General features: G+C 63.1%; 56 protein-coding genes. 42 read left to right on the top strand and 14 right to left on the bottom strand.

The window, feature by feature from the left end; genetic code table 11:
* From rpsN to VK804_RS28755, 14 genes are all read left to right on the top strand, one after another.
* Nucleotides 1-299: 30S ribosomal protein S14 (gene rpsN / locus VK804_RS28820; protein ID WP_325376564.1), on the top strand; the 299-nt coding region annotated here is incomplete at its 5' end.
* A gap of 14 nt (nt 300-313) precedes the next feature.
* Nucleotides 314-712 (top strand): 30S ribosomal protein S8, encoded by a 399-nt coding sequence (rpsH, locus tag VK804_RS28815; RefSeq protein ID WP_325376562.1) that lies wholly within the window; start codon nt 314-316, stop codon nt 710-712.
* A gap of 98 nt (nt 713-810) precedes the next feature.
* A complete protein-coding gene (gene rplF / locus VK804_RS28810; protein ID WP_325376559.1) occupies nt 811-1344 on the top strand; it encodes a 50S ribosomal protein L6 in 534 nt (177 codons plus the stop codon).
* An 11-nt stretch (nt 1345-1355) separates the two neighbouring features.
* Nucleotides 1356-1718 (top strand): 50S ribosomal protein L18, encoded by a 363-nt coding sequence (gene rplR / locus VK804_RS28805; protein ID WP_325376557.1) that lies wholly within the window; start codon nt 1356-1358, stop codon nt 1716-1718.
* Nucleotides 1719-1784: 66 nt separating this feature from the next.
* Nucleotides 1785-2357, top strand: coding sequence for a 30S ribosomal protein S5 (gene rpsE / locus VK804_RS28800; protein ID WP_325376554.1), 573 nt, complete (start codon nt 1785-1787; stop codon nt 2355-2357).
* Nucleotides 2358-2396: 39 nt separating this feature from the next.
* A complete protein-coding gene (gene rpmD / locus VK804_RS28795) occupies nt 2397-2591 on the top strand; it encodes a 50S ribosomal protein L30 (protein ID WP_325376552.1) in 195 nt (64 codons plus the stop codon).
* 84 nt (nt 2592-2675) lie between these two features.
* Nucleotides 2676-3164 carry a 50S ribosomal protein L15 gene (gene rplO, locus VK804_RS28790; protein WP_325376550.1) on the top strand — a complete coding sequence of 163 codons (489 nt, stop codon included), beginning with the start codon at nt 2676-2678 and terminating at the stop codon, nt 3162-3164.
* Nucleotides 3165-3311: 147 nt separating this feature from the next.
* Nucleotides 3312-4643: a preprotein translocase subunit SecY gene (gene secY, locus VK804_RS28785; protein ID WP_325376548.1), complete on the top strand. Its 1332-nt coding sequence runs from the start codon at nt 3312-3314 to the stop codon at nt 4641-4643.
* 110 nt (nt 4644-4753) lie between these two features.
* Nucleotides 4754-5593: an adenylate kinase gene (locus tag VK804_RS28780; protein ID WP_325376546.1), complete on the top strand. Its 840-nt coding sequence runs from the start codon at nt 4754-4756 to the stop codon at nt 5591-5593.
* Between the two features lie 177 nt (nt 5594-5770).
* On the top strand, nt 5771-6139 hold the full coding sequence (gene rpsM, locus VK804_RS28775; protein WP_325376544.1) for a 30S ribosomal protein S13: 369 nt from the start codon (nt 5771-5773) through the stop codon (nt 6137-6139).
* Nucleotides 6140-6273: 134 nt separating this feature from the next.
* Entirely contained in the window at nt 6274-6663 is a 390-nt protein-coding gene (gene rpsK, locus VK804_RS28770) for a 30S ribosomal protein S11 (RefSeq protein WP_007603045.1), read from the top strand.
* A 116-nt stretch (nt 6664-6779) separates the two neighbouring features.
* Nucleotides 6780-7811 (top strand): DNA-directed RNA polymerase subunit alpha, encoded by a 1032-nt coding sequence (locus tag VK804_RS28765; protein ID WP_325376541.1) that lies wholly within the window; start codon nt 6780-6782, stop codon nt 7809-7811.
* Between the two features lie 142 nt (nt 7812-7953).
* Nucleotides 7954-8370, top strand: a complete 417-nt coding sequence (rplQ, locus tag VK804_RS28760; RefSeq protein WP_325376539.1) for a 50S ribosomal protein L17 — start codon at nt 7954-7956, stop codon at nt 8368-8370.
* Between the two features lie 137 nt (nt 8371-8507).
* The gene (locus tag VK804_RS28755) at nt 8508-9302 is read left to right on the top strand and encodes an SDR family NAD(P)-dependent oxidoreductase (protein WP_325376537.1); all 795 of its coding nucleotides are present in this window, start codon (nt 8508-8510) and stop codon (nt 9300-9302) included.
* Nucleotides 9303-9316: 14 nt separating this feature from the next.
* On the opposite strand, the gene VK804_RS28750 is transcribed toward VK804_RS28755, so the two are convergent.
* Complete coding sequence (locus tag VK804_RS28750) at nt 9317-10330, bottom strand: zinc-binding alcohol dehydrogenase family protein (RefSeq protein ID WP_325376535.1); 1014 nt, start codon at nt 10328-10330, stop codon at nt 9317-9319.
* Between the two features lie 228 nt (nt 10331-10558).
* Here VK804_RS28750 and VK804_RS28745 point away from each other — a divergent pair, with 228 nt between their 5' ends.
* Nucleotides 10559-10858 (top strand): hypothetical protein, encoded by a 300-nt coding sequence (locus VK804_RS28745; RefSeq protein ID WP_325376533.1) that lies wholly within the window; start codon nt 10559-10561, stop codon nt 10856-10858.
* Nucleotides 10859-10936: 78 nt separating this feature from the next.
* Here VK804_RS28745 and VK804_RS28740 read toward each other — a convergent pair whose 3' ends face one another.
* Nucleotides 10937-11272, bottom strand: a complete 336-nt coding sequence (locus tag VK804_RS28740) for a hypothetical protein (RefSeq protein WP_325376531.1) — start codon at nt 11270-11272, stop codon at nt 10937-10939.
* A gap of 293 nt (nt 11273-11565) precedes the next feature.
* Between VK804_RS28740 and VK804_RS28735 the strand changes: the two genes are divergently transcribed.
* From VK804_RS28735 to VK804_RS28720, 4 genes are all read left to right on the top strand, one after another.
* Nucleotides 11566-12243, top strand: a complete 678-nt coding sequence (locus tag VK804_RS28735) for a response regulator transcription factor (RefSeq protein ID WP_325376529.1) — start codon at nt 11566-11568, stop codon at nt 12241-12243.
* Nucleotides 12240-13628, top strand: a complete 1389-nt coding sequence (locus VK804_RS28730; RefSeq protein WP_325376527.1) for an ATP-binding protein — start codon at nt 12240-12242, stop codon at nt 13626-13628. Before VK804_RS28735 ends, VK804_RS28730 begins: the two co-directional genes overlap by 4 nt.
* 106 nt (nt 13629-13734) lie before the next feature.
* Nucleotides 13735-15126 (top strand): DegQ family serine endoprotease, encoded by a 1392-nt coding sequence (locus VK804_RS28725; RefSeq protein ID WP_325376525.1) that lies wholly within the window; start codon nt 13735-13737, stop codon nt 15124-15126.
* The gene (locus tag VK804_RS28720) at nt 15123-16451 is read left to right on the top strand and encodes a replication-associated recombination protein A (RefSeq protein ID WP_325376524.1); all 1329 of its coding nucleotides are present in this window, start codon (nt 15123-15125) and stop codon (nt 16449-16451) included. Before VK804_RS28725 ends, VK804_RS28720 begins: the two co-directional genes overlap by 4 nt.
* A 121-nt stretch (nt 16452-16572) precedes the next feature.
* Here the strand turns inward: VK804_RS28720 and VK804_RS28715 are convergent, their stop codons facing one another.
* The gene (locus tag VK804_RS28715; protein ID WP_325376522.1) at nt 16573-17511 is read right to left on the bottom strand and encodes an alpha/beta hydrolase; all 939 of its coding nucleotides are present in this window, start codon (nt 17509-17511) and stop codon (nt 16573-16575) included.
* A 133-nt stretch (nt 17512-17644) separates the two neighbouring features.
* On the opposite strand from VK804_RS28715, the gene VK804_RS28710 reads away from it, so the two are divergent.
* The 3 genes from VK804_RS28710 to VK804_RS28700 all read left to right on the top strand — a co-directional run bounded on the left by VK804_RS28710 (nt 17645) and on the right by VK804_RS28700 (nt 22696).
* The gene (locus VK804_RS28710) at nt 17645-18841 is read left to right on the top strand and encodes an RluA family pseudouridine synthase (protein ID WP_325376521.1); all 1197 of its coding nucleotides are present in this window, start codon (nt 17645-17647) and stop codon (nt 18839-18841) included.
* A gap of 41 nt (nt 18842-18882) precedes the next feature.
* Entirely contained in the window at nt 18883-19194 is a 312-nt protein-coding gene (locus VK804_RS28705; RefSeq protein WP_325376520.1) for a hypothetical protein, read from the top strand.
* Nucleotides 19195-19429: 235 nt separating this feature from the next.
* Nucleotides 19430-22696, top strand: coding sequence for an efflux RND transporter permease subunit (locus VK804_RS28700; RefSeq protein ID WP_325376518.1), 3267 nt, complete (start codon nt 19430-19432; stop codon nt 22694-22696).
* Nucleotides 22697-22889: 193 nt separating this feature from the next.
* Here the strand turns inward: VK804_RS28700 and VK804_RS28695 are convergent, their stop codons facing one another.
* The gene (locus VK804_RS28695; RefSeq protein WP_325376517.1) at nt 22890-23525 is read right to left on the bottom strand and encodes a hypothetical protein; all 636 of its coding nucleotides are present in this window, start codon (nt 23523-23525) and stop codon (nt 22890-22892) included.
* A 587-nt stretch (nt 23526-24112) separates the two neighbouring features.
* Entirely contained in the window at nt 24113-26275 is a 2163-nt protein-coding gene (locus tag VK804_RS28690; RefSeq protein ID WP_325376516.1) for a carboxypeptidase regulatory-like domain-containing protein, read from the bottom strand.
* Nucleotides 26276-26669: 394 nt separating this feature from the next.
* Here VK804_RS28690 and VK804_RS28685 point away from each other — a divergent pair, with 394 nt between their 5' ends.
* Nucleotides 26670-27647, top strand: a complete 978-nt coding sequence (locus VK804_RS28685) for a tripartite tricarboxylate transporter substrate binding protein (protein ID WP_325376514.1) — start codon at nt 26670-26672, stop codon at nt 27645-27647.
* 21 nt (nt 27648-27668) lie between these two features.
* Here VK804_RS28685 and VK804_RS28680 read toward each other — a convergent pair whose 3' ends face one another.
* A complete protein-coding gene (locus tag VK804_RS28680; protein ID WP_325376512.1) occupies nt 27669-28118 on the bottom strand; it encodes a hypothetical protein in 450 nt (149 codons plus the stop codon).
* An 81-nt stretch (nt 28119-28199) separates the two neighbouring features.
* Here VK804_RS28680 and VK804_RS28675 point away from each other — a divergent pair, with 81 nt between their 5' ends.
* The 4 genes from VK804_RS28675 (at nt 28200) to blaOXA (ending at nt 32396) form a co-directional block, all read left to right on the top strand.
* The gene (locus VK804_RS28675) at nt 28200-28982 is read left to right on the top strand and encodes an ATP12 family chaperone protein (RefSeq protein WP_325376511.1); all 783 of its coding nucleotides are present in this window, start codon (nt 28200-28202) and stop codon (nt 28980-28982) included.
* 145 nt (nt 28983-29127) lie between these two features.
* Entirely contained in the window at nt 29128-31020 is a 1893-nt protein-coding gene (locus VK804_RS28670) for a flagellar hook-length control protein FliK (protein WP_325376510.1), read from the top strand.
* Nucleotides 31017-31283, top strand: a complete 267-nt coding sequence (locus tag VK804_RS28665) for an EscU/YscU/HrcU family type III secretion system export apparatus switch protein (RefSeq protein ID WP_325376508.1) — start codon at nt 31017-31019, stop codon at nt 31281-31283. The genes VK804_RS28670 and VK804_RS28665 overlap by 4 nt, the downstream gene beginning before the upstream one ends.
* 294 nt (nt 31284-31577) lie before the next feature.
* Complete coding sequence (gene blaOXA / locus VK804_RS28660; RefSeq protein WP_325376507.1) at nt 31578-32396, top strand: class D beta-lactamase; 819 nt, start codon at nt 31578-31580, stop codon at nt 32394-32396.
* Here blaOXA and VK804_RS28655 read toward each other — a convergent pair.
* Nucleotides 32393-32881: a hypothetical protein gene (locus VK804_RS28655; protein WP_325376505.1), complete on the bottom strand. Its 489-nt coding sequence runs from the start codon at nt 32879-32881 to the stop codon at nt 32393-32395. The genes blaOXA and VK804_RS28655 overlap by 4 nt on opposite strands.
* Before the next feature lie 133 nt (nt 32882-33014).
* Here VK804_RS28655 and VK804_RS28650 point away from each other — a divergent pair, with 133 nt between their 5' ends.
* Nucleotides 33015-33593: a carboxymuconolactone decarboxylase family protein gene (locus VK804_RS28650; RefSeq protein WP_325376504.1), complete on the top strand. Its 579-nt coding sequence runs from the start codon at nt 33015-33017 to the stop codon at nt 33591-33593.
* A gap of 94 nt (nt 33594-33687) precedes the next feature.
* Here VK804_RS28650 and VK804_RS28645 read toward each other — a convergent pair whose 3' ends face one another.
* Together VK804_RS28645 and VK804_RS28640 are read right to left on the bottom strand one after the other, a co-directional pair.
* Nucleotides 33688-34689, bottom strand: coding sequence for a dienelactone hydrolase family protein (locus VK804_RS28645; protein ID WP_325376502.1), 1002 nt, complete (start codon nt 34687-34689; stop codon nt 33688-33690).
* 61 nt (nt 34690-34750) lie between these two features.
* Entirely contained in the window at nt 34751-35170 is a 420-nt protein-coding gene (locus VK804_RS28640) for a DUF4260 domain-containing protein (RefSeq protein WP_325376501.1), read from the bottom strand.
* A 139-nt stretch (nt 35171-35309) separates the two neighbouring features.
* Here VK804_RS28640 and VK804_RS28635 point away from each other — a divergent pair, with 139 nt between their 5' ends.
* The 7 genes from VK804_RS28635 to VK804_RS28605 all read left to right on the top strand — a co-directional run bounded on the left by VK804_RS28635 (nt 35310) and on the right by VK804_RS28605 (nt 40123).
* The gene (locus tag VK804_RS28635) at nt 35310-36842 is read left to right on the top strand and encodes an acyl-CoA carboxylase subunit beta (RefSeq protein WP_325376499.1); all 1533 of its coding nucleotides are present in this window, start codon (nt 35310-35312) and stop codon (nt 36840-36842) included.
* 7 nt (nt 36843-36849) lie between these two features.
* Nucleotides 36850-37866 carry a hypothetical protein gene (locus VK804_RS28630; protein ID WP_325376497.1) on the top strand — a complete coding sequence of 339 codons (1017 nt, stop codon included), beginning with the start codon at nt 36850-36852 and terminating at the stop codon, nt 37864-37866.
* 27 nt (nt 37867-37893) lie between these two features.
* Nucleotides 37894-38340, top strand: coding sequence for a DUF2214 family protein (locus VK804_RS28625; RefSeq protein WP_325376496.1), 447 nt, complete (start codon nt 37894-37896; stop codon nt 38338-38340).
* Nucleotides 38341-38470: 130 nt separating this feature from the next.
* Nucleotides 38471-38788, top strand: coding sequence for a hypothetical protein (locus VK804_RS28620; protein WP_325376494.1), 318 nt, complete (start codon nt 38471-38473; stop codon nt 38786-38788).
* A 136-nt stretch (nt 38789-38924) separates the two neighbouring features.
* Nucleotides 38925-39242, top strand: coding sequence for a hypothetical protein (locus tag VK804_RS28615; protein ID WP_325376493.1), 318 nt, complete (start codon nt 38925-38927; stop codon nt 39240-39242).
* A gap of 154 nt (nt 39243-39396) precedes the next feature.
* Complete coding sequence (locus tag VK804_RS28610; RefSeq protein ID WP_325376491.1) at nt 39397-39795, top strand: twin-arginine translocation signal domain-containing protein; 399 nt, start codon at nt 39397-39399, stop codon at nt 39793-39795.
* A gap of 88 nt (nt 39796-39883) precedes the next feature.
* Nucleotides 39884-40123, top strand: a complete 240-nt coding sequence (locus VK804_RS28605) for a GCG_CRPN prefix-to-repeats domain-containing protein (RefSeq protein ID WP_325376490.1) — start codon at nt 39884-39886, stop codon at nt 40121-40123.
* A gap of 103 nt (nt 40124-40226) precedes the next feature.
* Here VK804_RS28605 and VK804_RS28600 read toward each other — a convergent pair whose 3' ends face one another.
* From VK804_RS28600 to VK804_RS28590, 3 genes are all read right to left on the bottom strand, one after another.
* Nucleotides 40227-40454: a GCG_CRPN prefix-to-repeats domain-containing protein gene (locus VK804_RS28600; protein WP_325376488.1), complete on the bottom strand. Its 228-nt coding sequence runs from the start codon at nt 40452-40454 to the stop codon at nt 40227-40229.
* Nucleotides 40455-40598: 144 nt separating this feature from the next.
* On the bottom strand, nt 40599-41609 hold the full coding sequence (locus VK804_RS28595) for an alpha/beta hydrolase (protein WP_325376487.1): 1011 nt from the start codon (nt 41607-41609) through the stop codon (nt 40599-40601).
* A gap of 157 nt (nt 41610-41766) precedes the next feature.
* Entirely contained in the window at nt 41767-42462 is a 696-nt protein-coding gene (locus VK804_RS28590; protein WP_325376485.1) for a metalloregulator ArsR/SmtB family transcription factor, read from the bottom strand.
* Between the two features lie 237 nt (nt 42463-42699).
* Here VK804_RS28590 and VK804_RS28585 point away from each other — a divergent pair, with 237 nt between their 5' ends.
* Entirely contained in the window at nt 42700-43008 is a 309-nt protein-coding gene (locus tag VK804_RS28585; protein ID WP_325376484.1) for an NIPSNAP family protein, read from the top strand.
* A 73-nt stretch (nt 43009-43081) separates the two neighbouring features.
* Nucleotides 43082-43897, top strand: coding sequence for an isocitrate lyase/phosphoenolpyruvate mutase family protein (locus tag VK804_RS28580; protein ID WP_325376482.1), 816 nt, complete (start codon nt 43082-43084; stop codon nt 43895-43897).
* Nucleotides 43898-43975: 78 nt separating this feature from the next.
* Here VK804_RS28580 and VK804_RS28575 read toward each other — a convergent pair whose 3' ends face one another.
* Both VK804_RS28575 and VK804_RS28570 read right to left on the bottom strand, forming a co-directional pair.
* Entirely contained in the window at nt 43976-44428 is a 453-nt protein-coding gene (locus VK804_RS28575; protein WP_325376480.1) for a hypothetical protein, read from the bottom strand.
* Between the two features lie 212 nt (nt 44429-44640).
* Complete coding sequence (locus VK804_RS28570) at nt 44641-45843, bottom strand: cytochrome c (RefSeq protein ID WP_325376478.1); 1203 nt, start codon at nt 45841-45843, stop codon at nt 44641-44643.
* Nucleotides 45844-46164: 321 nt separating this feature from the next.
* Between VK804_RS28570 and VK804_RS28565 the strand changes: the two genes are divergently transcribed.
* From VK804_RS28565 to VK804_RS28545, 5 genes are all read left to right on the top strand, one after another.
* A complete protein-coding gene (locus VK804_RS28565; protein ID WP_325376476.1) occupies nt 46165-49656 on the top strand; it encodes an indolepyruvate ferredoxin oxidoreductase family protein in 3492 nt (1163 codons plus the stop codon).
* Between the two features lie 260 nt (nt 49657-49916).
* Nucleotides 49917-51065, top strand: a complete 1149-nt coding sequence (locus VK804_RS28560) for a thiolase domain-containing protein (protein ID WP_325376474.1) — start codon at nt 49917-49919, stop codon at nt 51063-51065.
* Nucleotides 51065-51454: a Zn-ribbon domain-containing OB-fold protein gene (locus tag VK804_RS28555; protein ID WP_325376471.1), complete on the top strand. Its 390-nt coding sequence runs from the start codon at nt 51065-51067 to the stop codon at nt 51452-51454. Before VK804_RS28560 ends, VK804_RS28555 begins: the two co-directional genes overlap by 1 nt.
* Before the next feature lie 215 nt (nt 51455-51669).
* Nucleotides 51670-52530, top strand: a complete 861-nt coding sequence (locus VK804_RS28550; protein ID WP_325376566.1) for a MaoC/PaaZ C-terminal domain-containing protein — start codon at nt 51670-51672, stop codon at nt 52528-52530.
* A gap of 108 nt (nt 52531-52638) precedes the next feature.
* Nucleotides 52639-53518, top strand: an 880-nt coding sequence (locus VK804_RS28545) for an SDR family oxidoreductase (RefSeq protein WP_325376469.1), incomplete at its 3' end; no start/stop codon positions are given.

The following is a 53518-nucleotide window of genomic DNA, read 5'->3' as shown; positions in this document are numbered from 1 at the left end:
AGAAGAGTTCGATCGAGAAGAACAACCGGCGCAAGCGGATGACCAAGAACGCCGCGCCCAAGCGCGCGAAGCTGAAGGCCATCATCGCCGACAAGAAGAAGCCGATGGAAGAGCGCTTCGCGGCGACGCTGAAGCTTGCCGAGATGCCGCGCAACTCGTCGGCGACCCGGATTCGCAATCGCTGCGAAATGACGGGGCGTCCGCGCTCGGTCTATCGCAAGAACAAGCTCAGCCGCATCGCGCTGCGTGAACTCGGCTCCAAGGGCTTGGTTCCCGGGCTCGTGAAGTCGAGCTGGTAAGGAGGGTCGTCACAATGTCAACGCACGATCCGATCAGCGATCTCATCACCCGTATCCGCAACGCGCAGATGCGTGCCAAGCCGAAGGTTTCGACTCCGGGTTCGAAGATGCGCGCCAACGTGCTCGAGGTGCTGAAGGCGGAAGGCTATATCCGCGGTTACGCCAGCGTCGAGCATGCCTCGGGCCGCAGCGAGCTCGAGATCGAGCTGAAATATTTCGACGGCGAGCCGGTGATTCGCGAGATCGAGCGGGTTTCCAAGCCGGGACGGCGGGTTTACGCCTCGGTGAAGAACCTGCCGCGCGTCAACAACGGGCTCGGCATTTCGGTGTTATCGACGCCGAAGGGAATCATGGCCGACCACGACGCGCGCGACGCGAATGTGGGCGGCGAAATTCTCTTCACGGTGTTCTGATGCGCATTTGGGAATGCGCATCAGGTTTTGGTTTGACGCGTTTTCTACGGCGAACCGGTATCCACTTCGCCGGAAAACGCTAAGGAAGAAGGATAGTCATGTCACGTATCGGCAAGAAGCCTGTGACGGTTCCCTCGGGCGTTACCGCGACCGTCGAGGGACAGACCGTCAAGATGAAGGGTCCAAAGGGCCAGCTTCAGTTCGTCGTCCATGACGACGTCGAGGTGAAGTTCGAAAACGGCGTGGTCAGGGTCGCACCCAGGGTCGAGACCAACCGGGCGCAGGCGCTCTACGGCACCGCGCGCGCGCAGATCGCCAACCTCGTTGCCGGCGTCACCAAGGGTTTCGAGAAGAAGCTCGAGATCACCGGCGTCGGTTATCGAGCCACACTGCAGGGCAAGAACCTGCAGCTCGCGCTCGGCTACAGCCACGACGTGGTGTTTGCGATCCCGGAAGGCATCGCGATCACGGTGCCGAAGCCTACCGAGATCGTCATCGTCGGCAATGACAGCCAGCGCGTCGGCCAGGTCGCCGCCGAAATCCGCAGCTACCGTCCGCCGGAGCCCTACAAGGGCAAGGGCGTGAAATATTCAGATGAATTTATCTTCCGCAAGGAAGGCAAGAAGAAGTAACGGAGCCGGCCATGTCGAGATTGAAGATTACCAATGACCGGCGCAAGCAACGCGTGAGGCTGTCGCTGCGTCGTTCGGCCGGCGGCCGTCCGCGGCTTTCGGTGTTCCGTTCGTCGAAGCACATCTATGCCCAGGTCATCGACGACCTCAAGGGCGAGACGCTGGCGTCCGCCTCTTCGCTGGAGAAGGCGCTGCGCGAGGCCGGCAATACCGGCGCCAATATCGATGCGGCCAAGGCGGTTGGCAAGCTCCTCGCCGAACGCGCGGTGAAGAACGGCGTCACCGAGGTGGTGTTCGATCGCGGCGGCTATCTCTATCACGGCCGCGTCAAGGCGCTCGCGGATGCCGCGCGCGAGAGCGGATTGAGTTTCTAGGCGGGATTGAATGGACACGAGGGCGGCGCCCTCTCGAGGCAAGTCTTTTAAGGATCGGAAAACACCATGGCAGGTGAACGGGAACGCGGCGGCGGCCACAGGGGCGGCCGCGAAGAGCGCGACAGCGAGTTCGTCGACAAGCTCGTCCACATCAATCGTGTGGCGAAGGTCGTCAAGGGCGGCAAGCGCTTCGGCTTTGCGGCGCTGGTTGTGATCGGCGACCAGAAGGGGCGCGTCGGTTTCGGCCACGGCAAGGCGCGCGAAGTGCCCGAGGCGATCCGCAAGGCGACCGAAGCGGCCAAGCGCAACCTGACAAGGGTGGCGCTGCGCGAAGGCCGCACGCTGCATCACGACATCGCGGGACGTCACGGGGCGGGGCGGGTCTACCTGCGCGCGGCGCCGGCGGGTACCGGCATCATCGCCGGCGGCCCGATGCGCGCGGTGTTCGAGACGCTCGGGATCCAGGATGTGGTGGCGAAGTCGATCGGCTCGTCGAATCCCTACAACATGGTTCGCGCCACCTTCGACGCGCTGAAGCATCAGGATTCGCCGCGTTCGGTGGCGGCGCGCCGCAACATCAAGGTGTCGACGCTGCAGGCACGCCGGGTCGGCGGCGACGCCGAAGTGGTTGCCGAATAAACAAACCGCGCATTTTCGCGCGTTACGGAGTTCAAGACGATGGCCAAGGCCGCAAAGACGATCACGGTCGAGCAGACCGGCAGCGCGATCCGCCGCCACCACTCGCAGCGTGCGACGCTGATTGGGCTGAAGCTCAACAAGATCGGCCGCACCACCGAGCTGCAGGATACCCCTGCGATTCGCGGCATGATCGCAAAAGTTCAACATCTCGTCCGCATCGTCGGCGAGAGTTAAGAGAAACAAGGTCGGAGCATGATCCCGAAAAGTGGGAACCGGTTTTCGGTCCAGATCATGCTCCGGAGATAAAGGAAGCGAACGATGAGGCTCAGCGATATCGCCGACAATGCCGGCTCGCGCAAGAAACGCATGCGCGTCGGCCGTGGCATCGGCTCAGGCAAGGGCAAGCAGGCCGGCCGCGGCGGCAAGGGCCAGACCGCGCGCTCCGGCGTGCGCATCAAGGGTTTTGAAGGCGGTCAGATGCCGCTGCACCGGCGGCTGCCGAAGCGCGGTTTCAACAACATCTTCCGGGTCGAGTTCGCCGAGATCAATCTCGACCGCCTGCAGGAGGCGGTCGATGCCAAGCTGCTCGACGCATCAGCCACCATCAACGCCGAATCGCTGGTGAAGGCCCGCGTGGTCCGCCGCGCCAGGGCCGGCGTGCGGCTGCTCGGCCGCGGTGAACTCAAGGCCAAGCTGACGATCGAGGTCCACGGCGCTTCGAAATCCGCCATTGCCGCGGTCGAGAAGGCGGGCGGCACGATCAAGATCCTGGCCCCGGCCGAAAAGGACGAGGGCGAGGCGGCGTAACATCTGCGTCATTGCCCGCCATTGGGCGGGCGCCGGCGCGACGGGACGATGGACTTATGAGAGCCGAGCACCAAATAATGTCCGGCGTCCGCTGAATGTCCCGGGCCCGGGACAGGACAGCGCGAGGGCGGCGGGAGAAAGCCAAACATGGTCTCAGCAGCGGAACAACTGGCGGCAAACCTTAATTTCGGCGCGCTGGCCAAGGCCGATGAACTGAAGAAGCGAATCTGGTTCACGCTGGGTGCGCTGCTGGTCTACCGGCTTGGCACCTACATCCCGCTGCCCGGCATCGACCCCGCCATCTGGGAGCAGGTGTTCAACTCGCAGGCCGGCGGCATTCTCGGCATGTTCAACATGTTCGCCGGCGGCGGCATCCACCGCATGGCGATCTTCGCGCTGAACATCATGCCGTATATCTCGGCCTCGATCATCATCCAGCTCTTGACCACGGTGTCGCCGCAGCTGGAGGCGCTGAAGAAGGAGGGCGAGGCGGGCCGCAAGACGCTGAACCAGTACACCCGCTACCTCACGGTTATCCTGGCCGCGTTCCAGTCCTACGGCATCGCGGTGGGACTGCAGGGCGCCGGCAATGTCGTCAGCGACCCCGGCGTGTTCTTCCTAGTGTCGACCACGGTTACGCTCACCGGCGGCACCATGTTCCTGATGTGGCTCGGCGAGCAGATCACCTCGCGCGGCATCGGCAACGGCATCTCGCTGATCATCCTCTCCGGCATCGTCGCGCAGCTGCCGACCGCGCTCGCCAACATGCTGGAACTCGGACGTCAGGGCGCGATGTCCACCGGCATCATCCTGATGGTGATCGTGATGGCGGTAGCCGTGATCGCCTTCATCGTGTTCATGGAGCGCGCGCAGCGCAGGCTCCTGATCCAGTATCCGAAGCGCCAGGTCGGCAACAAGATGTTCGAGGGCAATTCCTCGCATCTGCCGCTGAAACTCAATACCTCGGGCGTGATCCCGCCGATCTTCGCCTCCTCGCTGTTGTTGCTGCCGACCACGGTCGCGAACTTCAATGCCGGCAAGGGGCCGGAATGGTTCCAGTGGATCACCACCCAGCTCGGCCACGGCCGGCCGCTATTTTTGATCCTCTATCTGGTGCTGATCGTATTCTTCGCCTTCTTCTATACCGCGATCGTGTTCAACCCGACCGAGACCGCCGACAACCTCAAGAAGCACGGCGGCTTCATTCCGGGCATCCGGCCGGGCGAGCGCACCGCCGAATATATCGATTACGTGCTGTCGCGGATCACGGTGCTGGGCGCGGTCTATCTCGCGATCGTCTGCCTGATTCCGGAAATCCTGATTTCCTACGCCTCGGTGCCGTTCTACTTCGGCGGCACCTCGCTCCTGATCGTGGTCAGCGTGACCATGGATACGGTGGCGCAGATCCAGGGTTACCTGCTCGCCCACCAATATGAGGGGCTGATCAGGAAGTCGAAATTGCGGGGAAGGCGTCGATGACGCCGGTCGAGGCGTTTTCGAGCGAGGCGGGGTAGCGACAGGCGCGAAGCCAGCGCATCGAACGGGGATCATGCGCCCTGAATTGATAATCGGGGCCGGGGGAAACACCAATGAGACTGATTCTTCTGGGACCGCCGGGGTCGGGCAAGGGAACCCAGGCCCAGCGGCTGGTGCAGCGCTATGGCATCGTCCAGCTCTCGACCGGCGAGATGCTGCGCGCCGCGGTCGCAGCCCAAACGCCGGTCGGAATCAAGGCCAAGGACATCATGGCCGCAGGCGGGCTGGTGCCCGACGAGATCGTGATCGGGATCATTTCGGACCGAATCGATCAGCCCGATGCGAAGAACGGCTTCATTCTCGACGGTTTTCCGCGCACGGTGCCGCAGGCGCAGGCGCTGGATGAGCTTCTGAAGAAGAAGCACCTGAAGCTGGATGCCGTGGTCGAACTCCGCGTCAACGAAAGCGCGCTGCTGCAGCGGGTCGAGACCCGGGCCGCGGAAACGCGGGCGCGGGGCGAGGAAGTCCGCGTCGACGATACGCCGGAAGTCCTGACCAAGCGGCTGGCGAGCTACCGCTCGCTGACCGAGCCTCTGATTCACTACTATTCAGAGCGGCGCAAGCTGTTGACCGTCGATGGTATGATGACCATCGAACACGTCACCCGCGAGATTAACCGTATCCTGGCCGCGATTGGGGCGGTGGAAGCCCGGGCCGCCGCGAAAGCAGGTGCCGCCAAGGCCGCCAAAAAAGCCGCCAATAAGCCGGTTAAAACTGCCCGTAAGGGTCTCAAGGCCTCCCGAAAGAGCGCCAAGAGCGCCAAGGCGGCCGGGAAGGCCGCAAAGCCGGTTCCTGGGGGCGCCAAGAGGCCGCTCCGCAAGGCGCCGGCGCGCGCCGCCGCGAAGACCGGAAAAGCTGCGAAAAAGGTCACGAAAAAGCGAGCTAAAGCATAGCGACGGTTGACGAAACCGGTTTGAATCCTTTAATAAGGCCCGTATCCAGTTGGGATAGTTTTCAAACGATGCCGGGCCCCGAGAGAAGGGGAAGGGCGTCGTGTTCGCGTTTGCGGACACCTGCCCGAATAGTCAGAACATGGCCGGTCGAACCGATCGGCGACAGGAGAGAAGTCCTTGGCCCGTATCGCCGGCGTGAATATTCCGACCAACAAGCGCGTGCTGATCGCGCTCCAGTACATCCATGGCATCGGCCAGAAGAACGCGGCCGAGATCCTGGACAAGGTCAAGATTCCCGTTGATCGCCGGGTCTCGCAGTTGAGCGATCAGGAAGTGCTGCAGATTCGTGAAGTGATCGACCGCGACTATATGGTCGAGGGCGACCTGCGTCGCGAGGTCGGCATGAACATCAAGCGTCTGATGGATCTCGGCTGCTATCGCGGCCTGCGCCATCGCCGCGGGTTGCCGGTGCGCGGCCAGCGCACCCATACCAACGCGCGCACCCGCAAGGGGCCGGCCAAGTCGATCGCCGGCAAGAAGAAGTAATTGGCGAGTAGGGAATGGCGAATGGCGAGTAGGGATCGATCCTTACTATTCGCTATTCGCCACTCACCATTCGCCCTTTAGGTGTAGCCGCTGGCATTACGGCGGCGTTTGAGATCGTCAGGAAAGGTTTTGGAATGGGCAAGGAAGCCACCCGCGTACGCCGCCGCGAGCGCAAGAATATCGCCTCGGGCGTGGCGCACGTGAATTCGTCGTTCAACAATACCACCATCACCATTACCGATGCACAGGGCAACACCATTGCCTGGTCGTCGGCGGGAACGATGGGTTTCAAGGGCTCGCGCAAATCGACGCCCTATGCGGCACAGGTCGCCGCCGAAGACGTTTCCAAGAAGGCGCAGGAACACGGCATGCGCACGCTGGAAGTCGAAGTCGCCGGTCCGGGATCGGGGCGCGAATCGGCGCTGCGCGCGCTGCAGGCCGCGGGCTTCACCGTCACCTCGATCCGCGACGTGACCACGATCCCGCATAACGGTTGCCGTCCGCGCAAGCGCCGGCGGGTTTGAGGCATTGCCGCAAGCGGCACTTCCGACTTGCGAAAACGCTTTGGGAATTTTGAAAAGCGCGGGCTGATCCGCGATCTCCAACGCCAGTAGTTCAGATTGGCAGAATTGACTGGCCCATGGGTGAAACAGTGACGATCCAGAAAAATTGGCAAGAACTTATTCGACCGAACAAGCTGCAGGTGACCCCCGGCACCGACGCGAACCGTTTCGCGACGCTGGTTGCCGAACCGCTCGAGCGCGGCTTCGGCCAGACGCTCGGCAACGCGCTGCGCCGCATCCTGCTGTCCTCGCTGCAGGGCGCTGCGGTGCAGTCGGTGCATATCGACGGCGTGCTGCATGAATTCTCCTCGATCGCGGGCGTTCGCGAGGACGTCACCGACATCGTGCTGAACATCAAGGATATCTCGATCAAGATGCAGGGCGAGGGCCCCAAGCGCATGGTTGTGAAGAAGCAGGGCCCCGGCGCCGTCACCGCCGGCGACATCCAGACCGTCGGCGATGTCGTGGTGCTCAATCCGGACCTGCAGATCTGCACGCTGGATGAGGGCGCGGAAATCCGCATGGAGTTCACGGTCGCTTCCGGCAAGGGCTACGTCGCTGCCGAGCGCAACCGCCCCGAGGACGCGCCGATCGGCCTGATCCCGGTCGACAGCCTGTTCTCGCCGGTGCGCAAGGTCTCCTACAAGGTCGAGAACACCCGCGAGGGCCAGATCCTCGACTACGACAAGCTGACCATGACGATCGAGACCAATGGTGCAATCTCGCCCGATGACGCGGTGGCATATGCCGCGCGCATCCTGCAGGACCAGCTCAACGTGTTCGTCAACTTCGAAGAGCCGCGCAAGGAAGTCGCGCAGGAGATCATCCCCGATCTCGCCTTCAACCCGGCCTTCCTCAAGAAGGTCGACGAGCTGGAGCTGTCGGTGCGTTCGGCGAACTGCCTGAAGAACGACAACATCGTCTATATCGGCGACCTCGTGCAGAAGTCGGAAGCGGAAATGCTGCGCACCCCGAACTTCGGCCGCAAGTCGCTGAACGAGATCAAGGAAGTGCTGGCGCAGATGGGCCTGCATCTCGGCATGGAAGTGCCGGGCTGGCCGCCGGAGAACATCGACGAGCTCGCCAAGCGTTTCGAAGACCATTATTGAGCGAATAGGGAGTGGCGAATAGCGAATGGAAAGAGAAACTATTCGCCATTCGCTATTCGCCACTCAGGGCGAACGCAGGCGGCCCACCTGAGCAACATGTACGGCGAGCCGTCGCGACAGAACAAGTATTGAGGATGACAACATGCGTCACGGCAAGGTTCACCGGAAACTCAACCGCACCGCCGAGCACAGGCGGGCGATGTTTGCCAACATGTGCGCGGCGCTGATCAAGCACGAGCAGATCGTCACTACGCTGCCGAAGGCCAAGGAACTGCGGCCGATCGTCGAGAAGCTGGTCACGCTCGGCAAGAAGGGCGGGCTTTCCATGCGCCGCCAGGCGATCTCCGAGATGCGCGACCAGGATCAGGTCAGGAAACTGTTCGACGTGATCGCGACCCGCTACAAGGACCGTCAGGGCGGCTATACCCGCATCATCAAGGCCGGCTTCCGCTACGGCGACAACGCACCGATGGCGGTGATCGAATTCGTCGACCGCGACGTCGACGCCAAGGGGCTGGATTCCGGCCCCGAACAGGAAAAGGCCGCGGCAGCGGCGTGACCATCGATCGCGAATTGCCTTTTCAAAGCGGCGCCCGGTGCGCCGCTTTTTTATTAGGCATCACCGGTGGGTGAAGCGTGATTGCGCTCCCCGACGCCGCTCCCGATATCTCCGCGAGCTGACGATGGAGATGTCTGATGAAAATCGATCTTGCGGGCAAGACGGCGCTGGTGACGGGGTCGACCTCCGGCATCGGCCATGCGATCGCCAAAGGATTGGCCGCCGCGGGCGCCGAGGTCACGGTCAATGGTCGCACGCAGGCCAACGTTGACCGGGCGGTCTCGGCAATCAAAAAGGCCGTGCCCGGTGCCAAGGTTCACGGCGTCGCCGCCAGCGTCTCCACCGTGGAAGGCTGCAACACGATCGTGACCGCGCTGCCCGAGGTCGACATCCTCATCAACAATGCCGGCATCTTCGAGCCCAAGGACTTCTTCGAGACCCCCGACGAGGACTGGAGCCGCTTCTTCGAGGTCAATGTGATGTCAGGCGTGCGGCTGTCCCGCGCCTATATGATGGGCATGCTGAAGCGCAACTGGGGCCGGATCGTCTTCATCTCCTCGGAATCCGCGCTCAACGTCCCGAAGGAGATGATCCACTACGGCACGACCAAGACCGCCCAGCTCGCGGTCTCGCGCGGACTTGCCGAGATGACAAAGGGCACCGCGGTGACCGTCAACTCGGTGTTGCCGGGACCGACCATGTCGGAGGGCGTGGAGACTTTCGTGAAGGAACTCGCCCGGCAAAACGGTCAGTCCGTGGAGGAGGCGGCCTCGCAATTCGTCAAGCAGTTCCGCCCGACCTCGCTGCTGCAGCGTTTTGCAACCCCGGAGGAGATCGCCAACATGGTGATCTACGTCGCCTCGAAAGAGGCGTCCGCCACCAACGGTGCGGCGTTGCGTGCCGAGGGCGGCATCGTCAATTCCATCGCGTGATGTGCGGCCTGCCTCTACCACCCTTCCAGCACGATCTTGCCGCGCGATTTCCCGGACTCCAATAGCGCGTGCGCGCGCTTGAGATTGGCGGCGTTGATGCTGCCAAAACTCTGGTCCAGCGTGGTGCGCAGCACGCCGTTGTCGAGGAGGTCGGCGACGTCGTTCAGGAGATGATGCTGCGCGATCATGTCCGTCGTCTGGAACGAGGAGCGGGTGAACATCGATTCCCAGTGCACCGAGACAGCCTTGCCCTTGAAGGCGCTGACATTGAATTCGGCGGGATCGTCGATCAATCCATATTTGCCCTGCGGCGCAATGATTTCTGCCAATGCCTTGTAGTGCTGCTCGGTATTGGTGAGGCTTGCGATGAGGCCAACCGGCGGCAGTTTCAGCGCTTCGATCCGCTCCTTCATCGGCTTTGAGTGATCGATCACCGCGTGCGCGCCGAGATCGAGGCACCATTTTTGCGATTCCGGCCGTGACGCGGTGGCGACCACGGTCAGGCCGGTGAGGCGGCGCGCGAGCTGGATCAGGATCGAGCCGACGCCGCCGGCGCCGCCGATGATCAACAAGGTGCGCGGATCAAGACTTTTGCCGGGCGCCACGGCGAGCCGGTCGAACAGCAATTCCCAGGCGGTGATGGAAGTCAGCGGCAGCGCGGCGGCCTGCGCGAATGACAGCGTCTTTGGCTTGCGGCCGACGATGCGCTCGTCGACCAGATGGAATTCCGAATTGGTGCCGGGCCGCAGAATCGAGCCGGCATAAAACACCTCGTCGCCAGGCTTGAACAGCGTGGCATCGGAGCCGACGGCATCGACGATGCCGGCTGCGTCAAATCCCAGAATCTTGGTGTCTCCGTCGGGCGGCGCGGCGCGCTTGCGGACCTTGTAATCGACCGGATTGACCGAGATCGCCTTCACCGCGACGCGGATGTCGCGGCCCCTGGGTTCCGGCTTTGCCGTCTCGAAATCGATCAGCGCCTCCGCCGCGTCGATGGGAAGCGACTTCTTGTATCCGACGGCCTTCATGGCGGTTCTCCTTGAGCCGGCGGCAGCAAACGCCGGACTTCCAGTTTGACTATGTTCTCTATACGCAGCGGCGGCCTTTATATATGGAAACGCGGTTTTCAATGGGAAGATCGATCCTGGTCGCGAGCTCAGTCTCTTGCAAAGACAACTCGCCGCCATCTTGATTTTGGCCTGCCATCCGAGCAAGCTCGGTCCGCTGGACCGGCACTGTTGTGAATGGAAAACCCCGTGATACGCCCTATCATCGCTGCGGCATTGTTGCTGGGCGCCATTCCTGCGGCACAGGCATCGCCCGGCACCCAGGGGCGGGCCTGCATCGCCAAGGTTATCAAATCCGTCGAACTGCCGTTTGGGCCGCTGGGCAGCTGGAAGGTTCAGGTGACCTTGCAGATAACGCCGCCCGGCGGTCTGACCTACGAAACAACGCTCCAGGACAACATGCCGTGGCAGGGGCCTCCGCCTCGCCGAGGCCAGGTCTTCAGGCTCTGGTGCGATCCGGCCGATCCGACCAACCTGCATCTGATCTAGCGGAGCTGCCCCCGGCTTGCGTCACGGGCCCGTTTGCCGCACGCCGGAGGGCACCGGGCATCGAGTCCAAGAATATCGTTACGGATGGCCTTTTTTCTGGGCGCAAGGCCCGGTCATGCACTTCGCGTTCGAAGCGTTCGAAGGCGCGGCGACGGCGACGGATCCCCCCTTGGGTGCGACCGGGGGCGACGAAACGACGACCGAGTTCCCCTTATTGACGGGCGCGACCCGGGGCGCGGAAACGATGACGGAGCCGCCTTTGTTGACGGGCACAACCGGCGAGGTCTGCTTCACCGCACCCAGCGCATTCGGCTTTTTGGGCCCGCCGACGGCGCTTTGGGCGCAGGCCGGATGACAAAGGCCGCTCATCAGCGCACCAAGCACCATGGCGGTTAACGTTGCTCTGCTGTTCATTGACGCATCCCCTCGTCGGTATCGCCGACCGGAAGTTGAGGGAGTATACATCAATTGCGAATTGCGGGACCAGAGGTCCACCCGCCGGCTGGCGATGCCTGGACGTTTTGCGGGATCGCGGGAGGCATGCTGGCGACGGATGTCTCTGCCGGGCAGGACCGCGGCCAGCATGGACGCTTGGGGTTGAGCCCGTCGATCAGATTTTCGGGAGGTAAAGGCTTGTCACCTTGCGCCGCGGACCAAATCCGGCTTCCGCTAGCTCGCATTGTTCAGCCCGAGGTTTTGGATAGTCCATGCGACTACTGGTCATAGAAGACAACGAGCAATTGGCCGCGCTGCTGGCGAAAGGCCTGCATACTGCCGGATATGATATCGACATCTTTGGGACCGTCGCCGAGGCCCGCAATGCGCTGTTGATGGTGGCCTATGCGGCGATGATCCTCGATCTCGGTCTGCCCGATGGCGACGGATTGGCCGTGCTGCGCGAACTTCGGCACCGCAAGGATCCGATACCGGTGCTCCTGCTCACGGCCCGCGGCGGCCTCGACGACCGCGTCAACGGCCTGCGCAGCGGCGCCGACGACTATCTGGTGAAGCCGTTCGCGTTCGAGGAGCTGTTGGCGCGGCTCGAGGCGCAATTGCGCCGGCCCGGCCAGATCCTCGGCAACTCGCTGCGGGTGGCCAATCTCGAATTCGATGTGCGGAGCCGGCAGGCCACGGTCAATGACGAGCCGCAGGTGCTGTCGGCCCGCGAGACCGCGGTGCTCGAGCTTCTGATGCACAGCAAGGGGCGGGTGGTCTCCAAGAAGCACGTCGAGGACCACATCTTCGGTCTGTCAGGCGATGTCGCCTCCAACGCGGTCGAAGTCTATGTGCATCGGCTGCGCAAGCAGCTTTCGGAGAAGGGCGCAAAAGTCCAGATCCACACCATTCGCGGCGTCGGCTATCTCATCGCGGAGGAAAAGGTTTGATTCGCTTCAAATCGATCATCTCGCGGATCGTCTTCCTGCACGTCATCGCGCTCGTGGTCACCTCGATCGTGATGTCGTTTGCGCTGTCGTGGTTGCTGGGGGTCGCCACCGACAATATCCACGACCAGGCGATGCAGGACCAGGCCGTGTCGGTTGCCCGGCATCTGCACCTGAAAGCCGACGGCAGCGCCGCGCTCGACCTGCCGCCGGAACTGCAGGGCCTCTATTCCCAGCCCTATGGCCGCTATTCCTATGCCGTGCTGGATGAGCGCGGGCACGCGCTGGTTTCCTCGCTCGCCGACGGCTCGGCGATCTTTCCGCTGGATCCGGAATCAAGAGATGTGGAGTATTTGCGGACCCAGCGCGGCCAGGCGGCGATATCGGGGGCGAGCATTCGAAAGACCCTGGGGCAAAAGACGTTCTGGGTGCAGGCCGGAGAGGACCTCGCCAACCGCGACGTGCTGATCGACGACATCGTCGCGGATTTCTTCAAGGATGTCGGCTGGATCACGCTGCCGATCCTGTTCCTCTTGCTCGCGATCGATATCGCGATCTTCGCCCGCGCGCTGCGTCCGCTGCGTGAAGCCTCCGAAATCGCCAGCCACATCAGTCCGATACGGACCGACGTTCGCCTGCCGCTCGATGAAATCCCGAGCGAGGTCCGGCCGCTGGTTGCCGCCGTCAACCAGGCGCTCGACCGGCTCGATGAAGGCTTTCGGGTGCAGCGCGAATTCACCGCCGACGCCGCCCATGAATTGCGCACGCCGCTGAGCATCCTGCGCACCCGCGTCGATACGCTCGACGATCGGGGCATCGCCAATGCGCTGAAGCACGACATCGAATCGATGAGCCGTATTCTCGGACAGCTCTTGGACATCGCCGAACTCGACGCATTCGTCATCGATCCCAACGACAGGGCGGATTTGAGCGAAGTCTGCGGCCATGTGGCGCAATGGATCGCGCCCCTGGCGCTGAAGCAGGACAAGGAGATCGTGCTGTCGGGAGGCCACAAGCCGGTCTGGGTCAGGGGCAATCCGGAGATGCTGAGCCGCGCCATTCGCAATCTGGCGGAGAACGCCATCAAGCATACCCCGCGCGGAACCGTCATCGAATTCGCGGTCGAGGAAAACGGCGTGGTGCGGGTTTCCGACCGCGGACCCGGCATTTCCGAGGAGGAGCGCGAACTGATTTTCCGTCGCTTCTGGCGGCGCGACCGAACCCTGCCGGGAAGCACGGGGCTCGGACTTTCGATCGTGCAGCGGATCGCGGAGCTGCATCAGGCCACCATCAGGGTCGAGAATCTGCCGACGGGAGGCGCCCGATTCTCGCTGTATTTTGTGAGGCTGGAGGCCGGGGTCGATTCGCTGCCGGCAGCGGCCGAATAGATGGCACGAAACCGCGCCAAACCATGATATCGAGGGCCTCGCGTCACTTCTATTCGCGACGCCGGACCGCTATATTTGCCTTCATCAATCCTCCAGGAATCCTTTCATGATCGTTGTTCGCATCTTCACGGCATTGCTGGTCCTGTTGGCGGCATCGCCGGCGATGTCCCAGGACCGGCGCGTGCCGGCTTCGGCCGCCGAACTCCGGCTCTCCTACGCGCCGATCGTGCAGCGCGTGCAACCGGCGGTCGTCAACGTCTATGCCGCCAAGATGGTGCAGGAGCATAATCCGCTGCTGGACGATCCGATCTTCCGACGCTTTTTCGGCGTGCCCGGCCAGCAGCCGGAGCAGATGCAGCGCTCGCTGGGATCGGGCGTGATGGTGGACCCGTCCGGCCTGGTCGTGACCAATGTCCATGTCATCGAGGGTGCCGACGAGGTCAAGGTTTCGCTGTCGGACAAGCGCGAATTCGAGGCCGAGATCGTGCTCAAGGATCCGCGCAGCGATTTGGCGGTGCTGCGGCTCAAGGGCGCGCACGAGAAATTCCCGACGCTGGATTTTGCCAATTCCGACGAATTGCAGGTCGGCGACGTGGTGCTGGCGATCGGCAATCCCTTCGGCGTCGGCCAGACCGTCACCCATGGCATCATTTCGGCCTTGGCGCGCACGCAAGTAGGCATCACCGACTACCAGTTCTTCATCCAGACCGATGCCGCCATCAATCCCGGCAATTCCGGCGGCGCGCTGGTCGACATGACGGGAAAACTCGCCGGCATCAATACCGCGATCTTCTCGCGTTCCGGCGGCTCGCAGGGGATCGGCTTTGCGATCCCCGCCAACATGGTGCGCGTCGTGGTGGCTTCGGCGAAGAGCGGCGGCAAAGCCGTCAAGCGGCCCTGGCTCGGCGCCAAGCTGCAGGCCGTGACGCCGGAGATCGCGGAATCGCTGGGGCTCAAGCTTCCGAGCGGCGCGCTGGTTGCAAGCGTGGTTGCGGCCAGCCCCGCGGCGCGGGCCGGCCTGAAGGCTTCCGACCTGATCGTTTCGATCGACGGCCAGGCGGTCGACGATCCCAACGCGTTTGATTACCGCTTTGCCACCCGTCCGCTCGGCGGCACCGCCGAGATCGACGTGCTGCGCGCCGGCAAGACGGCGAAGCTTTCGGTAGCACTGGAAACCGCGCCCGATACCGGCCGCAACGAAATCGTGCTGACCGGGCGCTCGCCGCTGCAGGGCGCGAAGGTCGCCAACATCTCGCCGGCGGTCGCCGACGAGCTGCATCTGGATTCCGACACCGAAGGCGTCGTGGTCACCGATCTCGCCGATGGCGGCACCGCCGCCAATGTCGGCTTCCAGAAGGGTGACATCATCCTGGCGGTCAACAACCAGAAAATCGGCAAGACCGCCGATCTCGAAAAGGCGACGCGCGAGTCCGCGCGGCTCTGGCGCATCACGCTGGTGCGCGGCGGCCAGCAGATCAACGTTACGCTCGGCGGATGAGCCCGAAGCGACCACGCGAAGCCGCCAACCTGTTCGCTGCCGCGGGGATGGATCAGGATGCGCCGCATCCGCTGCCGGACCGGCTGCGCCCGCGGACGCTGTCGGAAGTGGTCGGGCAGGACCACATCCTCGGCCCCGACGGCGCCCTGACGCGGATGCTGGAAACGCGCAGCCTGGGTTCGCTGATCTTCTGGGGACCGCCCGGCACCGGCAAGACCACGGTGGCGCGGCTTTTGGCCGATGCCACCGAACTGCATTTCGAGCAGCTCTCGGCGGTGTTTTCCGGCGTCGCCGACCTGAAGAAGGCATTCGATGCGGCGCGCGCCCGGCGCGAAACCGGTAAGGGCACGCTATTGTTCGTCGACGAGGTGCATCGTTTCAATCGCGCGCAGCAGGATTCGTTTCTCCCCGTGATGGAAGACGGCACCGTCGTGCTGGTCGGCGCCACCACCGAAAATCCCTCCTTCGAACTCAACGCCGCGCTGCTGTCGCGGGCGCGCGTGCTGGTGTTTCATTCGCTCGATGCCGAGGCGATCGAGAAACTGTATGCGCACGCCGAGAAGATCGAAGGCAAGAGGTTGCCGCTCGATGCGGAAGCCCGCGCCGTGCTGGTGCGGATGGCCGATGGCGACGGCCGCGCCGCGCTGACGCTCGCCGAGGAAGTCTGGCGCGCTGCGCGCCAGGACGAGATTTTCGATGCTGTGCAACTGCAGGAGATCCTGCAGCGCCGCGCCCCGATCTACGACAAGTCGGCCGATGGCCACTACAATCTGATCTCGGCGCTGCATAAATCGGTGCGCGGCTCCGATCCCGACGCGGCGCTCTATTATCTCGCGCGCATGATGGATGCCGGTGAGGATCCGCTGTTCCTGGCGCGCCGCGTGGTCCGCATGGCGGTCGAGGACATCGGGCTGGCGGACCCGCAGGCGCTCGTCATCTGCAACGCCGCCAAGGATGCCTACGACTTCCTCGGCTCTCCCGAGGGCGAACTCGCGATCGCGCAGGCCGTGATTTATCTGGCCACCGCGCCGAAATCGAACGCTGCCTACGCGGCCTTTGGCGCGGCGATGCGCGCGGCAAAAGAGGGCGGCTCGCTGCTGCCGCCAAAACACATTTTGAATTCGCCGACCAAGCTGATGAAGTCGGAAGGTTATGGCTCAGGCTACCAATACGACCACGACGCGCCGGAGGCGTTCTCGGGCCAGGATTATTTCCCGGAAGCGCTGGGCCGCCAGAAATTTTACGATCCGCCCGACCGCGGTTTTGAGCGCGAGATTCGCAAGCGGCTGGAATATTGGGCCAAGCTGCGAAGGGAGCGGGGCTGAGAGCGATTTTGCAAATTTCGTCATGCCTGGGCTCGTCCCGGGCATCCACGTCTTCATGATCGCGCCAGTAAGAAAGGCGTGGATGGCCGGGACGAGGCCCGGCCGTGACGGGAAGGGGAAGCTATTTCCCGGTCTTCACGAATTCCAGAATCTCATCAGTCAGCCGCGTATCGGCGGTGTTGATCGAATACACTTCCGACATGTGGCTGTGCTGCGGCAGCATGAAGGTGCGGGGGCAGCCGGCGGGGCCCTTGCACACCGTCTGCCTCAGGAGATGGAGTTGCTCCTGGAATTTCGGCGGGTCGAGTTCGGCGCCGGCGATCATCAGCGGAATCTTTGTCGCCTGCAGACCCTGCATGGACGATCGCTCGGGATAAACAGAGGGATCGTCGCCGAAATAGGCTTTTTCGGGATCGCCGGCGGCGCCCTCCGTCAGGTCGTAGATGCCCGACACCATGATCGCGCCGGCAAGCCCGCCGCCCTTCACTTTTTGAAACTCGGGATGCGAGACATAGCTTGCGACATGCACCGCCCCCGCCGAATGGCCCATCAGGTAGATGCGAGAAGGCTCGCCGCCGCGCGCGTCGATGTTGTCGGCGACCCACTGTACGACCGCGCCGAGGTCCTCGGCGGCCGCCGGCCAAGGCGATTGCGGGGCAAGCCGGTAGGTGGTGTTGACCCCGACAAAACCGTTCTTGACCGCCCACAGCATGATGTTGTCGTAGAACGGGCTGTCGCCCGTGCGCTTGTTGCCGGCGGTGAAGGCGCCGCCGTGGACGAAGATCAGCACAGGCCGCGGCGCAGACGCCGTCTGCGGCGTGAAGACATCGAGCAGGTTCCGGTCGGCGGGGCCGTATTTGACGTCGCGCTCGACCTTGACGCCGGAGTAGGGCTCCTTCTGCTGCAGCGGCGCGTAAAGCGCGGCGGTATGCGGCACGTCGACGACGGCACCGAGTTCCAGCAGCTTCCAGGCGATGTCGTCCGGCATCGGACCTTCGGCCCATGCCGAGCTTGCCAGCATCGCCGCAAGGACCGCCACAACCGATCTCAATAACGTCATCCCGGCGCTCCCGTGGCTTGTTGATGGTTTGGCCCAGCATCGCCGATCCCGAGCGGAATATGTACTGATTTCGCCGTGACGATGGGTGGCTTTTGGGCTACGCAGGCAGCTTGATTTGGAGCCGCAGACAGACATGAGCCGCCGCGTCAAGAAACCGTTGAAACCCAGGGGCGATCGCCCGAAGGGCGCACGTCCTTACCGGGGCTCGCCGGCCGAACGGCCGCAGGCGCATCGGCCGGGCGGCAGGCTGTCGCGCTCTGCGGCGCGGGGGCCTGCGAAACCGGCGCCGCTCGTTGCCGAGCCCGAGAAGATCGTCGCCGAGTCGCCGCCTTTGCCGACCAAAGTCCAGACCGTCGTGGTGACGGCGGACGAGACCAACATGCGCGTCGATCGTTTCCTCGAGGCGCGCTTTCCCGGCCTGTCGTTCTCCCACATCCAGCGCATCGTCCGCAAAGGCGAGTTGCGCGTCAACGGCAAGCGCGCCGACAGCAAGGATCGGCTGGAGGAGGGGCAGAGCATCCGCATTCCGCCGCTGAAGCTCGATGCGCCGAAGGCGGCGCCCGGCAGCCTGTCCGAAGCCGCGCAAAAAACACTGCAGGCGCTGAAGGACATGATCCTGTTCGAGGACGCCGACGTCATGGTGCTGAACAAGCCGGCAGGGCTCGCCGTGCAGGGCGGTTCCGGCATCACACGCAATATTGACGACATGCTGGAAGTGATGCGCGACGCCAAGGGGCAAAAGCCGCGGCTGGTGCACCGGCTCGACAAGGAGACCGCGGGCTGCCTGCTGGTCGCGAAGACACGCTTCGCCGCCACTGCGCTAACCGGTTCGTTCCGCCACCGCTCGGCGCGCAAAATCTACTGGGCGCTGGTGGCGGGCGTGCCGAAGCCGAAGCAGGGCCGCATCTCGACCTATCTCGCCAAGGAGGAAAACGAGGAAGACACCATCATGCGCATCGCTGCCCATGGCGACGAGGGCGCAAGCCATGCGGTGACCTATTATGCCGTGGTCGAGACTTCGGCAACCAAGCTCGCCTGGGTGTCGCTGAAACCGGTCACCGGGCGCACCCATCAATTGCGCGCGCACATGGCCCATATCGATCACGCAATCGTGGGCGATCCCAAATATTTCAACAAGGAAAACTGGGAACTCCCGGGCGGGTTGCAGAAGCGGCTGCATCTCTTGGCGCGCCGGATCGTGATTCCGCATCCGCGCGGCGGCTTCATCGACGCCACCGCGCCGCTGCCGCCGCATATGCTGCAATCCTGGAACCTGCTCGGGCTCGAGGCCGACCGGTTCGACCCGATCGAGAACGCGCCTGAAGAATAATTTAACTTGCGCTCCAGCGGGGCCATCACGACATACCCTGCATGAAACGATTATCGATCACCCTCTGTGCGCTCATGCTGGTGCTGGCCTTTGCCGGCGCAGCTTCGGCGCAGATCTTTCCCGCTCTCCCCGGCAGCTCGCAGTTCAATCCACCGCCCCCGCCGCCGCCCCCGCCACCGAGCATGGCGGCGCCGGTCGTTCCGCAGATGGATGCGGCCGTGCACCCCAGCTACGCGCCGGCGCCGCGCCCATCCTTCAGCGACCGCATCACCAAGTGCCTCGATGACGCCGCGGCCGCCGGGTACGGCCCGAACAAGCGCGCGAACTACTCGCGCTCCTGCGCCAATCGGTGAACGGCAAAGCCGTTCTGCGGGGACGACGGGGATGGCCTGAGCTGGCCGCTACCCAAAAATCCAGCTTGCTTTGCATGGCCGATCGATGTCCGCTATCTTCCGATAACGGCCAAATTCCGTTCGCATCAGGAAATCGCGGCAGGCGTGTGGCGGCGCGGCGTGACATTGTGCGACTCTTGCATCGAGGCGCTGCGGCGTAGAAGCTGATCCGAACCGACCTCGATCGCGCAGCTTTATGAGTCTCTCCACCCCTTTTGTCCGCCGTCCGGTAGCTACCACGCTGCTGTCGCTCGGACTTGTGGTGGCAGGCGCGATTGCATTTTTCAAGCTGCCGGTCTCGCCGTTGCCCGACGTCGACATTCCGACCATTTCCGTGCAGGCGACCTTGCCTGGCGCCAGTCCGGCGGACGTGGCCACCACGGTCGCAAGCCCGCTCGAGCGCCACCTTGGCCAGATCGCCGATGTAACCGAAATGACGTCGGCGAGCTCGCTCGGTTCCGCCCGCATCAATCTTCAGTTCAATATCGATCGCAACATCAACGGCGCCGCTCGCGACGTGCAGGCGGCCATCAACGCCGCGCGCGCCGATCTGCCGACCAGTCTGCGCAGCAATCCCACCTACCGCAAGTTCAATCCCGCCTCGGCCCCGATCCTGATCTACACGCTCACGTCGGACACGCTGATGCCCGCCGAGCTCTATGACGCCGCCTCGACCGTGCTCGCCCAGAAGCTGTCGCAGGTCGAGGGCGTCGGCGAGGTCTCCGTCAGCGGCGGATCGCTGCCCGCCGTGCGCGTCGAGCTGATCCCTCCGGCGCTCTACAAATACGGCATCGGCCTGGAGGATGTCCGGGCCGCGCTCGCCAGCGCCAACGCCCACAGTCCGAAGGGTGGCATCGACGTCGGCAGCCAGCGCTACCAGATCTATTCCAACGATCAGGCCAGAAAGGCGGAAGACTACAAGTCACTGATCGTTGCCTACCGCAACGGTGCGGCGGTGCGCCTTACCGACGTCGGCGATGTCATCGATTCCGTGGAAAACGTGCGCACGCTGGGCCTTTCCAACGGCAAGCCGGCGGTGATGATGATCGTCTACCGGCAACCCGGCGCCAACATCATCCAGATGGTCGACCGCGTGAAGACGCTGATGCCGCAGTTGCGGGCCTCGGTCTCGCCGGCCATCGACGTCGATCTCGCGGTCGATCGCTCGAAGACGATCCGGGCCTCGCTGCGGGACGTCGAAATCACGCTGCTGATTGCGGTTGCCCTTGTCATCCTCGTGGTGTTCGCGTTCCTGCGCAATGTGCGCGCGATGCTGGTGCCGGTGGTGGCGGTGTCGGTGTCGCTGGTTGCGACATTTGCCGTCATGTACTTGCTGGGATACAGCCTCGACATCTTCTCATTGATGGCGCTGACCGTCGCCACCGGATTCGTGGTGGACGACGCCATCGTCGTGCTGGAAAACATCACCCGCCACATGGATGCGGGCATGTCGCGGCTGGATGCCACGCTGCTTGGTGCGCGCGAGGTGGGCTTTACCGTTCTGTCGATGAGCGTGTCCCTGATCGCAGTCTTCGTGCCGATCCTGCTGATGGGGGGCCTGGTCGGCCGCCTGTTCCGTGAGTTCGCCATGACGATCACGATTGCCATCGTGATCTCGCTCGTGGTCTCGCTGACAACGACGCCGATGATGTGCGCCGTGCTGCTGCGCGGGGATCGCGGCAAGCCGCATGGCCGGATCTATCGGGCCAGCGAACGCGTCTTTGAGCTGATGTTGGGCGGCTACCGGCGGACGCTCGCCATCGCGCTGCGTCACCCGCGTCTGGTGATGTTGATCCTGGTCGCGACGCTTGGCCTGAATTTCCACCTCTACGGGATCGTGCCCAAGGGCTTCGTCCCGCAGCAGGATACCGGGCTATTGATCGGGTCGATCCAGGCCGATCAGCATACCTCGTTTCAATCGATGCGGCAGAAGCTCACGCAATTCATCGGCATCGTCAAAAGCGATCCTGCCGTCGACACGGTCGTCGGTTTCACCGGCGGCAGCGGTCCGGGCCCGGGCTCGACCAACACCGGCACGGTGTTCGCATCGCTGAAACCGATTGGCGAACGCAAATTGGCGGCCGACCAGGTGATCGAACGGCTACGGGATAAACTGGCCGCCGTGGCGGGCGCCACGCTGTTCCTGCAATCGATCGGCGACCTCGGCACCGGAGGCCGTTCGGGCAATGCGGCCTATCAATACACGCTGCAAGGCTCGACGTTCGAAGAGCTGACCGAATGGACGCCAAAGCTCGTCGCGGCGCTGCAATCCGATCCGGCTCTCGCCGATGTCAGCAGCGACCAGCAGAACAAGGCCCTGCAGTCCAATCTGATCATCGATCGCGATGTGGCCTCCCGCCTCGGCATTACGGTCAGCCAGATCGATGGTACGCTCTACGATGCCTTCGGGCAGCGCCAGGTCTCGACGATCTATGTCGCGCGCAACCAGTATCATGTGATCATGGAGGTCGCGCCTCCCTACTGGCAGAATCCGCAGACATTGAAGGAGGTCTGGGTCAGCACCTCCGGCGGACCGGCGAGCGGTTCGCAGACCACCAATGCGGTGGCGGGAACGGTGGCGTCGCCCGCGCAGAAGACCTCGCTCGGTTCGATCGCGGCGAATGCCGTGCGAAACCTCGCGACCAACTCAATCGGCGCCACCGGCAAGGGGGCCTCATCGACCGGAACGGCGGTCAGCATCAGCCCGGAGACGATGATCCCGCTGTCCAGCGTTGCCCGCTACGCAGAGGGCGAAACGCCGCTCGTCGTCAACCATCATGATCTTCTGGTCGCCAGCACGGTCTCGTTCAATCTCCCGCCGGGCGTCTCGTTGAGCACCGCGGTCACCGTCATCGAGACGGCCATGACCCGGATCGGTGTCCCAGCGGACATTCACGGCGAGTTTGCGGGAGCCGCCAAGATCTTCCGGCAATCGCTGGCGAGCGAGCCGTTTCTCATCCTGGCTGCGTTTGCGACCATCTACATCTCGCTCGGCATGCTCTACGAGAGCTACATTCACCCGCTCACGATCCTGTCGACGCTGCCCTCGGCCGGCGTTGGCGCGGTGCTGGCGCTGATGCTGTTTCACACGGAATTCGACATTATCGCGATGATCGGGGTGATCCTCTTGATCGGCATCGTGAAGAAAAACGCCATCATGATGATCGACTTCGCACTCGACGCCGAGCGTCAGCGCGGGTTGTCGTCGCGTGATGCCATCTATGAGGCTTGTCTGATGCGCTTCCGGCCGATCATGATGACCACCATGGCCGCCCTGTTCAGCGCTATCCCGCTGATGATCGGCATGGGTGAGGGCAGCGAGTTTCGCCAGCCGCTGGGCATTGCCATCTTCGGCGGGCTGATCCTGAGCCAGATCCTGACGCTCTACACCACCCCGGTCGTCTATCTCTACCTCGATCGCGCCAGGCACTGGAGCCAACGGCGAAGACAGGTCCGCGCGTAGTGGTCTGTGAGACGACAATATCCGTCGTCATCCCTGCAGAACGGCTTTGCCGTTCTTGCTGGAGGTGCGAGCCTTGCGGTGCACTTGCACCGCTGGGCGAGCCTCGAAGGATGATTGGGACGGTGATCGCCGCCCATCCTTCGAGGCTCGGCGAAGATGGCGAGCACCTCAGGATGACGGGGATAGCCCGGCCTCAGCTTTCGTGATCGATCTCGACTGGCGAGTTTGTTTCGCGAATGCCGCCCACTCCCCATGCGGAGGCGAAAGCGAAGAACAGTAGAAATTGGCCTATCGGTTGCAGGATGCAAACTGCGCGAATAAAGTCTGAGCCAAACATCCCGTGATAGTGCTCGAGAGACACCGACGGGCCGTAAAAGAAGGAGTAGTCCCCCCAAACGGCGAGGCCAAACATGGCAAAGAGTATCCAATATACGGGTGCAGCGAGCCTCTTCCATCCGAAGGCAAAAACATTTGTGACCGACAAGACGACGAGTGCGGTCGTATTAAAGCAGAGCCAAGCGAGCAAAACGAAATAGATCGCAAACGCCTGCGAGAATTCGCGACCGCTAACGGGAGAATGATAGAAGACCTTCAGGCGTTCTAGCGCGGGCGTCAGCCCGTCTAGTCCTTGAAAGGTCGAGTGTATAAGCCGGCTCGCTTCAAGGTTGGTAGAAAGCCAAAAGTACGCTCCTAGCGAAACTGCCAATTGAGCGAGGGAATACCAAAACGCGATTGTTATGAGCTTTACGGTGGCGGCGTTCCGATCGTTTATAACGAGGCCTATTTGCGCCCCTTTAGGAGGATCGGTCAGTCCCGAAAAGACGCTCATCCGTCAACCTCAGCTCATTTTTGGGGTCGGTCTAGGGGGCGAGCGTTGAACCAGCCGGCTTTGCCAATCCAGACGACGATAGCGCGCATAAGGACCGGAAACCGCCCGCGGGCCCCGACCTTGGGTTGATTTTATTATCAATATAGCCCTGCCAGTAAAATCGCCTCTGGTTTTGCAGTATTGAGGTCAATGAACCGTTTCTGCGTTTCGCTCTAGACGACCGATTCCATGAAACCGGTCGTTTCTAGGCTCTCTGACCTCATCCTGAGGAGCAAGCGGTCGCCCTTAGGGGCGACCGCTTGCGTCTCGAAGGATGGCGGCTTGCACGGCCGTCGCCCGCGGCCATCCTTCGAGACGCATCGCTCATGCGATGCTCCTCAGGATGAGGTTCGGGGACGATGCCGATATAATTCGAACCTCGAAATCGTCGAACTAGACGCTTCCGCGCTCCGATTCTTGTACCGCTCGAGAAAAATCCGCAATTACTCACGCCGGCTCCCGATGTCCGAAATCACCCAGGGCGGTTGACGAAAATGAAACTCATCGTCAACGCGCCGCCACAGTGCGTCAGAAAGCCTCAGCAAACCTCAGTTCGCCAGCGGGTCGGGTCGGAACTGGATGTGCACGGCGCGGGGCATCGTGCCCTTGCCGCCTTCTTTGAGCCAGGGCGTGCGGTCGCCGTTGGTGCTCCATAACCCGCGGCCTTTCCAGCCGGCGTTCGGATCGTCGATCCGCCCGTCGAGGCCCTTGGCATAGAAGCTGATCGGATAGGGAATCCGGATCGTGACCATCTTGCCGTCCTTCAGCGCCACAAAACCGTCGCCGAGATTGGCGGTCGACACCGGGACGTTCTCGCCAAGTCCCGATGTGTTGTGCTGGTCGACCCAGGTGTAATAGCTCGACTCGGCGCTGTTCTCGCCGATGCCCTCGAAGCCGGGGCCGGGATACTGATAGAGCGTCCAGCCCTCGGGGCACTGATTGCCGGTCGCGTTCGGCCCGTTGAGCGGGCCTTTGCACTTGCGGCGATCGAAGCTGCCGAGTTGACCGCTCGCCAGCGAGGCCCAGACCACGCCGTTACTGTCGATGTCGCCGCCGCGGATGCCGAACGCCGGTGCCGGAACGTTGTACACTTCCGATAGTTGGGTCGCCGGATCAAATCGCAGGACGGCCGGCGTGCCGCCAAAAATGCCGACGGTGTACCAGATCGTGCCGTCCACCGGCGACGGCATCACCGCGTAGGGTCCCGAACCCGGGATGATCCGCTTGTCCTTGTTCGGATCAAGCGGGGCGGTGGGCTCGACAAAGTCGTCGCGCTTGCCGTTGCCGTTGGTGTCGAGCACGAACGGCGACCAGCCCTGCGACTTCGCGGAATCGCCGGTTTCGTCATACATCTTGGTGTTGATCCAGCCGGCCACCGGGCCGGTGCCGCTGAGCCACAGCGTGTTGTTCGCATCGAAGCCAAACTGCAGGTGATGGGTGGCAAAGCAGGTGTTGATAAAACTGTACTTCATCGTCTTGGGATCGAGCATCGCCACCTGGCGCGTCGACTTTTCCAGCGGGAACACTTTTGCCGACGGATGGTCGGAACCTTGCTTGCAGAACGCCGGGTTATCCAGGCCGCGCACGGTGGCGGAGAGCCAGAGCCGGCCCTTCTCGTCGAACATCGAGTTGTGGTTGTTGGCTCGCGTATCCCAGAGTTTTCGGTCGCCCCAATAGGCGGACGGCTGCAGCGGATTGATGCTGGCGGCATGTCCGGGACCCAATGATTCCGGCATTTCGGGATCGGCGACCGGCATCTTGAAGAATGTCACTTTATTCGTCTTCGGATCCAGGATCGGCATATTGTCGGTCGAATATTCCGGCGAGCCGTAAAGCGGGCCATAGGCGTTGACCGTCGGATGGCGCTTGTCCGACGAAATCAGGTCATGCAGGTATTTGTCCGGCGTCGACCATTCCCATGACGTGATCACGATATTGCGTTCCAGGCCCGAGGGACGAGGCGGCCTGGCCTTGGGGAGTTCGCCGTTGGCGATGCGGTCGGTCCAGTCACCGAGATATTTGAATGGGGCGCCGCCGAAATTCCCGGCAATCTGGTTGGTCATCTGTTCGCCGGACTGCCCCGATTGAAGGCGCCGCATCCAGGCTTCCGCGCCGGTATCGAACTTGCCGAACGCCCCGGGGATCGTGCGGGTGGCTTCCTGGCCGATCTGGTGACAGCCGATGCAGCCGATGTTCTTCATCTGCTTCAGCCAGTCGGTCTGCGTCAGCTTGTCGGGAATGTCGCTCTTGCCGCCGAACTCGCTGGTCGGCGGAATTTTCATCATCGAATACCAGTAGATCGCCGGATAATAATGCGCAGCCGACGCTTCGTTCGGTGCCGGCACCGCGGTCAGATTGAGCAGCTGGCCCGGCTTTGCGATCAGTTTTGGCGAATCCACCAGACCATAGCCGCGCACCCAGACGCTGTAATTCGCGGTCGGCAGGTCCGGCACGAGATAGCGGCCGGAATCGTCGGTGACGACGATGCGCGCGAACTTGGTCGCTAGATCGGTGGTCTCGGCGATCACCCAGACTCCGGCCTCCGGGCCTGCCGCGCCGGCGACGGTGCCGCCGATATCGCTGGCGCCGACCTTCACGGCCGGCTGCGCACTCGCTGCCTGCTGGGCTTGGACTGGAGTGGGGATTGTACCTGCCAGCGCCATCAGGCCGGCACACATCGTCAGCCGCGCAAGCGCTTTTGTCACGAACATAGCTAGCCTCCCGATATGGCACCGGCTCTTTGGCCGGATTGTCGTTGCCGCCACTCTAGCAAAAAGGCCGGCCGCATCCAATGGGTTCGATCGCTCGCATAGCTCTGCCGCGCGAAGTTCGGCGACAAGTGGAGCCTGACGTTTTGGCGGTGCCCGGTCTGCATTCTGGACGCCCGCGGCGCTCGGTGGGACGACTGCGAAAGAAAAGTGCCGGGCAGGGACAATTGATCCCTTCTCGTCCGTTGTTAACCGGGATAACTTGCTCCCAAAGTTACTGACAGAACGTGCCGAAATCCTCATCATTGCAGCGCTGGTGCCGTCGGCGGGCATTCCGGTTTTTTCATCAATTTGTCGAGCGTCAGAGCGCTTCGCGTGAGCACGCTGGGAGGAATTTATGAAATTTCCTCGTCGTAAATTCCTGCATCTGGCGGCAAGCGCCGTCGCGCTTCCGGCCATATCACGTCTCGCGCAGGCGGAGACATACCCGTCAAGGCCGGTACGCATTGTCGTCGGCTATCCGCCGGGCGGCGTGACCGACATCGTCGCACGTCTGATCGGTCCGTGGCTGTCGGAGCGGCTTGGGCAGCAGTTCTTTGTCGAAAACCGGCCTGGCGCCAGCAGCAATATCGCCACCGCGGCCGTGGTGCGGTCGCCGCCGGACGGCTACACGTTCATCCTGCTCTCTTCGGCGAACTCGGCAAACGTGACGCTGTACGACAATCTCAACTTCGATCTCATTCACGACATCGTACCGGTGGCGAGCATCGGTCGCGATGGCTTCGTGATGGTGGTCGATCCGTCATTCCCGACCAAAACCGTCCCCGAGTTCATTGCCTACGCCAAGACGAAACCGGGCAAACTCAACATGGCGACATCAGGTGCAGGGAGCGGATCGGATCTCTATGGTCAATTGTTCAAAGTGATGGCGGCAATCGATCTCGTCGCGGTGCACTATCGTGGCGTGGCAAATGGATTGCAAGACCTCCTGGCTGGGCGGGTCGAGGTCATGTTCCTTCCTGTCGCCACCGCAATCGGTCACATCCAGGCCGGCAGGCTACGGCCGCTGGGAGTAACGACCACCTCACGAAGGGATGTGCTGCCGGACGTTCCCGCCATCGGCGACTTCGTGCCGGGTTACGAGGCGACCAATTGGGAGGGGCTAGGCGCCCCCGTGAATACGTCGCCGGAGATCATCGCGATCGTCAACAGCCAGGTTAATGCCGCCCTTGCCGATACAGCGTTCAAAGCGCGGCTCGCCGATCTGGGCGGCGAGCCGTTCCCGAGTTCGCCCGCCGACTTCGGGAAGTTCATCGCCGAAGATACCGAGAAGTGGGGCAAGGTGATCCGGGCGGCTGGCATCAAGGCGGATTGATTGGGCTGCGTGCCATTCGCCCTAGTTCTTGTACTGCGCCAGGAACATCCGCAGCGAATCGTGCGGGCTTTCGACGTCCGTGATCACCCAACCGTCGGGACCGTTGACCAGAATGAAATTCAGCGTCACCGGCCGGCCGTGGTTGGTGAAGGCGGCCGCGACATAGGTTTTGTCGTATTGCCGGCGCAGGATCGAGATCGCGACCGCGCCGATCTTCCAGTCCGGGCTCTGCACCAGAAAATCGTAAGGCTCGTTCTTCAGCGAAGTCCAGGCCGTCTGCAAGCTCGGATCGAAGAATTGCCGCGCGGTGTCGGGATCGCGCGGCAGCCCATTGGAGAATTCCGACGATCCCCGGCCGTAATAGGCATAGACGTTGCGCACCAGCGATTGCGGCGAGCGGAATCCGGCTAGCGCGCCGGAGACATCAGCGCCGGCAAACAGAACCAGTATCGCCGCGAGGAACCTTCGCATCGCCTTCAGCTTTATTTGCGCCTGTTCTTATCATACTCTGGCGCGCAATTGCCCACCCGCCCCTCAGAAGCCGATCAACGAATGCGTGAACTGTTCGACGAAGTGTCAGGAAAATCCCCGCTCGATCCGGAGGAGGCGGTGCGCCGCAGCATGCGTACGCCGCGGCGAAAACGATTTTATGCCGATGCCGGGATCACCCCGACGGCAGACGGATTTGCCATTACGCTCGACGGCAAACCGATCCGCACGCCCTCCGGCCGCCATCTGGTCGCGCCCACGCGCGAGATCGCCGACGCCATCGCGGCGGAATGGAACGCCCAAGGCGAGTTCGTCGATCCCCTGACCATGCCGCTGACGCGGCTCGCCAACAGCGTCGTCGATGCCGTGGTCGACCGGGTCGAGGCCGTCAGCGACGATATCGCGAAATATTTTCAGTCGGATTTGCTGTTCTATCGCGCCGGCCATCCCGAGGCGCTGGTCAAGCGGGAGGCCGCCCTTTGGGACCCGCCGCTGTTCTGGGCGGCGCAAGCGCTGGGCGCGCATTTCATCCTGGCCGAGGGCATCGTGCATGTCCGCCAGCCGGATTCAGCGGTCGCTGCCGCACGCGCGGCGCTGCCCAGCGATCCCTGGTCGATCGCGGCGCTGCATGTGGTCACGACCATGACCGGCTCGGCGCTGCTCGCGCTGGCGCTGCTGAAGGGTGTCCTCGATCCCGATCAGGTCTGGGCCGCCGCCCATGTCGATGAGGACTGGAACAGCGAGAAATGGGGCGTCGATGAAGAGGTCGCCGCCCGCCGCGCCGCCCGGCTAGTCGATTTCAACGCCGCGGCAAGCGTTGTTGCGGCCCTCAATCCCCGCGCATGATCAAGATCATGCGTCAATTCGATATTTTGAGCGCGATCGGACGCAAAACCGGTTCCCGCTTTTACTGATCGCGCTCTCGGTTAACGAGAGGTTTACGACAGGCGGATAGCGTGGCCGGGCCTCACCACCGGTGAACCGACGCCCGATGCCGATCGTCATCAATCCCAGCATTTCGCAAGTCGCAGCACCCAGCGCGACGGCGGCGGCGCGTGTCGTACTGCAGCTAGGCACGGTGATCAGCGCCAGGGTGCTGCAGGTACTCGGCAACAATACCGTGCAGATTGCGATCGCGGGCCAGGCGATCAACGTGCTTTCGCAGGTTCCGCTGCAGGCCGGCCAGACGCTGCAGCTTGCAGTGTCGCAGAACGGCGACAGTGTCAGGCTTCAGGTGGTGCTCCCGCAGGGCGGCGCGCCGGCGAGCCCGGTCCCGACCGATGCCGCCGGCGCGTCCGGAGTGTCCGATAGCGTGACGCTTGCGCCCGCCGCCGCTGCCAGCGTCGCCGCGCAATCCACGCCGACGGTGGTCGCGCCGCAGATCCAGCTGACCCCGCAGGAGGCGCTGGCCGTGTCGGTCGCCGCGCAAATCGCGGCGACCCAGCAGACTTCGCTGGCGCCCTTGTTCGCCAATCTCGGCGTCGCCGCCGGGCTGCAGGGTTTGCCCCCGCAGCTGCAGCAGGCGATTGCGCTAGTGCTGTCGCAGCGGACCAGCCTCGATCAGAACCTGACGGGCGCAGAAATCCAGCAGGCGTTCCAGAATTCCGGCCTGTTCCTGGAGGCATCGCTGGCGTCCGGATCGGTTTCGTCGTCGGGTGCCGTGCCCGACTTGAAAGCGGCCCTGATCGTGCTGCGGCAGGTGCTGACGACCTCGCTCGATGGCGCGCCGGCGGCGGCAACGCCGACGGTCACCGTGCCTCAAGACGCGACAACGACGCCGGTTGCGAACGCCGTACCGGGCGCGCCGCAAACGGTGGCGGTGCAGACGGATGAGGCCGTGCCCCCGCTCGTTGTGCAGCAGGGGGCGTCGCAAGGAACGGTGTCGGCGGCCATCGTGCTGGAGCAGGGCGCAGCACCTTTCCTCCAAGGTTCGTCGCAGCCGCTGACCATCACGGTGGTGCCGCAAGCGCCGACAACGGCATCGCCCGCGCTGGTGCCGCTGCTCCCCTCGGAGCTTACGACATCGACCGTCCTGCTGCAGGGCGCGGCCACGCCGGTATCGCCGGCGGTGTCGGACTTCAGCACCGCGAGCCAGATCATCTCGCCCGCAACGGTGGCGGACGCGGCCGCGCGCACTGCTGCCTCCAGCGCCGCGCTGAATATGCTGCAGGAAGCGCTGCAGGCAGGGCCAATCGCGGCGGCTAGTCTGTCGAGCTTCGTCATCGAGAACGGCGCGATGCTCTCGCTATTGCCCGTGGTCGCCGGCGCGCGCATCGCCGCGGCCGATCAGGGTGAATTCGCCCGTACCAACGTGCCGCCGCCGCCGATCACGGGCGCGTTGCCGGCGGCGCAGCCGGTGATGGCCGCGACGCTGGTCTCGAATTCGTCGGCCGAGACGGCCATGCATCAACTGATCGTCGATACCGACGGCGCACTCGCCCGCCAGACCCTGCTGCAGGTGGCGTCATTGCCCGGCCAGCCCGACATGACGACGAACCGTCTCGATCAGGTCCTGCCGCGCTGGAATTTCGAAATACCGTTTATGACGCCGCAGGGCACGGCGATGGCGCAGTTCGAGATTTCGCGCGACGGCGGCGGCAACGAGGTCGAAGGCGCAAAACGGGTCTGGCGGGCGCGGTTCTCGCTTGACGTCGAACCCGCGGGCCCGGTTCATGCGCAGGTTACGCTCAACGGCGACAGGACCTCGGTGCGGATTTGGGCGGAGCGGCCGGCGACCGCGGCGCAACTGCGCGCCGGCGCCGCGCAGCTGAGCCAGGCGCTGAGCCGGGCAGAGCTTACGCCCGGCGATATCGTGATTCGTGACGGCGCGCCGGCACAAACCGCCGCGGCCCGCGCCGGACATTTCCTGGACCGCGCGCTATGAGCGGGGAAACCAAAAACCAGCTCGCGGTCGCGCTGCATTACGACCGAACCGGCGCGCCACGGGTCATCGCCAAGGGCAAAGGCTCCATCGGCGCGAAAATCATCGAGGTCGCCAAGGCCCATAATATCCCGGTCGAGGAAAACGAGATATTGGCCGGCGCGCTCTCCAACGTCGAACTCGGCGACGAGATTCCGGCCGAGCTCTACAAGGCGGTGGCGGAAGTCCTGATCTTCGTGCTGCGGCTGTCGGGACGAATTCGGTAGGGCCGAAACGATCGGGATTCGACGCGGCAAGTGCTATCGCTGACCGTCATCCTGAGGTGCGAGCTCTTGCGAGCCTCGAAGGATGACTCGCACGGTGCTCGCGGCCCATCCTTCGAGGCTCGCCTAGCGGTGCGATGCACCGCAAGGCTCGCACCTCCAGGGACAACGGCAAAGCCGTTGCGCAGGATGACGGTGAACGTGCTGGGCGGCTTGTCATCTTTCTGAAGGTCATCGTTTCACCACGATGTCACCTTCATCGTCAGCGCCGATACAGCCACGCCATCGGATGCCTTCATGATCCATCGCCGCCATGCGCTCGGTCTTCTTGCCGCAGCCGGCCTTCTGCCGTCGCGCGGCTTTGCCAATGTCGCGCCCCAGCGCAGCGAGGTCCGCGAGGAGCTGGCGAAGCATTTCACTGACCTCGGCACCGTCGGCACCTTCGTCGGCTACAAGGTCGACGATTATCTCATCATCGCCAGCGACAGGAATCGTTCCGGCGAGCCAAAACTGCCGGCCTCGACCTTCAAGATTCCGAATTCGATCATCGCGCTGGAGACCGGCGTGGTCGCGGACCCCGACAAGGACGTCTTCAAGTGGGACGGCGTGGTCAGGAGCATCGAGGCCTGGAACAAGGACCACACACTGCGCAGCGCGATCGCGGTATCGGCGGTCCCTGTCTATCAGGAAATCGCGCGGCGCATCGGGCAAGAGCGGATGCAGAAATATGTCGACCTGTTCGAATACGGCAATCGCGATATCGGCGGCGGCATCGACCAGTTCTGGCTGACCGGCAATTTGCGCATCGATCCCGTGCAGCAGGTCGACTTCGTCGACCGCCTGCGGCGCGGCGTGCTGCCGGTCTCCAAACGCAGCCAGGATCTGGTGCGCGATATCCTGCCGGTGACGAAAGTGGGCGATTCCATCATCCGCGCCAAGAGCGGATTGTTGGGCGCCGAAGCCGGCAAGCCACAGCTGGGCTGGATGGTGGGCTGGGCCGAGAAGGGCGGCGAACAAACGGTGTTCGCGCTCAACATGGATTGTCTCGAGCCGCGCCACATACCCGCCCGGATGGCGCTGACGCAGGCGTGCCTGACCGATATCGGCGCGATCTAGCGGCGGTCCATCGCCAGCGAGACCTCGGTTACGCTGGTGCCCTCTGGGCGGATTGACACGAATTGCCGGTTGCCCCGCGTCGTCAGCGACAGGCCGGCGGAGAAGTTCTGCCCTCGCGCGAACGCCTCGATGCGGCCGCCGGCGGCGCGACCGGAAATGCTGCCCGACGCGTTCTGGTTGGCCTCGCTCCACGAGCCCGAAATCTCGCCACCCTGATACGCTACCTCGCTCGCCAGATCGAAATTGTAGCTGTCGCTGGCGCATCTCAGATTGAGACGAAGCTGGACGCCGCTGCGGTCGACGTCATAGGCCGCGCGGCAGCGCAGCTGTTGCTGATTGCCGTCGGATGTTTGCAGTACGCCGCCGCCCGACCACGTGCCGGCCAGGGGGATAAAGGGCGTAAAGGCGGCCTCCGTGGCCGCAGTGGGCAGGCACAGCGCGGCCAGCAGCAAGCTAGCCCGCACAAGGTTCGATCCGGAGATCATGATGGGCCTCCATTTTCCAGAGTTATGGCAGCTAACGCAAAAGCCCCGAACCGGTTCATTACGGCCCGCAAGCTCTGGCAAGGACTGCGCCGCTGCCCTAGGGTTCCCGCGTCGCAATCACAAAGGAGGGAACATGACCGTGAGCGCCAGGGAACCGCGTTTTCCGCAACTGACCATGGATCAGCTCAACGAGGCGCAAAGGCCGCTCGGCGAGGAGATCATGAAGATCTCGAGCACCGGCATTGGCGGACCTTACAATCCGATGCTGCGCAGCCCGGTTTTGGCCCAGCGGCTGTTCGACCTGTTTCATTACCTGCGCTGGGAAACCTCGGTCCCCACAAAACTCAACGAATTCGCGATCCTGATTATCGGCCGGCAATGGCGTTCGCAGGTCGAATGGTTCGCGCACGCGCCGATCGCGACCAAGGCGGGATTATCGCCCGCCATCATCGCGGAATTGAAGGCCAACAAGCGCCCCTCGAACATGGCCGAGGACGAGGCGCTGGTCTACGACTTCGTCACCGAACTCACCACCGCGAAGGCGGTGTCTGACGAAACCTTCGCGCGGGCGAAGAAGCTGTTCAGCGATCAACAGATCGTCGATCTCACGGCAGTCGCCGGCAACTACGTCATGGTCGCGATGATCCTGGCGATGGCCGAACAAACCGTGCCGCCCGGCAAGGAGGAGCCGTTCAAGCCGGGGGAGGCGTGAGAGGGGGCGCCGTCATTGCGAGCGTAGCGAAGCAATCCAGCTTTCTTGCGTGGCCATGGATTGCTTCGCTGCGCTCGCAATGACGGGTTTTGCTCTACCCCAGCTTGAACAGCCCCCGCAGAAACTCGCTCACCGCCTTGCGCGCTTCCGCGGCGGTGGCGGGATTGCCGCCGACATGGGGGTTGAGTTCGATGCAGGCGTCCTGGTAGCGGAACGGCTCGTTGGTGTCCGCATTTATCAGCACGCCGGCTTCGCCCTCCCTGATATGACAATGCCGCGCGGTCTGCGCATTGGCTGACACCGAGATCGTCGAGAAGCCGGCGAGGCCGGCATCAAAGCCATGCTGCGAATCGGCGTATTCGGTCAGCATCACGTCGCGCCCGGCGTCCTTGAGGCGCGCCACATAGGCCTTGCAGCTCGCGACCGGGTTGTAATCGTCGGGCGTGCCGTGAAAAATCCGTATCGGACGGGCGGCCACCTCGGTATCGCCGACATAGCTGGTCGAGCAATCCGGGTAGAACGGTATGTAGCCGGCGAACTGCAGGCCGGACTTGTTCCAGAGTTTGTGGAAGCGCTCGAGGCTCGCATAGAGCGCGGCCTGGCCACCGCGCGAAAATCCCATCAACACGATACGGTCGGGATCGACGCGAGGATGTTTCGCCAGGATTTCCAGCGAGCGGTAGATATCGACGATGAAATTGAGGCGGCCGAGCAGCGCCTGGTTCGGGCCGACCACGGTCAGCCCGCGGCCGGAAAAACCGTCGATCACGAAGGTCGAAATCCCCATAGCGTTGAAGGTGTGCACCCAGGGTTCGGTATTGGCGCTGATGCCGCTGGATCCGTGCATCATCACCACCACCGGCAGGCGGCCCGCGCCCTGCGCGAGGCGGAATTCGCCGGCGACCGTGACCGGCTTGCCGTTGGCATCGCCGGTCAGGAATTGCTGGTCGGTGATGGTCAGCGAGGGAATCGCATAGAGTTCGATGCGAGCCGGGGTTTCCTTCGGAATCGACTGCGCGCTGGTCTCGATGCCGGCCAGAAGGATTCCGATGCAGCCGACCCAGGCCGCAGCCACCGCACGCATACCCGCCCGCATCGATTCCCCCTTTTTGTCATTTCGCCGTTGCGCGCGAATAGAACAAGCAGGCGGCAGGCTGTCAATTCGCCGACGTCTTCGCGGCGTTGCCGATGCGGCCGAGATGGGTGAAGCCGAACCCGGCAAAATATTTGAGGCCATAGCCGAGCGCACGGTCGATGCCGATATGCGCCATCCAGATCATCGCGATCGAAAGCGTGAGTGGCGAGGCCAGCGCAAATCCGGCCGTCATCAGCGTCACCGGCGCCATGTAGCTGTGCGCGGCGTTGTAGACGACCGCGCCCGTCCTTGTGTCGGCGAGATAGGCGACAAAGCTCAAATCGGGCGCCAGGAACAGGATCGCGTAGATCCACCACGATCCGCCCCAGACCGCGTAGAGCAGCGTCATGCCAGCGAATAGCGTGAGGCCTTCCAGCCGGAGCGTGGTTCGCACGCCGCCGGTGACGGCACCTCGGGGATCGGTCATCGCAATGTCGGCCATGGGCGTGTTCTCCAATGTTGCCTCCGGATATATCGTGCTGCAGCCGCAGGGCGCCAGATGCCGGGAAGGGCGTTTCCCGCCGGCAATATGCCGTGTTAGAACCGGTTCAAATCTCACGGGAAACGACGGGCGGGAGCCAATGAAAGACATCCTGGACACCCTCGAAGAGCGCCGCGCCGGGGCAAAACTCGGCGGCGGCGAAAAGCGCATCGAGGCGCAGCACGCCCGCGGCAAGCTGACTGCGCGCGAGCGCATCGAGCTTCTGCTCGACAAGGGAAGTTTCGAGGAGTTCGACATGTTCGTCGAACACCGCTCGGTCGAATTCGGCATGGAAAAGACCAAAGTGCCGGGCGATGGCGTCGTCACCGGCTGGGGCACCGTCAACGGCCGCAAGACTTTTGTCTTTGCCAAGGATTTTACCGTGTTCGGCGGTTCGCTGTCGGAGACGCACGCGCAGAAAATCGTCAAAATCCAGGACATGGCGATGAAGGCGAGGGCGCCGATCATCGGGCTCTACGACGCCGGCGGCGCGCGCATCCAGGAAGGCGTCGCCGCACTGGCCGGCTATTCCTATGTGTTCCGCCGCAACGTCATTGCGTCAGGCGTGATCCCGCAGATCTCGGTCATCATGGGCCCGTGCGCCGGCGGCGACGTCTATTCGCCGGCCATGACCGATTTCATCTTCATGGTGAAGAACACGAGCTACATGTTCGTCACCGGGCCCGACGTGGTGAAGACCGTGACCAACGAGGTGGTGACGGCGGAAGAACTTGGCGGCGCTTCGGTGCATGCGACGCGCTCCTCGATTGCGGACGGCGCCTTCGAGAACGATGTCGAGACGCTGTTGCAGATGCGCCGGCTGATCGATTTCCTGCCCTCCAGCAACACCTCGGGCGTGCCGGAATGGCCGAGCTTCGACGACACCGAGCGCGTCGACATGTCGCTCGACACGCTGATCCCCGACCATCCGAACAAGCCCTACGACATGAAGGAACTGATCCTGAAGGTCGTCGACGAGGGCGATTTTTTCGAAATCTCCGAGGCCTTTGCGAAAAACGTCGTCACCGGTTTCGGCCGCATCGCCGGCCGTACGGTCGGCTTTGTCGCCAACCAGCCGATGGTGCTGGCGGGCGTGCTCGACAGCGACGCCTCGCGCAAGGCCGCGCGCTTTGTCCGCTTCTGCGATGCCTTCAACATCCCGATCGTCACCTTTGTGGATGTCCCGGGCTTCCTGCCGGGCACCGCGCAGGAATACGGCGGCCTGATAAAACACGGCGCGAAACTGCTGTTCGCCTATTCGCAATGCACGGTGCCGCTGGTGACCGTGATCACCCGAAAAGCCTATGGCGGCGCGTTCGACGTGATGGCGTCAAAGGAAATCGGCGCCGACATGAACTACGCCTGGCCGACCGCCCAGATCGCCGTGATGGGCGCCAAGGGCGCGGTCGAGATCATCTTCCGCAGCGACATCGGCGACACCGAAGCGATCGCCGCGCGGACGAAGGAATACGAAGACCGCTTTCTATCGCCCTTCATCGCCGCCGAGCGCGGCTATATCGACGACGTCATCATGCCGCATTCGACAAGGCGAAGGATCGCGCGGGCGCTGGCGATGCTGCGGGACAAGCATGTCGAGATGCCGATGAAGAAGCACGATAATTTGCCGCTGTGAGGTGCTGGTGAGCGACGACCATCTTTATACCGTTGAACAGGAGATAGCGGACGTTCAGGTAGACCGCCCACATGTGATTATTTTAGGTGCTGGTGCAAGCTTGGCCTCGTTCCCCAAAGGTGACAAGAACGGCCAACAGCTGCCAGTTATGACCAATTTGGTGGAGGTTCTGGGGCTTGAGGCCCTTCTAAAGGAATGTGGGATCAAGCATTCCAGGGGCGACAACTTCGAGTTGATCTATTCCAATCTTTTACGAAGCAATCCTCTCGGGGCAGCAAAGATCGAGGACGCAATTGACAGGTATTTTTCCGAGTTGGAATTACCTGATTATCCAACGATCTATGATCATCTAGTTCTTTCTTTGCGGGAGAAAGATTTCATCGCAACATTCAATTGGGATCCATTCTTATATCAAGCCTGCAGTCGCAATCATCGAACCGCGGCACCGCCGCGCGTTGCGTATCTTCACGGAAGTGTTGCCGTTGGCTATTGCGGCACGGATAAGCGAAAGGGAAAAAGGGGGGGTAGGTGTTCAGTTTGCGGACAAGCGTTCAAGCCCACCAAGTTGCTCTACCCTGTCGCGCATAAGGATTACCATTGCGATACCTTCATTCAGGCTGAATGGAGGGGGTTGGAATTGCACCTAAAGCAGGCGTTTGCTCTAACAATTTTTGGATACGGAGCACCTAAGTCAGATGTCGAAGCTGTCGCGCTAATGAAGAATGCATGGGGTGATGTGGCTGGCCGCGATATGGAGCAGACCGAAATAGTAGATGTGAAGGCCGAAGATGAACTTTCCGCCAATTGGAAGCCGTTCATTCACAGTCACCACTATGAGGTCCACGATAACTTCCACGCTTCTTGGGTTGCCAATCATCCGAGACGATCATGCGAGGCAGGATGGCAACAGTTCTTTGAAGCGAAATTTATTGATGTAAATCCTATCCCGGCTAAGGCAGGCTTCCCTGAACTTTACCGATGGCTGAATCCATTGCTGGAAGCAGAAAAGGCCACCGGCTCGTAGATCAATTGTCCAGTGTCGAGGAACTGTATGACCACGCTGTTCGCCTTCCTCCACCACCTCTGCGCCTTTACGCTGGTGGCTGCCGTCGCGATCGAGTTCGTGCTGATCCGCGGCGAGCTGACGCTGTCGGCCGCGCGCCGGCTGCAGGTCACTGATCTTGTGCTCGGCGTCGCCGCCGGCGCGCTGTTCGCGATCGGGCTGTTGCGCGTGTTCTTTTTCGAGAAGGGCGCGGATTATTATTTCCACAGCCATGCCTTCCTGACGAAATTCTCGCTGTTCATCGTGATCGGGTTGCTGTCGATAATCCCGACCATGGAGTTCCTGTCGTGGCGCGGGGCGGTCAAAGCCGGGCAGGTGCCGGTGGTCGAGGCGCAGAAGCTGCGGCGCGTCACGATGGTGATCCACAGTGAGCTTCTGGCGATCGTCATCATCCTGCTGTGCGCGGCAATCATGGCGCGGGGCGGCTGGGTTTAGATTTCCTTCGTCATTCCGGGGCGCGCGGTAGCGCGAACCCGGAATCTCGAGCGTATAATCTCTGGATTCCGGGTTCATCGCTGCGCGATGCCCCGGAATGACGAAACCAAGAAGCAGGAGGAAACACCCCATGCCATCAGCCTATTTCGTGGTCCGCGCCACCGTCACCGATCCCGCCAAGCGCCGGGCGTTCGACGAATGGTATAGCCGGGAGCACATGCCGGATGCCGCAAAGGTGTTCGGCGCTGTCAAGGCGTGGCGGTTCTGGAGCGTCAGCGATCCTTCGCTGCATCAGGCGACGTATGAGTTCGCCGATCAGGCTGCGCTCGATCGCGCCATGGGCGGTGACGAGCTGAAGCGGCTGGTTGCCGATTTTGACCGTGCCTGGCCCGGCGTGACGCGCACGCGCGATCTGCTCGTGCTGGCGGAGGAATATGCCGCGGCGTGAGGGCGACCGCCCACCGGATGGATTTACGTGTAGGGTGGGTTAGCGCAGCGTAACCCACCACCTTTGGGCGCGGGCGTAGCGGTGGGTTACGGCTTCGCCTAACCCACCGTACCAAAAGCAATTGCGGAGGAAACCCATGCCAGCAGCCTTTTTCGTCGTTCGCGCCATTGTCGCCGATCCGGCGAAACGCGAAGCATTCGACGAGTGGTATCACCGGGAGCATCTGCCCGATGTCATCAAGGCGCTGGGCGCCGTGAGGGGCTGGCGGCTCTGGAGCGCCAGCGATCCCTCGCTGCACCAGGCGATGTATCAGGTCGCCGATCAGGCGAGGCTCGAACGTGACCTGGGCGGCGAGGTGATCAGGAAACTGGTTGGCGAATTCGACCGTGCCTTTCCCGAGGTGACGCGGACCCGGGAAATTCTGGCGCTGGCGGAGGAGCAGGGGCCGGTGTGAACCATGGTCGTCATACGCGGGCTTGACCCGCGTATCCATCTCTCTTTGAAAGAGTCTTGCGAAGAGGATGGATGGCCGGGTCATCCCCGATCAGGTCGAGGACAGGCACCCGGCCATGACGAGCCGGGTGCGTTCGCAGGGACGACGATGGAGGATGGCCCACCTGAACGCGGAATTCAGCGGCCATTCATCTCGGCGCATTCAAACTCTGTCGGCGTCACTTGCCACGGACGAACAGGGAGATGTCATGGAACGCCGCGATTTTCTGAAGCTCGCCATTGGAATTGCCGCCGGCTCCGCCGCGCTGGCGACAAGCGTCAAGGCCGCGCCGTTGGCGCCGCAATCAATTGCCGGAGATCAACTGCCGGCCGCACCCGAACAGCCGGAACTGCGTCCCGCGGTGACCAGCGCGGACGAAGTGAGCCGCCTGCAGCCCGAACAAGTACGCTGGGGCCATCACTGGCACCACCATTGGCATCGCCGCTGGCACCGGCGACACTGGGGCTGGCACCACCGGCACTGGCACCGCCGCTGGCATCGCCATCACTGGTAAACGGGCGGCATGCTGCGGGGCCGCCATAATGTTTGCGTAACTGCAAAACCGCCGCGTCGCGGCAAATTGAGAGGAAAGGAATCAGTCCATGAAAATGCTTATTGCATCAGCGCTTGCCATTTGTCTCGGCCTTGCGGCGATTTCCGCGTCGAAGGCGATGCCGCTGGCCCCGCTCGATCAGGCCGCATCATCAGATGTCATCCGCGTCGCCGGCGGCTGCGGTCCCGGCTGGCACCGCGGTCCCTATGGCGGCTGCCGCCCGATGTATAATTGCCCGCCCGGCTGGCATTCCGGGCCGTTCGGCCGGCGCTGCTTCCGTAATTGGTGAGGAAATTGCGAGAGGGCGGAAATTTCCGCCCTCTCTTTTTTGTCGACAAAACAAAAACCCCGCCACCAGGCGGGGTTTTGCCGTGAGCCGTGATGACGATGATTCAGATCGGACGGCAGCGTCCGTAGCGCCAACTGAAACCGACTGGACAAACGCGGCCGGCGGGAACCACGACCACTGCGGGCCGCTCGACCACGACGACGTCGCCGTTGGGACGGCAGCCGCCATAGGGACCGCGATGGAAGCCGGGGCCGCAGCCGCCTGCCGCACTCGCAGCGCCAAAGCCGGCGATTGTGGTGGCCACTAGTGCGGCCGCGAAAAGATACCTCATGGTTTCTCCCTCCAGTTGGCCGCGACGCGGCGCCGAAAAATGCTTATGCGATGCGACATGCCGGATGGTCAACCGTCGAACCGGGCGGGAACCTAGTGGCGACGATCTGAACGCGGTGTGAATGGCGGTTCTTGAAACGCCAAGCTAGTGAGAGGCGAGGAACGCCAGCATCAGCGCGTCGAATTTCTGGCGCGCTTCCAGGAACGCCAGGTGCCCGGTATTTTCGATCACCTCGGCGCGGGCGTCGGGCATCGTCGCCGCGAGCGCTTTTGCAAGCTCGGCGTTCTGGCCCATTTTTGGCCGTAGCGCCTCCGGCGCGTTCGGACGGCCCGGCGCATTGTGATCGTCCGCGCCCATGATGAACAGCGTCGGTTGCGTCAGCAGCGGAATTTCGTGCGCCACCGGCTCGCGATAAATCATCTGCGCCGAACTGACGAAGGCGCGCAGCCAGCGCGGATATTCCGCGCTGCCCTTGATGTTGAAGCGGGCGTCGATGAACGGCGTCACCTGCTCCGGCGGCAGTTTCAGCGAATAGTTCGTCTCGAGCTGCTTGCGATAACCCTCGGCGGTGAGCTTGTCCTCGTTCTCCATGATCTTCTCGGTCGGCGTCGGCGGCACGTAGAGCCGGTAATCCTCGAGCCCGATCGGCGCGGTCAGCAACAGATGCGCGACCCGGTCCAGGTAGGCGCGTGCGATCCGCACCGCGAGCATGCCGCCCAGCGAATGCGCGACAATGTCGGCCTTCGCAATTCCCAGATGATCGAGCAGCGCGATGGTGTTGCGCGCCAACGTGTCGAAATGCAGTTCGCCCCAGGGCTTCGAGGATTTGCCAAAACCGATCTGGTCCGGCACCACCACCCGGTAGCCGGCGTCCGTCAGCGTCTTGATGACGGGTGCCCAGTAGCTCGACGGAAAATTGCGGCCATGCAGCAGCACCACAACGCGGCCGTTGGGCTGTGCCGGCGCGACGTCCATGTAAGCCATCCGCAGTTGCTCGCCGTCATTGACAAGCGGCAGCAGGTTGACGGGGTAGGGATAGGCAAAACCTTCGAGGTCGATGCCGTAGGGTTCGCGCGGTGTATTGTCGGCGGCGTTGATTGACCTGCACGGCAATGCGAGAATGACGGCGAATGCCACAACGTAAAGGCGGTTCATAGAGCAGCTCCGTCATGGCCGGGCGTAGCCGTCCGAAGGACGGCGTCGCTTCCGCTCGCCTAAACCCGGCCATCCACGTCTTTGCCCCGTCGATATACCTAAAGACGTGGATGCCCGGCACAAGGCCGGGCATGACGGAATTGAATGAGTGGGGCGATTACTCGCCGTTGCCGAACAGCGCCGCAAAACGCTTCTCGCCGGTGCGGCTGAAATTGACGACGCGGCTGCCCGGCGCCGAATCGCGCACGGCCCATTTCAGCTCGGTGAAGCGGTTCATGACGGCGGCCCCGAGCGTGCCCGCCAGATGATGGCGCCGCTCGCTCCAGTCGAGGCAGGCCTTGCACACCGGGCGGCGCGGATGGGCGAGCATGCCGGCATCGATCTGCAGGGTTTTGGCCATGAAGCGCTGGCCCTCGGCGGTGAGCTCGATCGCCTGCTTGTTCTGGCGAACCAGCTTCTGCCGCTTCATGCTGTCGAGCATCTGCACGCCGAGATCGCCGGCCAGATGATCGTAGCAGACCCGCGCCCGCCGCAGCGCCGGATCCTTCGGCCCGGTGCGCACGCGCATGTGGCCGGCGCGCGCGGCAAGGCTCTCGAGCCCTTCGAGCACGCCGGCGACGTCGGGTCCGGTGATGCGATAATAGCGGTGGCGCCCCTGCTTCTCCTGCTCGATCAGGCCGCCGGCCTCGAGCTTGGAAAGATGCGAGCTCGCGGTCTGCGGCGTGATGCCGGCTTGGTGCGCCAGCTCGGTTGCGGTCAGCGCGTGGCCGGTCATCAGCGCGGTCAGCATGTTGGCGCGCGCGGGATCGCCGACCAGCGAAGCGACCATCGCGATATCGGGACCTGCTTTCATAGTTCGATGTTAACCGAAGCATTGGTGTGAGGCAAGCGATTATTGTCGGGATTGGAAATTGGTTCCGTCATTGCGAGCGAAGCGAAGCAATCAGTGACTGTCATTCCGGGGCGATGCGAAGCATCGAACCCGGAATCTCGAGATTCCGGGTCTGGTCCCTCGGACCATCCCGGAATGACGGAAGATAGATTGCTTCGCTGCGCTCGCAATGACGGTGTGCCAGTATTGGAGGCTCCCGTGGCCGTCACCGTTTTCATCCGCTACCAGATCGATCCGTTCAAGCGCGCGATGTTCGAGCAATACGCGCAGCGCTGGGTCAGCATCATCCCGAAATGCGGAGGCGATCTTGGGGGTTACTGGATGCCGCATGAAGGCACCAACAACATCGCCTTCGCGCTGATTTCATTCGAGAGCCTCGCAGCTTACGAAAGCTATCGCGCGCGGCTTCGTAACGACGCGGAAGGCTTGGCCAATTTCAACTTCGCCGAGGAGAACAAATTCATCCTCGCGGAGGAACGTACCTTCCTGCGCAAGGTGGTCGCGTAAACTGCGCGGCTGGCGCTTGCCGCCCGGCCTCGCTATGTTTCGCGCCGAAGAAGAAACTTGAGGGAGAAAGATCATGCCGGTCACCACCAAAGACAAGCGCGCCACTTTCCGCAAGCTGCACGAAAGCGGCTGCTTCGTGATACCCAATCCTTACGATGTCGGCAGCGCCAAGGCGCTGCAGCATATGGGCTTCAAGGCGCTCGCCTCGACGAGCGCCGGTTTTGCATGGACGATCGGCAAGGCCGACAACCGCGTCACACTGGAAGACGTGCTGACGCATCTTACCGCGCTGTGCGCGGCGGTCGATCTGCCGGTCAATGCCGATTTCGAGGGCGGCTTCGCGCACGAGCCCGAGAAAGTCGCGGCCAATGTCGCGCGCGCGGTCAAGACCGGCGTGGCCGGGCTGTCGATCGAGGATTCCACCGGAGACGCGGCAAGACCGCTCTACGAGCGCAGCGAGGCGATCGCGCGCATCAAGGCGGCGCGCGGTGCGATCGATGCCGACAACAGCGGCGTGTTGCTGACGGGACGCTGCGAAGGGTTTCTGGTTGGACGGGCCGATCTCGACCTCGTGATCGATCGCCTCAAGGCCTACTCGGACGCCGGCGCCGATTGCCTGTATGCGCCGGGTATCCGCACCCCGGAACAGATCGCAGCCGTCGTGAGGGCGGTGCATCCCAAGCCGGTCAATCTCTTGCAGGGATGGCCGGGCGTGTCGGTCGCGGAGGCTACCGAACTGGGCGTCCGCCGCATCAGCATCGGCGGCTCGCTGGCGCGCGCCGCCTGGGGCGGCTTCATGCGCGCGGCGCGCGAGATCGCGGAGAAGGGGACGTTCAACGAGTTCGGCCACGCGCAGCCCGGCGGCGAGCTGAACAAGATGTTCAGCTAACGGGCAGAGTTAAGCGAACGCAGTGTAGCGATGGCTCGTCCACTGCGTTCGCGTTTCGGATGCCGCAGGCCCTGAACGTTACTTGCTCTCGCCGCTATCCAGCGGCGGGTTGCCGGTGCGGTTCATGTTCGGCGTCTGCGGCTGCGCCGGAGCGGCGCCCGTGGTCTGACCCGGCGCCATGTTGTTGGCCCGCGGGGTCACGTCACGCATGCCCGGAGGTGCCGCGGGCGGCGACGAGGGGGTGTTCTGCGCCGTCGACGACGTGCCAGCCTGGTTGACGGTCGAATGGTTCAGTCCATAGAACACCGCGCCGAGTATGACGGCGATGGCGACGGCGAATGCCGCAATCCGGCCACTGCTCGCCGGACCTTCGGCGAGTTCGGGATCCATCTGCAGTTCATTGTCGAGGCGCGCCGCGTTGCGAAGTTCCTCTTCGGCCCGTCTGGTGCGATAGGCGCTGTCCGCGGGGCGATAGGGATCGTCGGCTGGGCTGGAACGATACGGGTCGTTCGGAATACGTTCGTTGGCCATGGCTGGGTTCCTCCATTAGACGAATGGAGGACAACTCGCTGGCGACGAGGCGGGTTCCCTGATTCGCGGCGGTGTTTGTTGCAATATTGAGGGAACTTCGCATGGATCATGACAAGTAGTTGTTTGTCATTCCGGGATGGTCCGAAGGACCAGACCGGAATCTCGAGATTCCGGGTTCGATGCTTCGCATCGCCCCGGAATGACGATTACTTTTACTTGCGCGCCCGCTTGACCTGCGTCGGCGTCACCAGGGGCGCCGCGTTGCCCCAGGAATTGCGGATGTAGTTTGCGACGTCGGCAACCTCAGAATCGGATAATTGCTTGGCATAAGCCGGCATCGAGCCCGGGTTGGGCGCGCGCCGCGTGGTCACGGTCTGGGCTCCGTCGAGAATGATGCGCAATGTGCTCAGGGGATCGCCGGATTGCAACAGCGCGTTGCCGGGTAACGGCGGATAGATCCGCGGCGCACTGCTTCCGTCCGCCTCATGGCAGGAGACGCAGTTATGGTCGTAAACCGCCTTGCCCGCGGCCATGTCCGCATCCGGCGGCGGCGTCACGACCGGCTCGGAGGCGCCCGCCGGAAGATCCTTCAGGTACACCGCGATGGCGCGGACGTCGGCGTCGCTCATCTGCGAAGTCGAATTGACCACGACGTCGGCCATCGGCCCGTCGGCATGGCTCTTGCCGTTGCGGCCGCTGGAGAGATATTCGACGAGATCGTCCTCGCTCCACGATTTCAGGCCGCTGCGCGCGGCATTGTCGAGCCGTGGCGCATACCAGCCGTCGACCTCGCTGCCGCCGAAGCTGCGGCCGCGCCGGTCGGCGCCGAACAGGTTTTTGGGCGTGTGGCAGGCGCCGCAATGCGCAGCGCCCGTGACGAGATAGCCGCCGCGATTCCATTCCGTGCTTTTCTGCTGGTTGGGCTCGAAAATGCCGGGCCGGAAGAACAGGGCGTTCCAGACCCGCATCACCACGCGGTAGTTCAGCGGCCAGCGCAGCTCGGGCGGTGGCTCGCTGTTGCGAACCGGCGCCAGCGTCGCGAGGTAGACGCGGATCGCCTCGATGTCCTGCCGCGTCAGCTTGGTGAAATACGGATAGGGGAATGCCGGGTAATAGCGCGAACCGTCGGGCGCCACGCCGCTACGCAACGCGCGGTGGAAATCCTCCTCGCTCCATGCGCCGAGGCCAGTGTCGCGGTCCGGCGTCAGGTTCGGCGAATAAATCCCGCCGAACGGGGTGTTGATGCGTTTTCCCCCGGCGAACGGCTTGGCCGGATCGGCGGTATGGCAGCTCGCGCAATCGCCTGCGATCACCAGCGCCTTGCCATGGGCAATGTCCTCCTCCGAGGCCTCGGTCTCCGCCCCGGCCGCGTTAAATGCAGTGCACAAAAGCACCGTCGCGAGAATCAGCCGCATCGTCCAATGTCGTCCCACTACCGGTTCAACTCCGTCTGCTGCCAGTATAGCGCGAAAACCCGCCCGCCAAGTCGGCAGGTCGTTTCAAACCGGGGCCGTGGCACGACACAATACGAAAAGCGGGCTGGTTTGTTTCGCCATGAAATTGCGAACCTGCCTGCGCGGAACTGACTTGCCGAGATTTGGGGTGCGCGGCTTGCAAAAATCGACATAGAGTGGCGAAGTTCGGATCGGCACCAAAGCTCTGGCCTTGTTCTAACGGATTGAGTGGCTAGGTAAAACAGTCGCCCGCCGGCCGGTTGCGGGCGCAAAGAGGATGGAATGGGATTAAACCAGGGTCCGATCAGTCTCGACCAGAAATACACGCAAGGGTCAGGCCACGTCTTCCTGACGGGCATTCAGGCGCTGGTCCGCCTGCCGATGGCGCAAATCAGACGCGACCGGGCGAGCGGGCTGAACACCGCGGGGTTCGTCACGGGATACCGGGGATCGCCGCTCGGCGGCTACGACCAGCAATTGTTCGCCGCGCGAAAACATCTCGAGCAGTACAACATCAAGTTTCAGCCCGGTGTGAATGAAGACCTCGCGGCCACCGCGATCTGGGGCTCGCAGCAACTCAATCTCTCGAAGGGCGCGCGCCATGACGGCGTGGTGGGCATCTGGTACGGCAAGGGTCCCGGCGTCGACCGCTGCGGCGACGTGTTCCGCCACGGCAACGCCGCGGGCTCGGCGAAAAACGGCGGCGTGCTGTGCCTGGCCGGCGACGACCACGGCGCCAAATCCTCTACCGTCCCGCATCAGTCGGACCATGCCTTCATCTCGGCGCTGATGCCCTATCTCTATCCCTCCAGCATCCACGAGATGATCGAGATGGGCCTGTTGGGAATAGCGATGTCGCGCTATTCCGGCTGCTGGGTCGGCATGAAGGTAATCACCGAGACCGTGGAGACTACGGCCGAGATCGATCTTTCCGATGAGATGAAGCCCTTCATCATCCCGGCTGATTTCGAGATGCCGCCCGGCGGGCTCAATCTGCGCTGGCCCGACGACCGCTTCGACCAGGACCGGCGGCTGCAGGACTACAAGGGATTTGCCGCAATCGCCTTTGCCCGCGCCAACAAGGTCAACCGCATCACCATGGATTCGCCGAATGCGCGCTTCGGCATCATGGCTTCCGGCAAGAGCTATGAGGATATCCGGCAGGCGCTGCGCGAACTCGGCGTCACGCCCGAAGTCGCCGCCAAGATCGGCTTGCGGCTCTACAAGATCGGCATGCCCTGGCCGCTGGAGCCGCAGGGCGTGCGCGAATTCGCCGTCGGGCTCGAGGAAATCCTCATCATCGAGGAGCGCCGCGAGATCGTCGAAAACCAGGTCAAGCAGGAACTGTTCAACTGGCGCGACGACGTCCGTCCGCGCATCGTCGGCAAGATGGACGAGCACGACAAACGCTTCCTGCCGTTCGCGGAAGAGCTGAGCGTCGCTTCGCTCGCAAGCTCGCTCACCGAGCGCCTGCTTCGACTTAATCTCAATCCCGAAATCGCGGCCATGCTGCGCGCGAAAGCCGACTGGTTCAACGGCCGTCTGGCGATGCAAATGCTGCCCGTGGCGCCGGTTACCCGTACGCCGTATTTCTGCTCGGGCTGTCCGCACAACACCTCGACCAAGGTGCCGGAAGGAAGCCGCGCCTTTGCCGGCATCGGCTGCCACTTCATGGCGCTGTGGATGGACCGCAATACCGAGACCTTCACCCATATGGGCGGCGAGGGCGTGCCCTGGGTCGGTGTCGCGCCCTTCACCAATGAAGAGCACGTGTTCGCCAATCTCGGCGACGGCACCTACTTCCATTCCGGCAGCCTCGCGATCCGCCAGGCGATTGCCTCCAAGGCCAACATCACCTACAAGATCCTCTATAACGACGCGACCGCGATGACCGGCGGCCAGCACGTAGATGGCGATTTGTCGCCGCAGCAGATCACCTTCCAGCTGCACTCCGAGGGCATCCGCGATATCTATCTGGTGTCGGAAAATCCTGCCGCCTATCCGGCTTCCGAGATCGCGCCGGGCACCAGGACCGCGCATCGTGACCAGCTCGATGAGGTGCAGAAGACGCTACGCCAGGTGAAGGGTGCATCCGCCATCGTGTTCGTGCAGACCTGTGCCGCCGAAAAGCGCCGCCGCCGCAAGCGCGGCACGCTGGAGGATCCGGCGCGGCGCGTGTTGATCAATCCCGCCGTCTGCGAGGGCTGTGGCGACTGCTCGGTGCAGTCGAACTGCATCTCGGTCGAGCCGCTGGAGACCGAGATGGGGCGCAAGCGCACCATCAACCAGTCGACCTGCAACAAGGATTATTCCTGCGTCAAGGGTTTCTGCCCGTCCTTCGTCACCGTCGACGGCGGCAAATTGCGCAAGCGCGCGCCGGCCGGCGTCGGCGATATCGGCGAACTGCCGGAGCCCGCGTCAAAACCCTCGCTGGAGCGGCCCTATAACGTCGCCGTCGGCGGCGTCGGCGGCACCGGCGTGCTGACCATCGGCGCGTTGCTCGGTATGGCCGCCCATATCGAGGGCAAGGCCAGCATGATCCTCGACATGTCCGGGTTGGCGCAAAAGGGCGGCGCGGTGCTGAGCCATGTGCGGCTGTCGGAGCATACCGCCGACGTCACCTGTTCGCGCATCGTCACCGGCACCGCCGATCTCGTGATCGCGGCCGACGAAGTGGTGGCGGTCGCCAAGGACACCATCACGCTCTGCGAATCCAGCCGCACCGTTGGCGTCATCAACACCCATCTGATTCCGATCGCGGATTTCATCATGAACCGCGATTTCAATTTCCAGAGCCGCAAGGTCAACGGCGTGCTGGAGACCGCGCTGCGCAGGGATTCCTCGTTCTTCGACTTTACAAAGCCCGCCGAAACCCTGCTTGGGGATTCCATCGCCACCAACATGATGATGATGGGCTTTGCCTATCAGAAGGGGCTGTTGCCGCTGTCGGCCGCCGCCATCGAGCAGGCGATCGAGGTCAACGGCGTCGCGATCAAGATGAACACGCAGGCGTTCCGGCTCGGGCGCCTTGCCGCCGCCGATCCCGCGCGGATCGTGGCGATGATGAAGGGCCAGGACGCTGGCGCAGCATCGAAGACGCTGGACGAGATGTCGCTCGACGAGATCATCGCCCACCGCAGCGCGTTGTTGACGGACTACCAGAACGAAAAGCTTGCCGCGCGCTATCAGAACCTCGTGAAGCAGGTGCGCGACGCGTCCCTCAATGGCGGCTTTGGCGAGGCGTTACCGCGCGCGGTCGCCATCAACTACGCAAAACTGCTCGCCTACAAGGACGAATACGAGGTGGCGCGGCTCTATACCGACGGCCGCTTTGAAAAGCAGCTCCGCGACCAGTTCGACGGCGACTTCAAGTTCAGTTTCAACCTCGCCCCGCCGATCCTGGGCGGGGCTAAGGACGCGCTGGGACGGCCGAAGAAGCGCGCCTTCGGGGCCTGGATGATGCCGGTATTGCGACTGCTGGCAAAAATGCGCGGCCTGCGCGGCACGGCCTTCGATATCTTCGCCCGGAGCCCCGACCGCCGGCTGGAGCGCGAGTTGATCGCGGGCTACGAGAAGGATACAGCCCACGTGCTGTCCGTGCTGTCGCCGCTGACGCTCGATACCGCGATCGAACTTCTCTCGCTGCCCGATCGCATCCGCGGCTACGGCCCGGTGAAGGAAAAGGCGGCAAGGGACGTCAAAGCCCGCTACGCGCAGCTCGCCGCCGATCTCAGCAACCCGCCGCCCGCGCCAAGGCAAATCGCGGCGGAGTAGAATCTCTCGGACGTCATCCCCGCGTAACGGCTTCGCCGTTATCGCTGGAGGTGCTCGCCTCTTCGGCGAGCCTCGAAGGATGACCGGCTCCGGTGCCCGAGCCCCCATCCTTCGAGGCGCGCAAAGGGCGCGCACCTCAGGATGACGTCACTGGGGGCATTTTTCTCCGTCTCGCCCCACGGAATATTTCACCGCTTGCCAAGCCAGCCCCAACAGGCGAGAAAACCGCTTGCGAACAAGAAACGCCAGCGGAGAACGATTTGACCATCAAGGGCAAGGCCTACCTCGCCGGGATCTACGAGCATCCGACCCGGCATGCACCCGATAAATCCATCGCACAACTCCATGCCGAAGTCGCCAAGGGCGCGCTGGAAGATGCCGGCCTCGCCAAGGCCGATGTCGACGGCTATTTCTGCGCCGGCGACGCCCCGGGTGGCGCAATGGCGATGGTCGATTATCTCGGCCTGAAGGTCCGGCATTTCGATTCCACCGACACCGGCGGCTGCTCCTATCTGGTCCATCTCGGCCATGCCGCCGAGGCGATCGCGGCCGGGAAATGCTCTGTTGCGCTGATCACGCTCGCCGGCAAGCCGCGGACCGGGGTGATGCCGCCGCGCGCCACCGGCGCCGAGGTCGATTTCGAGGCCGCCTATGGCGCCACCACCCACAATATCTACGGCATGTGCGCCATGCGCCACATGCATGAGTACGGCACCACCAGCGAGCAGCTGGCCTGGATCAAGGTCGCTGCCTCCCATCACGCGCAATACAACCCGCACGCGATGCTGAAGGAGGTCGTCACCGTCGAGGACGTGCTGAACTCGCCGATGATCGCGGACCCGCTGCACCGGATGGACTGCTGCGTCGTCACCGACGGCGGCGGTGCGCTTGTTGTTACGACGGAGGCGATTGCGAAGAGCCTGAAGAAGCCGCTGGTGCGGATGATTGGCCACGGCGAGGCCATGAAGGGCCCGCGCGGCGGCAAGGATCTCAATCTGACTTATTCGGCCGGCGTCTGGTCCGGCCCACGGGCGTTCGAGGAGGCCGGCGTCACGCCGAAGGACATCAAATACGCCTCGATCTACGACAGTTTTACCATCACGGTCTTGATGCAGCTCGAGGACATCGGTTTCTGCAAGAAGGGCGAGGGAGGCAAGTTCGTCGCCGACGGCAACCTGATTTCCGGCGTCGGCAAATTGCCGTTCAACACCGACGGCGGCGGGCTCTGCAGCAACCATCCCGTCAACCGCGGCGGCATGACCAAGATCATCGAGGCGGTGCGGCAGCTGCGCGGCGAGGCGCATCCGAAAGTACAGGTGAAAAACTGCGATCTCGCGATCGCGCACGGCACCGGCGGTCTCCTTGGCGTCCGCCACGCCGCATCGACCTGCATCCTGGAGCGCGTGTGATGGACTCGAAAGTGAAATACCCGACGCCGCAGGGCAATCCGGAGACCAAGCATTTCTGGGAGCAGACGCCCGAAGGCAAGCTGTTGTTCAAGCGCTGCACCGCTTGCGGGGAGCCGCATTACTTTCCGCGCTCGATCTGCCCGTTTTGTTTTTCCGACCAGACGGTGTGGGAAGAAAGCTCGGGCGAGGGCGAGATCTACAGTTTCAGCCTGATGCGTAAATCCGCCTCCGGGCCTTACGCGATCGGCTATGTCACGTTGAAGGAGGGCCCGTCGCTGCTGACCAATTTCGTCGACTGCGACATGAGCAAATTGAAGATCGGCCAGAAGGTCAAGGTGGTGTTCAAGACCACCGACGGCCCGCCGCTGCCGTTCTTCACGCCGGTCTGAGTTTTTACCCTCCCCTGGAGGGGGAGGGTCGACGCGAATGAAATGAGCGGCGGGGTGGGGTGACAGTCTCTCCACTCGAACAGTGCCCGAGTTGAGAGACCGTCACCCCACCCCGTCTCGCCTCTTGCTTCGCGCGAGGCGAGCCGACCCTCCCCCTCCAGGGGAGGGTAAGGAAAATGGCACCGTTGAAAAAAGTTTTGGAGGGAATACCCGCGATGCCGATCAAGTACGACGAGCTGATGGCGCTGAAAAACCTCGGGCAGAAATATGCTTATGGGGATCGCGAGGTGATGCTGTACGCTTATGGCATCGGGATGGGAGCTGATCCCATGGACGAGAAGGAACTGGCTTTCGTCAACGAGGCCGTGGCCACGCCGCGCCCGCTGAGGGTGGTGCCGACGTTTGCATCCGTCGCGGCATGGGGCGCCAATCCCGGCGAGATGAATCTCAACCGCGTGATGGTGGTCGACGGCGAGCGCGACATCACCTTCCACCGGCCGCTGGCGACTTCAGCGCATATCACCGCCGATTCGACCGTGCTCGACTGCTTCGACAAGGGCAAGGACAAGGGCGCGGTGATCCGGCACAAGACCGTGCTCAGGAACGACAAGGGCGAGGAACTCGCGACGCTGGTGGCCTCGCGTTTCGCCCGCGGCGATGGCGGTTTCGGCGGCCCGTCGGAAGGCCAGCCCGAACCGCACAAGGTACCGAGCCGCAGCCCCGACAAGACCATCGACATCACGACGCGGCCGGACCAGGCGCTGGTCTATCGTCTCTGCGGCGACCGCAATCCGCTGCACAGCGATCCCGACTTCGCCAAGCGCGCCGGCTTTCCAAAGCCGATCCTGCACGGCATGTGCACCTACGGCATCACCTGCCGCGGCATCCTGCAGACGTATGCCGACTATGACCCAGGCGCCTTCAGGCAGCACGTCGCCCGCTTTTCCTCGCCGGTCTATCCCGGCGAGACCGTGACCATGGATCTGTGGAAGGACGGCAACGTGATTTCATTCGAGGCCAAGGTGAAGACGCGCAACGTCGCGGTCATCAAGAGCGGCAAGACGGTGCTGGGATAGTTTGCCGTCGTTCCGGGATGGTCCGAAGGACCAGACCCGGAATCTCGAGATTCCGGGTTCGCGCTATGCGCGCCCCGGAATGACGATAACTAATAGGGAGAGACGACCATGGGATTACTCGATGGCAAGGTGGCGCTGATTACAGGCGCGGGCGGCGGGCTCGGTGAGGCCTATGCAAAGCTGTTCGCGCGCGAGGGGGCGGCGGTCGTGGTCAACGACCTCGGCGGTCCCCGCGACGGTTCCGGCGCCGATGTCTCGATGGCGCAGAAGGTGGTCAACGCGATCAAGGAAGCCGGCGGCCGCGCGGTCGCCAACGGCGCCGACATCTCGACCATGGCCGGCGGGCAATCGGTGTTCGACGACGCGATCAAGCATTTCGGCCGCGCCGATATTCTCGTCAACAATGCCGGCATCCTGCTCGACCAGACCTTTGCCAAGGCCACCGAAGCCGCCTGGGACAAGGTGTTGCGGGTGCATCTGAAAGGCACCTTCTGCGTCAGCCAGCCGGTGTTCCGCTGGATGCGCGACAATGGCGGCGGCGTCATCGTCAATACCTCCTCGACCTCGGGCCTGATCGGCAATTTCGGCCAGACCAATTACGGCGCCGCCAAGGGCGGCATCTGGGGGCTTTCCAACGTGCTGGCGATCGAGGGCCGCAAATACAACATCAGGGTCTGGACCTTGGCGCCGGGCGCACTGACCCGCATGACCGCAGACCTGCCGCGCTATATCGAGAACCCGAAAGCAGCGCTGGGGCCGGACGGCATCGCCCCGGCCGTGTTGTACATGGTCAGCGACCTCTCCGGCGACCAGACCGGCAAGGTTTTGGGCGTTTCGGGCCCGCGCGGCGTGCGCGAGATGCGGATGATGGAAATGGAAGGCTGGACGCCGCCATTCACGGGGTGGAAGGCCGAGGATATTGTTACCCACGCCGGCGAGATCTTCTTCTCCGAGGCAGAGATCAAGAAATCGGCGCGGAGATTTAAGT

The organism is Bradyrhizobium sp. (assembly GCF_035484855.1).
Taxonomy (GTDB): domain Bacteria; phylum Pseudomonadota; class Alphaproteobacteria; order Rhizobiales; family Xanthobacteraceae; genus Bradyrhizobium.
The sequence above is the reverse complement of the archived record's forward strand: the minus strand, read 5'-3'. Positions and strand labels throughout refer to the sequence as shown.

What these genes read in the sequence shown, in the direction of transcription:
- VK804_RS28590 (WP_325376485.1), bottom strand. Translation starts at nt 42,462, where the DNA reads ATGAAAGCAGGTCCCGATATCGCGATGGTCGCTTCGCTGGTCGGCGAT.
- VK804_RS28625 (WP_325376496.1), top strand. Translation starts at nt 37,894, where the DNA reads ATGACCACGCTGTTCGCCTTCCTCCACCACCTCTGCGCCTTTACGCTG.
- VK804_RS28700 (WP_325376518.1), top strand. Translation starts at nt 19,430, where the DNA reads ATGAGTCTCTCCACCCCTTTTGTCCGCCGTCCGGTAGCTACCACGCTG.
- VK804_RS28690 (WP_325376516.1), bottom strand. Translation starts at nt 26,275, where the DNA reads ATGTTCGTGACAAAAGCGCTTGCGCGGCTGACGATGTGTGCCGGCCTG.
- rpsK (WP_007603045.1), top strand. Translation starts at nt 6,274, where the DNA reads ATGGGCAAGGAAGCCACCCGCGTACGCCGCCGCGAGCGCAAGAATATC.
- VK804_RS28620 (WP_325376494.1), top strand. Translation starts at nt 38,471, where the DNA reads ATGCCATCAGCCTATTTCGTGGTCCGCGCCACCGTCACCGATCCCGCC.
- VK804_RS28740 (WP_325376531.1), bottom strand. Translation starts at nt 11,272, where the DNA reads ATGAACAGCAGAGCAACGTTAACCGCCATGGTGCTTGGTGCGCTGATG.
- VK804_RS28600 (WP_325376488.1), bottom strand. Translation starts at nt 40,454, where the DNA reads ATGAGGTATCTTTTCGCGGCCGCACTAGTGGCCACCACAATCGCCGGC.
- VK804_RS28650 (WP_325376504.1), top strand. Translation starts at nt 33,015, where the DNA reads ATGACCGTGAGCGCCAGGGAACCGCGTTTTCCGCAACTGACCATGGAT.
- rplR (WP_325376557.1), top strand. Translation starts at nt 1,356, where the DNA reads ATGTCGAGATTGAAGATTACCAATGACCGGCGCAAGCAACGCGTGAGG.
- VK804_RS28670 (WP_325376510.1), top strand. Translation starts at nt 29,128, where the DNA reads ATGCCGATCGTCATCAATCCCAGCATTTCGCAAGTCGCAGCACCCAGC.
- VK804_RS28550 (WP_325376566.1), top strand. Translation starts at nt 51,670, where the DNA reads ATGCCGATCAAGTACGACGAGCTGATGGCGCTGAAAAACCTCGGGCAG.
- VK804_RS28710 (WP_325376521.1), top strand. Translation starts at nt 17,645, where the DNA reads ATGAGCCGCCGCGTCAAGAAACCGTTGAAACCCAGGGGCGATCGCCCG.
- VK804_RS28595 (WP_325376487.1), bottom strand. Translation starts at nt 41,609, where the DNA reads ATGAACCGCCTTTACGTTGTGGCATTCGCCGTCATTCTCGCATTGCCG.
- VK804_RS28765 (WP_325376541.1), top strand. Translation starts at nt 6,780, where the DNA reads ATGGGTGAAACAGTGACGATCCAGAAAAATTGGCAAGAACTTATTCGA.
- blaOXA (WP_325376507.1), top strand. Translation starts at nt 31,578, where the DNA reads ATGATCCATCGCCGCCATGCGCTCGGTCTTCTTGCCGCAGCCGGCCTT.
- VK804_RS28555 (WP_325376471.1), top strand. Translation starts at nt 51,065, where the DNA reads ATGGACTCGAAAGTGAAATACCCGACGCCGCAGGGCAATCCGGAGACC.
- rplQ (WP_325376539.1), top strand. Translation starts at nt 7,954, where the DNA reads ATGCGTCACGGCAAGGTTCACCGGAAACTCAACCGCACCGCCGAGCAC.
- VK804_RS28680 (WP_325376512.1), bottom strand. Translation starts at nt 28,118, where the DNA reads ATGCGAAGGTTCCTCGCGGCGATACTGGTTCTGTTTGCCGGCGCTGAT.
- VK804_RS28640 (WP_325376501.1), bottom strand. Translation starts at nt 35,170, where the DNA reads ATGGCCGACATTGCGATGACCGATCCCCGAGGTGCCGTCACCGGCGGC.
- VK804_RS28705 (WP_325376520.1), top strand. Translation starts at nt 18,883, where the DNA reads ATGAAACGATTATCGATCACCCTCTGTGCGCTCATGCTGGTGCTGGCC.
- rplF (WP_325376559.1), top strand. Translation starts at nt 811, where the DNA reads ATGTCACGTATCGGCAAGAAGCCTGTGACGGTTCCCTCGGGCGTTACC.
- VK804_RS28655 (WP_325376505.1), bottom strand. Translation starts at nt 32,881, where the DNA reads ATGATCTCCGGATCGAACCTTGTGCGGGCTAGCTTGCTGCTGGCCGCG.
- VK804_RS28570 (WP_325376478.1), bottom strand. Translation starts at nt 45,843, where the DNA reads ATGCGGCTGATTCTCGCGACGGTGCTTTTGTGCACTGCATTTAACGCG.
- VK804_RS28780 (WP_325376546.1), top strand. Translation starts at nt 4,754, where the DNA reads ATGAGACTGATTCTTCTGGGACCGCCGGGGTCGGGCAAGGGAACCCAG.
- VK804_RS28735 (WP_325376529.1), top strand. Translation starts at nt 11,566, where the DNA reads ATGCGACTACTGGTCATAGAAGACAACGAGCAATTGGCCGCGCTGCTG.
- rpsE (WP_325376554.1), top strand. Translation starts at nt 1,785, where the DNA reads ATGGCAGGTGAACGGGAACGCGGCGGCGGCCACAGGGGCGGCCGCGAA.
- VK804_RS28665 (WP_325376508.1), top strand. Translation starts at nt 31,017, where the DNA reads ATGAGCGGGGAAACCAAAAACCAGCTCGCGGTCGCGCTGCATTACGAC.
- VK804_RS28605 (WP_325376490.1), top strand. Translation starts at nt 39,884, where the DNA reads ATGAAAATGCTTATTGCATCAGCGCTTGCCATTTGTCTCGGCCTTGCG.
- VK804_RS28635 (WP_325376499.1), top strand. Translation starts at nt 35,310, where the DNA reads ATGAAAGACATCCTGGACACCCTCGAAGAGCGCCGCGCCGGGGCAAAA.
- rplO (WP_325376550.1), top strand. Translation starts at nt 2,676, where the DNA reads ATGAGGCTCAGCGATATCGCCGACAATGCCGGCTCGCGCAAGAAACGC.
- VK804_RS28685 (WP_325376514.1), top strand. Translation starts at nt 26,670, where the DNA reads ATGAAATTTCCTCGTCGTAAATTCCTGCATCTGGCGGCAAGCGCCGTC.
- rpsH (WP_325376562.1), top strand. Translation starts at nt 314, where the DNA reads ATGTCAACGCACGATCCGATCAGCGATCTCATCACCCGTATCCGCAAC.
- rpmD (WP_325376552.1), top strand. Translation starts at nt 2,397, where the DNA reads ATGGCCAAGGCCGCAAAGACGATCACGGTCGAGCAGACCGGCAGCGCG.
- VK804_RS28725 (WP_325376525.1), top strand. Translation starts at nt 13,735, where the DNA reads ATGATCGTTGTTCGCATCTTCACGGCATTGCTGGTCCTGTTGGCGGCA.
- VK804_RS28750 (WP_325376535.1), bottom strand. Translation starts at nt 10,330, where the DNA reads ATGAAGGCCGTCGGATACAAGAAGTCGCTTCCCATCGACGCGGCGGAG.
- VK804_RS28615 (WP_325376493.1), top strand. Translation starts at nt 38,925, where the DNA reads ATGCCAGCAGCCTTTTTCGTCGTTCGCGCCATTGTCGCCGATCCGGCG.
- VK804_RS28565 (WP_325376476.1), top strand. Translation starts at nt 46,165, where the DNA reads ATGGGATTAAACCAGGGTCCGATCAGTCTCGACCAGAAATACACGCAA.
- VK804_RS28720 (WP_325376524.1), top strand. Translation starts at nt 15,123, where the DNA reads ATGAGCCCGAAGCGACCACGCGAAGCCGCCAACCTGTTCGCTGCCGCG.
- VK804_RS28675 (WP_325376511.1), top strand. Translation starts at nt 28,200, where the DNA reads ATGCGTGAACTGTTCGACGAAGTGTCAGGAAAATCCCCGCTCGATCCG.
- VK804_RS28580 (WP_325376482.1), top strand. Translation starts at nt 43,082, where the DNA reads ATGCCGGTCACCACCAAAGACAAGCGCGCCACTTTCCGCAAGCTGCAC.
- VK804_RS28695 (WP_325376517.1), bottom strand. Translation starts at nt 23,525, where the DNA reads ATGAGCGTCTTTTCGGGACTGACCGATCCTCCTAAAGGGGCGCAAATA.
- VK804_RS28610 (WP_325376491.1), top strand. Translation starts at nt 39,397, where the DNA reads ATGGCCCACCTGAACGCGGAATTCAGCGGCCATTCATCTCGGCGCATT.
- secY (WP_325376548.1), top strand. Translation starts at nt 3,312, where the DNA reads ATGGTCTCAGCAGCGGAACAACTGGCGGCAAACCTTAATTTCGGCGCG.
- VK804_RS28645 (WP_325376502.1), bottom strand. Translation starts at nt 34,689, where the DNA reads ATGCGGGCGGGTATGCGTGCGGTGGCTGCGGCCTGGGTCGGCTGCATC.
- VK804_RS28715 (WP_325376522.1), bottom strand. Translation starts at nt 17,511, where the DNA reads ATGACGTTATTGAGATCGGTTGTGGCGGTCCTTGCGGCGATGCTGGCA.
- VK804_RS28575 (WP_325376480.1), bottom strand. Translation starts at nt 44,428, where the DNA reads ATGGCCAACGAACGTATTCCGAACGACCCGTATCGTTCCAGCCCAGCC.
- VK804_RS28755 (WP_325376537.1), top strand. Translation starts at nt 8,508, where the DNA reads ATGAAAATCGATCTTGCGGGCAAGACGGCGCTGGTGACGGGGTCGACC.